The organism is Pseudomonas sp. 44 R 15 (genome assembly GCF_900004965.1).
In the GTDB taxonomy this organism is placed as follows: Bacteria; Pseudomonadota; Gammaproteobacteria; order Pseudomonadales; family Pseudomonadaceae; genus Aquipseudomonas; species Aquipseudomonas orientalis_A.
The window spans coordinates 1-45,451 of sequence record NZ_CVTU01000099.1 but is presented as its reverse complement, the minus strand read 5'-3'; the positions used below and the strand labels follow the sequence as shown (position 1 = coordinate 45,451).

General features: G+C 61.4%; 41 protein-coding genes. 28 read left to right on the top strand and 13 right to left on the bottom strand.

The annotated features are described in order from the left end of the window. Positions 1–210 precede the first annotated feature (210 nt). On the bottom strand, positions 211–834 hold the full coding sequence (locus tag BFP93_RS16395) for a TetR/AcrR family transcriptional regulator (RefSeq protein ID WP_065893885.1): 624 nt from the start codon (positions 832–834) through the stop codon (positions 211–213). Between the two features lie 213 nt (positions 835–1,047). Beyond that, entirely contained in the window at positions 1,048–2,424 is a 1,377-nt protein-coding gene (locus BFP93_RS16390) for a glutamine synthetase family protein (protein WP_003176781.1), read from the bottom strand. A gap of 597 nt (positions 2,425–3,021) precedes the next feature. Here BFP93_RS16390 and BFP93_RS16385 point away from each other — a divergent pair. From BFP93_RS16385 to BFP93_RS16355, 7 genes are all read left to right on the top strand, one after another. Further along, positions 3,022–4,380 carry a glutamine synthetase family protein gene (locus BFP93_RS16385; RefSeq protein ID WP_057723413.1) on the top strand — a complete coding sequence of 453 codons (1,359 nt, stop codon included), beginning with the start codon at positions 3,022–3,024 and terminating at the stop codon, positions 4,378–4,380. A gap of 57 nt (positions 4,381–4,437) precedes the next feature. Continuing rightward, a complete protein-coding gene (locus BFP93_RS16380; protein ID WP_065893884.1) occupies positions 4,438–5,802 on the top strand; it encodes an aspartate aminotransferase family protein in 1,365 nt (454 codons plus the stop codon). Between the two features lie 148 nt (positions 5,803–5,950). Further along, on the top strand, positions 5,951–7,045 hold the full coding sequence (locus BFP93_RS16375) for a polyamine ABC transporter substrate-binding protein (protein ID WP_065893990.1): 1,095 nt from the start codon (positions 5,951–5,953) through the stop codon (positions 7,043–7,045). 217 nt (positions 7,046–7,262) lie between these two features. After that, positions 7,263–8,357 carry a polyamine ABC transporter substrate-binding protein gene (locus BFP93_RS16370; RefSeq protein WP_065893883.1) on the top strand — a complete coding sequence of 365 codons (1,095 nt, stop codon included), beginning with the start codon at positions 7,263–7,265 and terminating at the stop codon, positions 8,355–8,357. A 62-nt stretch (positions 8,358–8,419) separates the two neighbouring features. Then, positions 8,420–9,562: an ABC transporter ATP-binding protein gene (locus BFP93_RS16365; protein ID WP_065893882.1), complete on the top strand. Its 1,143-nt coding sequence runs from the start codon at positions 8,420–8,422 to the stop codon at positions 9,560–9,562. Next, positions 9,559–10,479 carry an ABC transporter permease subunit gene (locus tag BFP93_RS16360; RefSeq protein ID WP_065887049.1) on the top strand — a complete coding sequence of 307 codons (921 nt, stop codon included), beginning with the start codon at positions 9,559–9,561 and terminating at the stop codon, positions 10,477–10,479. Before BFP93_RS16365 ends, BFP93_RS16360 begins: the two co-directional genes overlap by 4 nt. Beyond that, positions 10,476–11,360: an ABC transporter permease subunit gene (locus BFP93_RS16355; protein WP_057723417.1), complete on the top strand. Its 885-nt coding sequence runs from the start codon at positions 10,476–10,478 to the stop codon at positions 11,358–11,360. Before BFP93_RS16360 ends, BFP93_RS16355 begins: the two co-directional genes overlap by 4 nt. 126 nt (positions 11,361–11,486) lie before the next feature. Here BFP93_RS16355 and BFP93_RS16350 read toward each other — a convergent pair whose 3' ends face one another. Next, on the bottom strand, positions 11,487–12,128 hold the full coding sequence (locus BFP93_RS16350) for an HD domain-containing protein (RefSeq protein WP_065893881.1): 642 nt from the start codon (positions 12,126–12,128) through the stop codon (positions 11,487–11,489). Between the two features lie 271 nt (positions 12,129–12,399). Between BFP93_RS16350 and BFP93_RS16345 the strand changes: the two genes are divergently transcribed. Continuing rightward, the gene (locus tag BFP93_RS16345; RefSeq protein WP_065893880.1) at positions 12,400–13,410 is read left to right on the top strand and encodes a GlxA family transcriptional regulator; all 1,011 of its coding nucleotides are present in this window, start codon (positions 12,400–12,402) and stop codon (positions 13,408–13,410) included. Between the two features lie 108 nt (positions 13,411–13,518). Here the strand turns inward: BFP93_RS16345 and BFP93_RS16340 are convergent, their stop codons facing one another. Continuing rightward, on the bottom strand, positions 13,519–15,873 hold the full coding sequence (locus tag BFP93_RS16340; RefSeq protein ID WP_065893879.1) for a penicillin acylase family protein: 2,355 nt from the start codon (positions 15,871–15,873) through the stop codon (positions 13,519–13,521). 27 nt (positions 15,874–15,900) lie between these two features. After that, positions 15,901–16,476: a DUF6436 domain-containing protein gene (locus tag BFP93_RS16335; protein ID WP_065893878.1), complete on the bottom strand. Its 576-nt coding sequence runs from the start codon at positions 16,474–16,476 to the stop codon at positions 15,901–15,903. Between the two features lie 99 nt (positions 16,477–16,575). Between BFP93_RS16335 and BFP93_RS16330 the strand changes: the two genes are divergently transcribed. Further along, a complete protein-coding gene (locus BFP93_RS16330; protein ID WP_065893989.1) occupies positions 16,576–17,511 on the top strand; it encodes an alpha/beta hydrolase in 936 nt (311 codons plus the stop codon). A gap of 105 nt (positions 17,512–17,616) precedes the next feature. Here the strand turns inward: BFP93_RS16330 and BFP93_RS16325 are convergent, their stop codons facing one another. Continuing rightward, positions 17,617–18,369: a DUF2059 domain-containing protein gene (locus BFP93_RS16325; protein WP_065893877.1), complete on the bottom strand. Its 753-nt coding sequence runs from the start codon at positions 18,367–18,369 to the stop codon at positions 17,617–17,619. Positions 18,370–18,500: 131 nt separating this feature from the next. Between BFP93_RS16325 and BFP93_RS16320 the strand changes: the two genes are divergently transcribed. Continuing rightward, the gene (locus BFP93_RS16320) at positions 18,501–19,133 is read left to right on the top strand and encodes a 2OG-Fe(II) oxygenase (protein WP_065893876.1); all 633 of its coding nucleotides are present in this window, start codon (positions 18,501–18,503) and stop codon (positions 19,131–19,133) included. Between the two features lie 141 nt (positions 19,134–19,274). Here the strand turns inward: BFP93_RS16320 and BFP93_RS16315 are convergent, their stop codons facing one another. Further along, a complete protein-coding gene (locus BFP93_RS16315; RefSeq protein ID WP_065887057.1) occupies positions 19,275–19,754 on the bottom strand; it encodes a transporter substrate-binding domain-containing protein in 480 nt (159 codons plus the stop codon). A 134-nt stretch (positions 19,755–19,888) separates the two neighbouring features. Between BFP93_RS16315 and BFP93_RS16310 the strand changes: the two genes are divergently transcribed. Then, positions 19,889–20,329, top strand: a complete 441-nt coding sequence (locus BFP93_RS16310; protein ID WP_065893875.1) for a DUF4399 domain-containing protein — start codon at positions 19,889–19,891, stop codon at positions 20,327–20,329. A gap of 255 nt (positions 20,330–20,584) precedes the next feature. Here the strand turns inward: BFP93_RS16310 and serA are convergent, their stop codons facing one another. Beyond that, positions 20,585–21,814, bottom strand: coding sequence for a phosphoglycerate dehydrogenase (serA, locus tag BFP93_RS16305; RefSeq protein WP_003176761.1), 1,230 nt, complete (start codon positions 21,812–21,814; stop codon positions 20,585–20,587). A gap of 205 nt (positions 21,815–22,019) precedes the next feature. On the opposite strand from serA, the gene BFP93_RS16300 reads away from it, so the two are divergent. The 4 genes from BFP93_RS16300 to BFP93_RS16285 all read left to right on the top strand — a co-directional run bounded on the left by BFP93_RS16300 (position 22,020) and on the right by BFP93_RS16285 (position 26,287). Continuing rightward, positions 22,020–23,414: an FAD-binding oxidoreductase gene (locus tag BFP93_RS16300; protein ID WP_065893874.1), complete on the top strand. Its 1,395-nt coding sequence runs from the start codon at positions 22,020–22,022 to the stop codon at positions 23,412–23,414. 22 nt (positions 23,415–23,436) lie between these two features. After that, the gene (locus BFP93_RS16295; RefSeq protein WP_065887060.1) at positions 23,437–24,102 is read left to right on the top strand and encodes a fumarylacetoacetate hydrolase family protein; all 666 of its coding nucleotides are present in this window, start codon (positions 23,437–23,439) and stop codon (positions 24,100–24,102) included. Positions 24,103–24,331: 229 nt separating this feature from the next. Then, the gene (locus tag BFP93_RS16290) at positions 24,332–25,258 is read left to right on the top strand and encodes an SdiA-regulated domain-containing protein (RefSeq protein ID WP_065893873.1); all 927 of its coding nucleotides are present in this window, start codon (positions 24,332–24,334) and stop codon (positions 25,256–25,258) included. A gap of 120 nt (positions 25,259–25,378) precedes the next feature. Further along, on the top strand, positions 25,379–26,287 hold the full coding sequence (locus tag BFP93_RS16285) for an SdiA-regulated domain-containing protein (RefSeq protein ID WP_065887062.1): 909 nt from the start codon (positions 25,379–25,381) through the stop codon (positions 26,285–26,287). A gap of 114 nt (positions 26,288–26,401) precedes the next feature. Here the strand turns inward: BFP93_RS16285 and rpiA are convergent, their stop codons facing one another. Next, on the bottom strand, positions 26,402–27,073 hold the full coding sequence (rpiA, locus tag BFP93_RS16280; RefSeq protein WP_065893872.1) for a ribose-5-phosphate isomerase RpiA: 672 nt from the start codon (positions 27,071–27,073) through the stop codon (positions 26,402–26,404). Between the two features lie 137 nt (positions 27,074–27,210). On the opposite strand from rpiA, the gene ilvA reads away from it, so the two are divergent. Both ilvA and BFP93_RS16270 read left to right on the top strand, forming a co-directional pair. Then, complete coding sequence (ilvA, locus tag BFP93_RS16275) at positions 27,211–28,725, top strand: threonine ammonia-lyase, biosynthetic (RefSeq protein ID WP_065893871.1); 1,515 nt, start codon at positions 27,211–27,213, stop codon at positions 28,723–28,725. A 40-nt stretch (positions 28,726–28,765) separates the two neighbouring features. Continuing rightward, entirely contained in the window at positions 28,766–29,179 is a 414-nt protein-coding gene (locus BFP93_RS16270; protein ID WP_065893870.1) for a DUF2269 family protein, read from the top strand. Between the two features lie 107 nt (positions 29,180–29,286). Here the strand turns inward: BFP93_RS16270 and BFP93_RS16265 are convergent, their stop codons facing one another. Beyond that, entirely contained in the window at positions 29,287–29,943 is a 657-nt protein-coding gene (locus BFP93_RS16265; protein ID WP_065893869.1) for a histidinol-phosphatase, read from the bottom strand. A 143-nt stretch (positions 29,944–30,086) separates the two neighbouring features. On the opposite strand from BFP93_RS16265, the gene BFP93_RS16260 reads away from it, so the two are divergent. Both BFP93_RS16260 and ptsP read left to right on the top strand, forming a co-directional pair. Further along, positions 30,087–30,566 carry an RNA pyrophosphohydrolase gene (locus BFP93_RS16260; RefSeq protein ID WP_053128161.1) on the top strand — a complete coding sequence of 160 codons (480 nt, stop codon included), beginning with the start codon at positions 30,087–30,089 and terminating at the stop codon, positions 30,564–30,566. A 22-nt stretch (positions 30,567–30,588) separates the two neighbouring features. Next, on the top strand, positions 30,589–32,868 hold the full coding sequence (ptsP, locus tag BFP93_RS16255) for a phosphoenolpyruvate--protein phosphotransferase (RefSeq protein ID WP_065887067.1): 2,280 nt from the start codon (positions 30,589–30,591) through the stop codon (positions 32,866–32,868). Between the two features lie 65 nt (positions 32,869–32,933). On the opposite strand, the gene BFP93_RS16250 is transcribed toward ptsP, so the two are convergent. Beyond that, on the bottom strand, positions 32,934–33,680 hold the full coding sequence (locus BFP93_RS16250) for an NRDE family protein (RefSeq protein WP_065893868.1): 747 nt from the start codon (positions 33,678–33,680) through the stop codon (positions 32,934–32,936). A 216-nt stretch (positions 33,681–33,896) separates the two neighbouring features. Here BFP93_RS16250 and lgt point away from each other — a divergent pair, with 216 nt between their 5' ends. Further along, complete coding sequence (lgt, locus tag BFP93_RS16245; RefSeq protein WP_065887069.1) at positions 33,897–34,709, top strand: prolipoprotein diacylglyceryl transferase; 813 nt, start codon at positions 33,897–33,899, stop codon at positions 34,707–34,709. Between the two features lie 51 nt (positions 34,710–34,760). Then, positions 34,761–35,594, top strand: coding sequence for a thymidylate synthase (locus tag BFP93_RS16240; protein ID WP_065893867.1), 834 nt, complete (start codon positions 34,761–34,763; stop codon positions 35,592–35,594). A 69-nt stretch (positions 35,595–35,663) separates the two neighbouring features. On the opposite strand, the gene cadR is transcribed toward BFP93_RS16240, so the two are convergent. Continuing rightward, a complete protein-coding gene (gene cadR / locus BFP93_RS16235) occupies positions 35,664–36,104 on the bottom strand; it encodes a Cd(II)/Pb(II)-responsive transcriptional regulator (protein ID WP_065893866.1) in 441 nt (146 codons plus the stop codon). Between the two features lie 85 nt (positions 36,105–36,189). Between cadR and BFP93_RS16230 the strand changes: the two genes are divergently transcribed. The 7 genes from BFP93_RS16230 (at position 36,190) to BFP93_RS16200 (ending at position 45,134) form a co-directional block, all read left to right on the top strand. Beyond that, entirely contained in the window at positions 36,190–38,436 is a 2,247-nt protein-coding gene (locus BFP93_RS16230) for a heavy metal translocating P-type ATPase (RefSeq protein WP_065893865.1), read from the top strand. A gap of 16 nt (positions 38,437–38,452) precedes the next feature. Further along, positions 38,453–39,316, top strand: a complete 864-nt coding sequence (locus BFP93_RS16225; RefSeq protein ID WP_065887073.1) for a LysR family transcriptional regulator — start codon at positions 38,453–38,455, stop codon at positions 39,314–39,316. A 182-nt stretch (positions 39,317–39,498) separates the two neighbouring features. Beyond that, on the top strand, positions 39,499–40,563 hold the full coding sequence (locus BFP93_RS16220; protein WP_065887074.1) for a putative 2-aminoethylphosphonate ABC transporter ATP-binding protein: 1,065 nt from the start codon (positions 39,499–39,501) through the stop codon (positions 40,561–40,563). Between the two features lies 1 nt (position 40,564). Beyond that, complete coding sequence (locus tag BFP93_RS16215) at positions 40,565–42,277, top strand: putative 2-aminoethylphosphonate ABC transporter permease subunit (RefSeq protein ID WP_065893864.1); 1,713 nt, start codon at positions 40,565–40,567, stop codon at positions 42,275–42,277. Between the two features lie 20 nt (positions 42,278–42,297). Continuing rightward, a complete protein-coding gene (locus tag BFP93_RS16210) occupies positions 42,298–43,311 on the top strand; it encodes a putative 2-aminoethylphosphonate ABC transporter substrate-binding protein (RefSeq protein ID WP_065893863.1) in 1,014 nt (337 codons plus the stop codon). A gap of 123 nt (positions 43,312–43,434) precedes the next feature. Next, positions 43,435–44,562, top strand: a complete 1,128-nt coding sequence (locus BFP93_RS16205; protein ID WP_065893862.1) for a TIGR03364 family FAD-dependent oxidoreductase — start codon at positions 43,435–43,437, stop codon at positions 44,560–44,562. Further along, positions 44,562–45,134: a phosphonate degradation HD-domain oxygenase gene (locus BFP93_RS16200; RefSeq protein ID WP_065893861.1), complete on the top strand. Its 573-nt coding sequence runs from the start codon at positions 44,562–44,564 to the stop codon at positions 45,132–45,134. Before BFP93_RS16205 ends, BFP93_RS16200 begins: the two co-directional genes overlap by 1 nt. On the opposite strand, the gene BFP93_RS16195 is transcribed toward BFP93_RS16200, so the two are convergent. Beyond that, on the bottom strand, positions 45,113–45,451 hold a 339-nt coding region (locus BFP93_RS16195), incomplete at its 5' end, for a DUF3482 domain-containing protein (protein ID WP_141687978.1). The two genes, BFP93_RS16200 and BFP93_RS16195, sit on opposite strands and share 22 nt — an antisense overlap.

The following is a 45,451-nucleotide window of genomic DNA, read 5'->3' as shown; positions in this document are numbered from 1 at the left end:
TCCATGGCCCAGTGCGGCTAACCCGGCGTCCTGCCGGGTTACCCACGGATTCAAGCCTGCGTTCGGCCAGCGTGGTTTAACGGGGCGCCTAAGACCAAGATCAAAAGCCAGATCAAGAGCGACTCGCTTCGCATCGTGGTTACGGTTGGGTGCTACGCAGGTGTGTAGATACCTATGCCCCCGATGACGCCGGCCCAGCCAACACAAGACTCAGCGCTTGGGCAGGTAAGCCGGCAAATAAAGCCCCACATACGCATCAAACACCCGCATGCCTTCCTGCGCCATGCGCGGCGTAATCTGCCCATGCTGATGCACCGAGCGCGCATACACGCGGTCGCTCAATTCAAGCGCCAGGGCGAACACATCCACATCGCTCGGTAGTGTCGGCACTTCAAAGTGGCGGTTGAATACCGCCAGCATCAAATCGCCGAGTTCCAGGTCATGCTGACGATCCGCCTGGGTCACTTCAGTCAACCCATGCTGGGCCAGGATCAACTGGCGCGCGGCGGCGTCATGGCTGTAGATGGCGAGCATGCGCTGCTCGACGATGCAGGACAGGTCGCGCCAGGTCTTGAGCGAGTCGTGTTCGATGGGCGCCTGGATGGCCGCGCGAAAGGCGGCGTGCACATCGGCCGTCAACGCCTCCAGCAGTGCCGGCACGCTGGCGAAAAAGTGGTACACCGACGATGGCGGGATCTGCGCCCGTTCGGCCACGCTGTAGATCGACAAACCGGCCACGCCTTCGGCCGCCAGCAAGGCGCGGGCGGCGTCCAGGATCGCGTCGATCCGCGCTTGACTGCGGGCGCGAGGTTTGCGAGGGGCGGCGGTTGTCATGGAAGTCTCCTACAAGGCAGCGGGCATTGTACGCGACCCTAGGATCGTTCCCACGCTCTGCGTGGGAATGCCTCACTGGACGCTCCGCGTCTGCTCTTGGGACGCGGAGCGTCCCTTGATGCATTCCCACGCGGAGCGCGGGAACGAGAGTGCAGCGCAAAAAAAACGCCACAGACCCTCAAGCCTGTGGCGTTTCTTCAACACCGCAACCGCTTACACGGTATGCAGGTACCAGTTGTACTCAAGGTCGGAGATGGAGTGTTCGAACTCCTCCAGCTCGCTTTCCTTACAGGCGACGAAGATATCGATGTATTTGGGATCGATGTACTTGGCCATCACCTCGCTGTCGTCCAACTCGCGCAGGGCATCGCGCAGGTTGTTCGGCAGGCTCTGTTCGTTCTGCTCGTAGCTGTTGCCTTCCACGGGCGCGCCCGGTTCGATCTTGTTGGTCAGGCCGTGGTGCACGCCGGCCAATACCGAAGCCATCAGCAGGTAAGGGTTGGCATCGGCGCCGGCCACGCGGTGTTCGATGCGCACCGCATCGGACGAGCCGGTCGGTACACGAATCGCCACGGTGCGGTTGTCCAGGCCCCAGCACGGCGAATTCGGCACGTAGAACTGTGCGCCGAAACGGCGGTAGGAGTTGACGTTGGGGCACAGGAACGCCATCTGGGCGGGCAGGGTCTCGAGCACACCGCCGATCGCGTGACGCAATGCGGCGTTCTGCTCGGGATCCTCGCTGGCAAAAATGTTCTTGCCGTCCTTGTCCAGAATGGAGATGTGCACGTGCAAACCGTTGCCTGCCTGGCCCGGGTAAGGCTTGGCCATGAAGGTGGTGTCCATCTCATGGTCGTAGGCGATGTTCTTGATCAGGCGCTTGAGCAGTACCGCGTAGTCGCAGGCCTTGATCGGGTCGGCGACGTGGTGCAGGTTCACTTCGAACTGCGCCGGGGCACTTTCCTTGACGATGGCATCGGCCGGGATGCCTTGCTCCTTGGCACCTTCCAGAATGTCCTGGAGGCAGTCGACGTATTCGTCGAGGTCGTCGATCAGGTAGACCTGTGTCGAATGCGGGCGTTTGCCGGAGATCGGCGAGCGCGGCGGTTGAGGGCGGCCGTTCACGTTCTCCTGGTCGATCAGGTAGAACTCAAGCTCGAAGGCGGCGCAGATGGTCAGGCCCATGTCGTCGAACTTGCTCACCACTTGGCGCAGTACTTCGCGTGGATCAGCGAAGAAGGGTTCACCTTCGAGTTCGTGCATGGTCATCAGCAGTTGCGCGGTAGGGCGCTTTTGCCAGGGTTCATTGCACAGGGTGTCGGGGATTGGATAACAGATTCGGTCAGCATCGCCGATGTCCAGGCCCAGGCCGGTGCTTTCCACCGTCGAGCCATTGATATCCAGGGCAAATAAAGAGGCAGGCAGGTTAATGCCCTTCTCGTAAACCTTGTGGAGGCTGGTGCGTTCGATGCGCTTGCCGCGCACCACACCATTCATATCCGCAATTAGAAGGTCTACGTACAGAACCTCAGGATGATCCTTAAGGAACGCGTTCGCTTCGTTAAGCTGAACGGCACGCGGGGGTACCGACATGATGCAACACCTTTGTTGTTAAAAATATCAATCATTGATCTTTTCTGGTTTCAGTCAACCCGAACGGCATGCCGAAGTCAAGCGAGGCCTTTTTTGCCCTAAAAAAGCGCCGTGGCGCCTTTTTTGGGGCTTTTTAGAGCGGTTTTTTGGGTTTCAGGGTCTTGGGACCAGCCGGCTTGAGCGGGCCGTGTTGTATTTTTTACGGGGGTGTTGTGTAAGAAAATGAACAAGGCTAAGCTCGATTCAAACCCATAACAGCAATAATATCGGGGTGCTTCATGTTTCACCTGCCACCATTGGGTGTCTATGCCTGCTCGAACCGGGCGTTGTCCGCAGTCCTTTCGTCCCGCGTCAATGCTCGCGCACCGGCTAATATTCTTGACGGCCGGTCCGGCCTCTTCTTTGCCATCTCATCCGCCACTGACAAGCCCTTGTCCACCTCGCCGATCAAAATTGCGCACAACTTTGGCGTGAGGAATGCAACGTTGCAGCAAATGGCAGGTAAGCTCCTACCCTGAATGAACACACGACGCGGATGCTGCGTCAACCAACGCCTGGCCTTTAACGGATGCCAGGAAACCCAGCCCAGAGGCATTTATGAGTAACAACCTCGACCAGCTCACCGATTGGTTGAAAGACCACAAGATCACAGAAGTCGAATGCATGATTGGCGACCTCACCGGCATCACCCGGGGCAAGATTTCGCCGACCAACAAGTTCATCGCCGAAAAAGGCATGCGCCTGCCCGAAAGCGTTCTGTTGCAGACCGTGACCGGCGACTATGTCGAAGACGACATCTATTACGAATTGCTCGACCCGGCCGACATCGACATGATCTGCCGCCCCGACCAGAACGCGGTATTCCTGGTGCCCTGGGCCATCGAGCCGACCGCCCAGGTGATCCACGACACCTACGACAAGCAAGGCAACCCGATCGAGCTGTCGCCGCGCAACGTACTCAAGAAAGTCCTCAAGCTCTACGCCGACCGTGGCTGGCAGCCTATCGTGGCGCCGGAGATGGAGTTCTACCTGACCAAGCGCTGCGAAGACCCGGACTTCCCGCTGCAACCGCCGATTGGCCGTTCCGGTCGACCGGAGACGGGGCGCCAGTCCTTCTCTATAGAAGCCGCCAACGAATTCGACCCGCTGTTCGAAGACGTCTATGACTGGTGCGAACTGCAGGAGCTGGACCTCGATACCTTGATCCACGAAGACGGCACCGCACAGATGGAAATCAACTTCCGTCACGGCGATGCGCTGTCCCTGGCCGACCAGATCCTGGTGTTCAAGCGCACCATGCGTGAAGCCGCGCTCAAGCACAATGTGGCCGCCACCTTCATGGCCAAGCCCATGACCGGCGAGCCCGGCAGCGCGATGCACCTGCACCAGAGCATCATCGACATCGCCACCGGCAAGAACGTGTTCTCCAACGAAGACGGGAGCATGAGCCAGCTGTTCCTCAACCATATTGGCGGCCTGCAGAAATTCATCCCCGAGTTGCTGCCTTTATTCGCCCCCAACGTGAATTCATTCCGCCGCTTCCTGCCCGACACCTCGGCGCCGGTGAACGTGGAATGGGGTGAAGAAAACCGCACCGTGGGCCTGCGCGTACCGGATGCCGGGCCGCAGAACCGCCGCGTGGAAAACCGCTTGCCGGGCGCCGACGCCAACCCGTACCTGGCGATTGCCGCCAGTTTACTGTGTGGCTACATCGGCATGGTCGAAGGCCATAACCCGAGCGCACCCGTGGTGGGCCGTGGTTACGAGCGGCGCAACCTGCGCCTGCCGCTGACCATCGAGGACGCCCTGGAACGCATGGAAAACAGCAAGACCATCGAAAAATACCTGGGGCAGAAATTCATCACAGGCTACGTCGCGGTCAAGCGGGCCGAGCATGAAAACTTCAAGCGCGTGATCAGTTCGTGGGAGCGGGAATTCCTGCTCTTCGCCGTCTGATGCGCCGGGCGCGCCTTCACATGGCGCGCCCTTCACCGAAAATTCCAGGAGATCGGTATGTCCAGCAACAACCCGCAAACCCGTGAATGGCAAGCCTTGAGCAATGATCACCACCTCGCGCCGTTCAGCGACTTCAAGCAATTGAAAGAGAAAGGCCCAAGGATCATCACCAAAGCCCACGGCGTCTACCTGTGGGACAGCGAAGGCAACAAGATCCTCGACGGCATGGCCGGCCTGTGGTGCGTGGCGATCGGTTACGGTCGCGATGAACTGGCCGACGCCGCCGCCAAACAGATGAAAGAACTGCCGTACTACAACCTGTTCTTCCAGACTGCCCACCCGCCGGTACTCGAACTGGCCAAAGTCATTTCCGACGTCGCACCGGCCGGGATGAACCACGTGTTCTTCACCGGTTCCGGCTCCGAAGGCAACGACACCATGTTGCGCATGGTCCGCCACTACTGGGCGATCAAGGGCCAGCCGAACAAGAAAATCATCATCAGCCGCAAGAATGGCTACCACGGTTCCACCGTGGCCGGCGCCAGCCTGGGCGGCATGACCTATATGCATGAGCAGGGCGACCTGCCGATCCCGGGCATCACCCACATCGCCCAGCCGTACTGGTTTGGCGAAGGTGGCGACATGAGCCCTGAAGAATTCGGGATCTGGGCCGCCAACCAGTTGGAAGAGAAGATCCTGGAACTGGGCGTGGACAACGTCGGTGCCTTTATTGCCGAGCCGATCCAGGGCGCCGGTGGCGTGATCGTGCCGCCTGACAGCTACTGGCCGCGCATCAAGGAAATCCTCGCCAAGTACGACATCCTGTTTGTCGCCGACGAAGTCATCTGCGGCTTCGGCCGTACCGGGCAGTGGTTCGGCAGCGATTTCTACGACCTCAAGCCACACATGATGACCATCGCCAAGGGCCTGACGTCCGGCTACGTCCCCATGGGCGGCCTGATCGTGCACGACGACGTGGTGGCCGTGCTCAACGAAGGCGGCGATTTCAACCACGGTTTCACCTACTCCGGGCATCCGGTGGCGGCGGCGGTGGCCCTGGAAAACATCCGCATCCTGCGCGATGAAAAAATCGTCAGCCGCGTGCATGAAGAAACGGCACCGTATTTGCAGAAACGTCTGCGGGAACTGGCCGACCATCCACTGGTGGGTGAAGTGCGCGGTGTGGGTATGCTCGGTGCGATCGAGTTGGTGCAGGACAAGGCCACGCGCAAGCGCTACGAAGGCAAGGGCGCCGGCATGATTTGCCGAACCTTCTGCTTCGAAAACGGCCTGATCATGCGCGCCGTGGGCGATACCATGATCATTTCGCCGCCGCTGGTGATCAGCAAGGCTGAAATCGACGAGCTGGTGACCAAGGCCCGCCAGTGCCTGGACCTGACGTTGGCGGCATTGCAGGACTGAGTAGATAAATGTGGGGGCCGGTTGAAAGGGGGCCCCCGAACTTGCCAGACTGTCGTCCTGTTTTGTTGCCCTTTGGCTGGGCCCGAAACATTTACTACGTGCGGCCCAAAAAGAAAAATCGGAGCATCATCCAATGAAGGCATTAGGTTTGAAAAACGCTGGCAAGACCCTCCTCGCCTTGTCCCTGATGGGCGCAATGGCGGGCGTGGCCCAGGCGGACAATAAAGTCCTGCACGTCTACAACTGGTCCGACTACATCGCACCGGACACCATCGCCAACTTCGAAAAGGAGTCGGGCATCAAGGTGGTGTACGACGTGTTCGACAGCAACGAGACCCTGGAAGCCAAGTTGCTGGCAGGCAAGTCCGGCTATGACATCGTCGTACCGTCGAACAACTTCCTGGCCAAGCAGATCAAGGCCGGCGTGTACCAGGAGCTGGACAAGTCCAAGCTGCCTGAGTACAGCAACCTGAACAAATCCCTGCTCAAGGCCGTGTCGGTCAGCGACCCGGACAACAAGCACGCGTTCCCGTACATGTGGGGCTCGATCGGTATCGGCTACAACCCGGAGAAGGTCAAGGCCGCGCTGGGCGTGGACAAGATCGAGTCGTGGGATGTGCTGATGAAGCCGGAAAACATCGCCAAGCTGAAAAGCTGCGGCGTGAGCTTCCTCGATTCGCCGACCGAAATGCTGCCGATTGCGCTGCATTACCTGGGCCTGCCGACCGACACCCAGAAGAAAGCCGACCTCAAGCAAGCCGAAGACCTGTTCCTGAAAATCCGTCCTTCGATTGGCTACTTCCACTCGTCCAAGTACATCTCGGACCTGGCCAACGGCAACATCTGCGTGGCCGTGGGTTACTCGGGTGACATCCAGCAGGCCAAGTCCCGTGCGGCTGAAGCCGGTGGCAAGGTCAAGGTGGCCTACGACATTCCGAAAGAAGGCGCCGGCAGTTTCTTCGACATGGTCGCCATCCCGAAAGATGCTGAAAACGTCGAAGCCGCCTACGCGTTCATGAACTACCTGCTCAAGCCGGAAGTGATGGCTTCGATCACCAACAGCGTGCGTTTCCCGAACGGTAACGAGAAAGCCACCGCACTGGTCGACAAAGACATCACCAGTGACCCGGGCATCTACCCGTCAGCAGAAGTGCAGGCCAAGCTCTACGCCATTGCCGACCTGCCGGCTGCAACCCAGCGTGAAATGACCCGCAGCTGGACCAAGATCAAATCGGGCAAGTAACGCACAAAACCTGTAGGAGCGAGCTTGCTCGCGAAAAATTCAAGAGCGCTGCGGGGTGCCTGATGCCCCGCATGAGCGTTGACGACCTTCGCGAGCAAGCTCGCTCCTACAGTTAAATGACAGAAAGTTTTTGCCGGATCGGTTTATCGAGGGTAAGTTGCGCGCCGGTTTGTTGCCGGGCAACAACTTGGGCCCAACTATTTAAGAGGACCTCCACTTGCCAATTTCTTTATTTCGCAAAGCCTTGCTGGTGGGTGCAGGTATCACGCTGGCTGTCAGCGTGCAGGCCGCACCGACTGTGCATGTTTATAACTGGTCGGACTACATCGGCCCCGACACCCTGGCCAATTTCGAAAAGGCCACCGGCATCAAGCCCGTGTATGACGTGTTCGATTCCAACGAAACCCTGGAAGGCAAGCTGCTCGCCGGGCGTACCGGCTACGACGTGGTGGTGCCGTCCAACCACTTCCTGGGCAAGCAGATCAAGGCCGGGGCGTTCCAGAAGCTCGACAAGTCATTGCTGAACCACTACGCCAACCTCGACCCGGCGTTGCTCAAGCGCCTTGAGAAAAACGATCCGGGCAATGCGTACGCCGTGCCGTACCTGTGGGGCACCAATGGCATCGGTTACAACGTCGATAAGGTGAAGGAGGTGCTGGGCGTCGACAAAATCGACTCCTGGGCCGTGCTGTTCGAGCCGGAAAACATGAAGAAGCTCGCCAGCTGCGGTGTTTCATTCATGGATTCGGCGGATGAAATGCTGCCCGCAGTCCTCAACTACATGGGCTTGGACCCGAACAGCACCAACCCGGCCGACTACAAGAAGGCCGAGGAGAAGTTGCTCAAAGTCCGCCCCTACGTGACCTACTTCCATTCCTCCAAATACATCTCGGACCTGGCCAACGGCAATATCTGCGTGGCCGCCGGGTTTTCCGGCGATGTGTTCCAGGCCAGGGCACGTGCCGCCGAGGCGGGCAAAGGCGTGAACATCGCCTACGCGATTCCCAAGGAAGGCGGCAACCTGTGGTTTGACGTGCTGGCGATCCCCAAGGACGCCACCAACGTCAAGGAAGCCCACGCGTTCATCAACTATTTGCTGCAACCTGAGGTGATCGCCCAGGTCAGTGATTACGTCGGTTACGCCAACCCCAACCCAGGGTCGGACTCACTGATGGAGCAATCGATACGCACCGACGCAGCGGTTTACCCACCGCAGGCGGTACTCGATCGGACATTCGTCAACGGCGAGCTGCCCCCGACCGTGCAGCGTTTAATGACCCGTAGCTGGACCAAGGTCAAGACGGGCAAGTAAGGCTCAAACTATCCAAGTTCGCTCACCTGGGGCGAACTGCAAATTTGTTGGGAGTTTCGTAAATGGCAGTTGCCTCCGGCGCCTATAAGAAAGCCCTCGAGGGCGACCAGACACCGAAGAAGGTGCTGGTCAAAATCGACCGGGTCACGAAGAAGTTCGACGAGACGATTGCCGTGGACGATGTGTCCCTGGAAATCAAGAAAGGCGAGATCTTCGCCTTGCTCGGCGGCTCGGGTTCGGGCAAGTCCACCCTGCTGCGCATGCTGGCAGGCTTCGAACGCCCGACTGAAGGTCGGATCTACCTCGATGGTGTGGACATCACCGACATGCCGCCCTATGAGCGGCCGATCAACATGATGTTCCAGTCCTACGCCTTGTTTCCGCACATGACCGTGGCGCAGAACATCGCCTTCGGCCTGCAACAGGACAAGATCCCCAAGGCCGAAGTGGATGCCCGCGTGGCCGAGATGCTCAAGCTGGTGCAGATGAGCCAGTACGCCAAGCGCAAGCCGCACCAGCTGTCCGGTGGCCAGCGCCAGCGTGTGGCATTGGCCCGCTCCCTGGCCAAGCGTCCGAAACTGCTGCTGCTCGATGAGCCGATGGGGGCGCTGGACAAGAAGCTGCGTTCGCAGATGCAACTGGAGCTGGTGGAGATCATCGAACGCGTCGGCGTGACCTGCGTGATGGTGACCCACGACCAGGAAGAGGCCATGACCATGGCCGAGCGTATCGCGATCATGCACCTGGGCTGGATCGCTCAGATCGGCAGCCCGATCGACATCTACGAGACGCCTACCAGCCGTCTGGTGTGCGAGTTCATCGGCAACGTCAATATCTTCGACACCCAGGTGGTGGATGACGCCGAGGGCCACGCGGTACTCAAGTGCCCGGACCTGGACCGCGACATTTACGTGGGCTATGGCATCGCCACCGCGGTGGAAGACAAGTCGGTGACCTACGCGATTCGCCCGGAAAAACTGCTGGTCACCACCCAAATGCCGACCTGCGAGCACAACTGGTCCAGCGGCAAGGTGCACGACATCGCCTACCTGGGCGGCCACTCGGTGTTCTACGTGGAACTGCCGAGCGGCAAGCTGGTGCAGTCCTTCGTCGCCAACGCCGAGCGCCGTGGCCAGCGGCCGACCTGGGGTGACCAGGTGTACGTATGGTGGGAAGACGACAGCGGCGTGGTACTGCGCTCATGAACATGAAGAAATTCAAGCGGCGCTTGGATCGCATAATCCCCAATGGCAAGCAGGTGGTCATCGGGATTCCCTTCCTCTGGCTGTTCCTGTTTTTCGCACTGCCGTTCTTCATCGTGTTGAAAATCAGCTTTGCCGAAGCCGATGTGGCGATCCCGCCCTACACCGAGATCTACACCTACGTTGAGCAGAAGCTGCAAGTGGTGCTGAACCTGGCCAACTACAGCTTGCTGGCGGGAGACGAGCTCTACATCGCCGCGTACCTGGGCTCGCTGAAGATGGCCTTTTTCAGCACGCTGCTGTGCCTGCTGATCGGCTACCCGATGGCCTACGCCATCGCCACCGCACGCAAGGAAATGCAAACCGTGCTGGTGTTGCTGATCATGATGCCGACCTGGACTGCGATCCTGATCCGCGTCTATGCGTGGATGGGCATCCTCAGCAACAACGGCTTGCTCAACGGCTTCCTGATGTCCATGGGGCTGATCAACGAACCGCTGCAGATCCTCAACACCAACATCGCGGTGTATATCGGCGTGGTCTATTCGTACCTGCCGTTCATGATCCTGCCGCTGTACGCCAACCTGGTCAAACACGACCAGAGCCTGCTGGAAGCGGCGTCGGACCTGGGCTCAAGCACCTTCAACAGCTTCTGGAAAATCACCGTGCCGCTGTCCAAGAACGGCATCATCGCCGGGTGCATGCTGGTGTTTATCCCGGTGGTGGGCGAGTTCGTGATTCCTGAACTGCTCGGCGGCCCGGAAACCCTGATGATCGGTAAAGTGCTGTGGCAGGAATTCTTCAACAACCGTGACTGGCCGGTGGCGTCCGCCCTGGCGGTGGTGATGCTGGCGATCCTGATCGTGCCGATCATCCTGTTCAACCGCAGCCAGGCCAAAGAGCTGGAGGGCAAGATATGAAGCGCTTTCGTTTCTCCAGCTTCATGCTGGTCGTGGGGTTGCTGTTCATTTACCTGCCGATGCTGATCCTGGTGATCTACTCGTTCAACGAGTCCAAGCTGGTGACGGTGTGGGGCGGCTGGTCGATCAAGTGGTACGTGGGCCTGCTGGACAACACCCAGTTGATGGGCTCGGTGGCGCGTTCCCTGGAAATTGCCTGCTACACGGCGGTGGCGGCCGTTGCGCTGGGCACGCTGGCGGCGTTCGTGCTGACGCGCATCAGCCAGTTCAAGGGCCGCACGCTGTTCGGCGGCCTGGTCACGGCGCCGCTGGTGATGCCGGAGGTGATTACCGGCCTGTCGCTGTTGCTGCTGTTCGTGGCCATGGCGCAGATGATCGGTTGGCCTCAGGAGCGTGGCATCGTCACTATCTGGATCGCCCACACGACATTCTGCGCGGCGTATGTGGCGGTGGTGGTGTCGGCGCGCCTGCGTGAGCTGGACCTGTCGATCGAAGAAGCGGCAATGGACCTGGGCGCACGTCCATGGAAGGTGTTCTTCCTGATCACCATCCCGATGATCGCGCCATCGCTGGCGGCGGGCGGCATGATGTCGTTCGCACTGTCCCTGGACGACCTGGTACTGGCCAGCTTCGTGTCGGGCCCGGGTTCGACCACCTTGCCGATGGAGGTGTTCTCGGCGGTGCGCCTTGGGGTCAAGCCCGAGATCAACGCGGTGGCGAGCCTGATCCTGTTGGCGGTGTCGCTGGTGACCTTCCTGGTGTGGTTCTTCAGCCGCCGTGCCGAAGAACACCGCAAGAAAGCCATCCAGCAAGCCATCGAAGAAGCCGCAGCGGATGGCTGGCAGCAGCCGGACAAGCGCCGCGCCCCGGCACCGGTCTAAAGCTGATGGGGGACAATGTGGGAGGGGGCTTGCCCCCGATGGCGGAGTGTCAGGCAAAGATTAGCTGACTGATTCACCGCTATCGGGGGCAAGCCCCCTCCCACATTTGATTGCATTTCAGGCTGGTTAAGCTGACCACGGCGACTGGCGAATCACCTCGACAAAGTTCATCGGCTTGAACCCCGGCTCCTGATCCATCAGCACATCGGTCTTCACGTTGCCAAACGTGGTCTGCGGACGATGGCGCAGGCCGTCGGCGAACGCGCAGATGATGCATTCCTTGAACCCCTCACCGCGTGGATGCGCATGCACCACCGCTTCGCGCTGCAGCGTGGAAAATGCGGCGTAGTCCATGCCCAGCACGTCCATCTCCACCCCGGCAGTCACCAGCGCCACGGTAGGGCGCAAATGCTGCGGTACGCCCGGCGTGGTGTGCAGGGCGATGGACAGCCACACCTGTTCGATATCGTCGTCGCTCAGCCCATACGGCTTGAGAAAGGCGGCGGCCGCGTTGGCGCCGTCCACTTCGAAACGTTCATGGTCGCTGCGGTGGCCCTCCACCAGGCCGAGGTCGTGGAACATCGCGCCGACGTACAGCAACTCCGGGTTGTAGGCCAGTTGCTTGCGCTCACCGCTCAAAGCGCCGAACAGGAACACCCGGCGCGAGTGGTGGTAGAGCAGGTCTGACTCAATGTCGCGAATGTATTCGGTGGTGGCCCTGGCCAGGGCGCTGTCGGGGATTTTGATACCGGCGATGGTGGTGCTCATGGTGGCTCTCCTCTGGAAAGCTCCAGTCTGGTCGTGCACCCGCGCAAGGGCTATTGCGGCGAGGGAGTGATCCCGGCCAATTTGGCTATACATCGTGCCATGCTCAAATCAGCTAGGGTTGTGCCTGCGAAGATCCAAATGTGGGAGGGGGCTTGCTCCCGATAGCGGTGGGTCAGTACCAGATGCAGTGACTGATATTCTGCAATCGGGAGCAAGCCCCCTCCCACAGGGGATTTGTGTTTATCCAGTTAGAAAAAAGGCGTGTCTGACCATGAGCAAAACCGTCGCCATCCTGATCTTCCCCGGTGTCCAGTCGCTGGATGTGACCGGGCCGATGGATGTGTTCTGCGAGGCCAACCGCTTCCTGGCGCCCGAAGCGCATTACCGCCTGGAGGTCATTGGCCTCGGCCACGGCACTATGGCGTGCTCGAACGGTTTGTCCTTGCAGGCGCACAAGCACTACAGCGAAGCCCTGCAAGCCTACGACCTGCTGCTGGTCGCCGGTGGTCCGCAGTTGCCCTTTGAAGATTTCGGCCCCCGCTTTGATGACTGGCTGCGCGGCGCCGCTGCCAGGGCACAGCGCTTCGGCTCGATCTGCAACGGCGCCTTCATGCTGGCCCGCGCCGGCCTGCTGGACGGTAAAACCGTCACCACCCATTGGGGTGACGCCGCCGACCTGGCCCGGTTGTGCCCCTCGGCACAGGTCGAGGCCGATCGTTTGTATGTGCAGGACGGCAACCTCTACACCTCGGCCGGGGTCACGGCGGGGATCGACCTGTCGCTGTACCTGCTGGCCCAGGACCACGGCCCGGAAGTCGCATTGAGCGTGGCCAAGCGCCTGGTCGTGTTTACCCAGCATTCGGGCGGCCAGTCGCAGTTCAGTCCGTTCCTCACGCCCCATGCCGAAGCCACCTCGGCGGTGGCGCTGGTGCAGTTGTACGTGCTGGCGAACCTGACCGGGGATTTGAGCATTGCCGACCTGGCCGGGGCGGCCAATATGAGCGCGCGCAATTTCTCCCGGGTGTTCGCCCGTGAAGCGCGGATCACGCCGGCGGAATTTGTCGAGAGGGCACGCGTGGACGCGGCGCGGGTGATGCTTGAAAGCACTCATGCGCCGCTGAAGACCGTGGCCTATCAATGCGGGTTTCGCGATGCCCAGCACATGCGCAGTGTGTTCAACCGTCGGCTGGGCGTGACGCCGCAGCAGTTCAGGCTCAACTTTGCCGTACATGTGGGAGGGGGCTTGCCCCCGATGGCGGAGTGTCAGGCAAAGATTAGCTGACTGATCCACTGCTATCGGGGGCAAGCCCCCTCCCACATTTGATTGCATTTCAGGCTGGTTAAGGTGACCACCTCACCCCCTCCCATATTTTGACCCAGTGATACTCGGTTATCTGGCAGGCAACAGTTTCAAAGTGCCGCGGGTATTCGCCGTGATTTCTTCTTCACTGAAATGCGCCTGCTCGTACCCGCCTTCGATATAGGTTTGTGCCTGGTCGCTGTAGTGTGCATCAAACGGCACGCCGCTTTGTCCCACCGGGTTGATGGTCAGGGCATGGGCCGCGTCGGCGAAATCGATCAGGCGGCGGGTCGAAGGGCCGTAGGTCACCGGCCAGGGTGCCGGGCCGATCATGGCGGTCTGGTTGTTCGGCACTTCGTGGCTGCCCGGTGCCGCGAAGGGGCCGACGTTGAAGAGTTTGTCCAATGGCTTTTGCATGCCCAGTGGGTGGCCATGGGTCAGGGTGTGCGCTTTGCCCCACTGCCACTGGGACGGGTCATCGCCGAAGGTGGCTTTCAGATGCGCCAGGCTGTTGTCCCAGGCTCGCTTGACGGTGTCGGCCCGCGTGCCATTCCACCAGGGCGAATCCGCGGTGGCGGCCAGGCGGGGTAGGGCGGCGTCGATCACGCGGGTGCCGAGCAGCGTCTTGAACAGGGCGTCGCCCAGTTTCGGGTGGAAGGTCGCATCGGCCAGGTTGAACAGCAACTGGTTGAACAGGGTGGCACTGGTGGACTCCAGTGGGTAGTCGCCTGTCCAGCTTGCCAGTTGTTCCACCAGCTTCAACTGCGCCGGGTCTGTGACCACCTCGCGCAACACCGGCAACAGCGGCGCCAGCAGTCGCGGGCCAAAGGCGGTGGTGGTGCCCAGTTGCAGGGCCTGGCTATTGTTCACATCCCATTTCACGCGGTTGTCGCTCAACTGCGCAGTCAACTGCTGGCCACGGTCGGCGAGGTTGTAATAGCCGGGGATTTCCATGCCGCTGGGCGATGCCGGCTGGGCATTGGCGGAGACCACATAGCCGCGCGCCGGGTTTTCCTCCTGGGGGTTGGCGCTGAACGGGTAGAAGCCCAATTTATCGGCCTGGGCGGTACTGCCGTCGAGGATGAACCCCGGGTTGACGCCGGCCGGGCGTATCGGCAACTGCGCCGCCGCCCACCAGCCGATATCGCCTTTGGCATTGGCCCACACGATATTCAGGCCCGGCGCCGATACCTTGGCCGCCGCTGCGCGTGCCTTGGCCAGGGTGTCGGCGCGGTTGAGCTGGTAGAAGCCTTCGAGGATCGGGTTCTCGGTGTCGAGGAACGCCCACCACATGGCAATCGGCGTGGCGCCGGCCTGTTCACCGAGCACGTCATTGACGATCGGGCCGTGGGGCGAGCGGCGCAGGACGAGCGTGACCGGGGCCTGGCCCTTGACCTGGATTTGCTGTTCGCTGCTGCTCATGTCCACCCACTGGCCGTGGTACCAGACCTGGTTGGGGTTGGCCGGGTTGACCTTCTCGGCGATCAGGTCGAGGTCGTCGTTCTGGAACATGGTCAGGCTCCAGCCGAAATCCAGGTTGTGGCCCAGGAATGCCACCGGCACCAGCGCGTTGTGATAGCCGTACAACTCAAAGCCGGGCGCCGACAACTGCGCCTCGTACCACACCGACGGCACCGAAAAGCGAATATGCGGATCGCCGGCCAGTAACGGTTTGCCGCTTTTGGTACGGTTGCCGCTGATGGCCCAGGCGTTGCTGCCTTCCAGTTGCGGCAAGCCGTTGTCGGCCAGGGCCTGCTCGCTCAGGCGGGCGAGGGCGCCGAGGGTGTTCCAATCGGCCGCCGCCAGGTTGAGTGCGCCTTTGGGTTGCCAGTCCAGGTCGAACACCTTGAGGTAGTCGCTGCCCAACTGGTCGCGCACGTAAGTCAGCACCGGTTCGGTACGAAAGGCTGCGGCGAAGCTGTAGGCCATATACCCGGCGACACTGATGGAGTCCTCGGCGGTGAAGGACCGCTTGGGAATGCCCAGTACGTCGAACTCCATCGGGCTGGCGTGGCTGGCCTGGTATTGATTGATCCCGTCCAGATAGGCTTGCAGGGCCTTCCAGGCGTCCGAGTCAGGGTTCATGTGCTCGACGTAGCTCAGGGCACGCTCGCGAATGCGCAGGCTGCGAAACAGCTTGTCGGTCTCCAGCAGCTTGGGACCCAGCACTTCGGCCAGTTCGCCACGGGCCAGGCGGCGCATGATTTCCATCTGGAACAACCGGTCCTGGGCATGCACATAGCCCAGCGCGCGGTACAGGTCGGCTTCGTTCTCGGCACGGATATGCGGCACGCCACGGTCGTCGTAGCGCACGGTGACCGAGCCTTGCAGGTGCGCCAGCGTGACCGTGCCCTGGCGGCCGGGTTGCTTGCTGTAGACATACCCGCCGGCGCCAAGGGCAACCAGCACAACCAGCACCACGAGAGCCAGCAAGACACGCTTCATCGACTTTCCTTACCCAGAATGGACAGACTACGGTTGCTCAGGCCACGAACAATAGCAGCCCACCGCCAGGGTGTGCGTGGCGTTGATTTCGCGCCCGGCTTGCAGGGCCTTGAGGATCGGCTCGATAAAGCTGTTGCCGGCATTGCAGGTCAACCCTTCACTGTACGGGCCGAAATACGCGAGCTTGCCCGTACGGTCCCAAATGCCCACGGCCGGGCTGGCCGGTACCTGGTCGGCGCCGGGCAGGGCCTCGAGGGTTTTCATCCGGCGCAGATTGTCCGGCAGGGCGCCGTGGCTGCCGGCTTTTTGCAGGGCATAGAACTCGACGCCTTGCGGCGCGTAGTGCTCGATCAGCTCACCCAGGTGTTGCTGGTTACCGACATTGCACGGGCAGGCCGGGTCCCAGAAGTGCACCAGGCGAATCGGGCCAGGGCCGCTGAGTGCGGCGGGCAGTTGCAGCGCATCCCCGGAAAACACCGCCGTATGCTCGCTGAAGGCGCGCAGGTAACGGCCCTGGAACCAGTCATACGCGGCCCACAGCACGCCGGCGCAGATAATCAGCACCAGGCTGGTGAACAAGGCAGTGCGGTAGGGCTGTCGCATTCAGAGGTATCCTCGCGGGTCGCGTAGCTTGCCATGCTTGTCCTGACAGATGAATATCGCAGCTCGATATTCATCTTCACCGTCAGTCTGGAAGCCTTTATGCCCGTCACCTTTGACCCTGATCATCTGCGCGAAAGCTTGCAGCCCCTGATGCATGCGCAGCCGCTGTCAGCCGAGGCGCGGGTGTACCAGCGGTTCTACGGGTTGGACCTGCCGGCCCGCAAGGCCGTGAGCCGCCTGGGGCGTATGGAGGTGGCCGGGTTCGAGGTGGTTGCGCAGGTGTGGTGGCCTTCGGCGCCGGTGGCAACGATGTTCATGTTCCACGGCTTCTACGACCACATGGGGCTGTATCGCCATGCCGTGGACTGGGCGCTGGAGCAGGGCTTTGTGGTGATCGCCTGCGACCTGCCAGGCCATGGCTTGTCCAGCGGCATACGGGCCAGCATCGATGATTTTGCGGTGTACCAGCACGTGGTGCAGGCCTTGTTCGCCGAAGCCGCGGCGTTGCAACTGCCGCAACCCTGGCACCTGTTCGGGCAAAGCACCGGTGGCGCAATCGTGATTGACCACCTGCTCAACCACGGCGACGAAAGCCCGGCCCAGGGCAAGACGTTTCTACTCTCGCCCCTGGTACGTCCGCGAGCCTGGGGTTGGTCGCAGCTCAGCTATTACCTGCTGCGCCCGTTCGTCAAAGGCATCGCGCGACGTTTCAGCGATAACTCCAACGACCCGGCATTCAGGCCTTTTCTCGAAGCCGACCCGTTGCAGCCGCGCCAACTGCCCACCGCCTGGGTGGGCGCGCTGGCGTGCTGGATCAAACGCATCGAAGCCGCACCCCGCAGCGTTCGGCGGCCAGTGATCGTGCAGGGCGAGGAGGATATGACGGTGGATTGGCAGCACAACTTGCAGGTGCTGCGCAGTAAATTCGATCGGCCCGAGGTGTTGATGCTCAAGCGCGGCCGGCATCATTTGGCCAATGAGATCCCCGAGATTCGCGAGGAGTATTTCCGATACTTGACGAACCACCTGACCTGACACAATCCAAATGTGGGAGGGGGCTTGCCCCCGATGGCGGTGCGTCAGTCAACTTATGTGTAGCTGATCCACTGCCATCGGGAGCAAGCCCCCTCCCACATTTTATTACTGCGCCAGGCTTGAGGTGCTCTGGCCGACAGCCAGTCCCGCACGGATGGCCGCCAGCGCCGCCTGGTAATACGCCTTCCCCTCCGGCGATTCGGCAAACGTCGCGAACTCTTCCAGCTCCGGGTCGGACAAGTCCCGATAGACGTACAGCAGCGTGTTATTCAGATCCTTGTCGATCTGCTGCATCAAGCGCTCCCGCTGCCCATTCAACATGCCCTGGGCCTGACCGCCGCCCAGCAGGCCGGGGATCATCTGGCTCAGGCTGTCCGCCGCCACGCCGGCAATCGCCAGGCTGACTTCGGCGCCGGCTTCACGCGCGGGCAGGGCCTGGGCCAAGTGGCCGATGATCAGACTGCGGGTGGCGTCGGCCTGGATTTTCGGCAGGCCCTGAGCGTTTTTCGCCAATTGGTCGCGACGCGTGGCGAGCAGCTCGGCGGCGACAATCTTGCGGCCCAGGGGCGATTGGAAAAACGCGAGGGCCGGTTTCGGGTCCGCCAGGTGCTTGCGCAATTGCGCTTCGGCACGCTGGTCCATGGCCTGGGCCGCGAAACGTTTGCTGCTGTTGTCCACCAGCGCCTGGTACACCGCCGGCGGCAGGCTGTTGCGGTAGCGCTGCTGTGCGGCAGTGAGGGCGTCGTTGAAGTGCGCGCGTTGTTCGGCCCAGCCGGCGACTTTGTACAACTGGTCATGGCCGTCTGCCCAGGCGGGTAAAACGCAGAACATCAGCAAGGAAAAAAACAAACGACGCATAAGGACTCCTGTCAGTCGGCCACTATTGTCCGTGTCGGGCGTAGGATTTGTCGAGAAGTCCTATCAGTCACCTGACTAAAGTGTATTCGGGCGCTCGACGGCGCTGTCGGATTCACAGGCGTATGGATACTATGCGCGCCATGCAAACACCCCTCGATCACCCGCTGCTGCAACGCATTGTCGACGACCTGGCCGAAAAAGGCTGGTCGCAGCAGAACGCCTTCCTGCCCCAGGCTCTGACCCTGGAGCTGGCGGCCGAGTGCCGTAAACGTGCGGCCGAAGGTGAACTGGCCCCGGCGGCCGTGGGGCGCGGGCCGGCCCAGGAAATTCGCGAGGGGATTCGCGGCGATCATATCCAATGGCTGGAAGAGGGCGACGCCGCCGTCTGCGATACCTACATGGCCGTGATGGACAGCCTGCGCCTGGCGATGAACCGTGGCCTGTTCCTCGGCCTGGAAGACTTCGAAAGCCACTTCGCGATGTACCCGCCCGGGGCGTTCTACCTCAAGCACCTGGACCGTTTTCGCGACGATGACCGGCGCATGGTCTCGGCGGTGATCTATTTGAATGACGCCTGGCTGCCCGAGCACGGCGGTCAGTTGCGCATGTACCTCAAGGGCGGCATCGAACATGACGTGGTGCCCGCCGGCGGCAGCCTGGTGGTGTTCCTGTCGGGCGAGGTGCCCCACGAAGTCCTGCCCGCCACGCGCGAACGCCTGTCCCTGACCGGCTGGTTTCGTAGGCGCGGCAACGAGCCGTTCTGAGCAGGCAAAAGGCTCCGATCCATCCCTCAAGTCTTGCCTGGAACACAATGTGGGAGGGGGCTTGCACCCGATAGCATTCTGTCAGTCAGCACATTTGATACTGATACACCGCCATCGGGGGCAAGCCCCCTCTCACATGGGTTATCGCGTATTCCCGTCGAGCCACTTCTCTTCCAGCGCCTTTAACCGACCATCGTCCTTCACCCGTTTCAACGCCCCGTCCAGGCTGCTCTTGAACGCAGGGTTGCCCTTCTGAAACGGAATCGCCAGTTCAGGTTTGTCGTTATACGCGGCGCTGAAATCGAAACGATCCTTCAGCTCGGCAGTCATAGCGATATGGTTGATTGCCACGTCGTATTTGCCGGTCGCCACGCCGTTCAGCAGGTCGGCATCATCGGTGGTGATAAACGAGGAGCGAACGTCCATTTCCTTGGCCAGTTGCTCGCCCAGCTCCACTTCAAAGCCGGTGAGTTTGTCGCCTTCCTTGAAATTGAAGGGCGGGGTATTGGCTTCGAGGGCGATGCGCAGTTCACCGCGATCGTTGACGTCGTCGATCAGCTCGGCGTGAGCCCAGGGGCTCAGAAGGGGAAGCAACAGTAACAGGCCAGGCGAGAAGCGCATGGTCACTCCTAAGGAATTCGGATGTACGAGGCGCTGTTCAGCATCGTTTTGCTATGGTGTTGAGTGCCTTGGACAGCAATTTGCCGCGAAGTTGTCATAACCCTACAGATTTCACAGAAAAACTGGAGAAGCGAATGAAAGCCCTTTTGTCCCGTGCAACCCTGGCCAGCCTGTTGCTGGGTGCTTCGATGTTGGCGATCGCCGCTGACGGTATCCCGCGTAGCGCTCCACCTGAAGGTGCCAAGGTGTTTATCGTTTCGCCGAAAGACGGCGCCACCGTCGATAAAACCTTTACCGTGAAATTCGGCATGGAAGGCCTGAAACTGGCCCCGGCCACCGACCAGACGCCCGGCACCGGCCATCACCACCTTCTGATCGACCAGAAAGAACTGCCGGATGCAAAACTGCCGATCCCGGCCACCGACACCGTGATCCATTACGGCAAGGCCCAGACCGAGACCGAATTGACCCTGACCCCCGGCAAGCACACCTTGCAACTGGTGGCCGGCGACAAGCTGCACATGCAGTTCAACCCGACGGTTGCCTCGAAAGTCATCACGGTTAACGTCAAGTAAGCGTTGTCCAGGCGAAAAAAAGGGAGACCCCGGCGGGGTCTCCCATTTTTTTGTGCAGACTGATCGTTCCCTCGCTCCGCGTGGGAATGCATCCCGTGACGCTCCGCGTCGCCATCTCGCACGTGCCTGGTTATTCACTGAGAGCAGGACGCAGAGCGTCCCGAGCGGCATTCCCACGCAGAGCGTGGGAACGATCAAAAGGCGAAAAAAAGGGAGACCCGCCGGGTCTCCCTTTTTTGTGCAGCGTTTAAAGCGTTAGAACAACACGCGGCTACGAATCGTGCCGTTGATGTGCTGCAGCTTCTCTTGCGCCAGGTCCGAGTACTCGGCGTCGACGTCGATTACCACGTAGCCGACCTTCTCGTTGGTCTGCAGGAACTGACCGGAGATGTTGATGCCGTTTTCCGCGAAGACCTTGTTGATCTCCATCATCACACCCGGAATGTTCTGGTGGATGTGCAGCAGACGGTGCTTGCCAGGGTGAGCCGGCAGGGCCACTTCCGGGAAGTTGACCGACGATACCGAGGTACCGTTGTCGCTGTACTTGACCAGCTTTTCCGAGACTTCCAGGCCGATGTTGGCCTGGGCTTCAGCGGTGGAGCCGCCGATGTGCGGGGTCAGGATCACGTTGTCCAGGCCGCGCAGCGGGCTTTCGAAGATGTCGTCGTTGGAGCGTGGCTCCACCGGGAACACGTCGATGGCGGCGCCGATCAGGTGCTTGTCCTTGATCGCGTCGGCCAGGGCGTCCAGCTCGACCACCGTGCCGCGTGCGGCGTTGATCAGGATCCCGCCTTTCTTGATCGCACGGATTTCCTTCTCGCCGATCATCCACTGGGTCTCGGCGGTTTCCGGAACGTGCAGGGTGACGATGTCGGACATGCCCAGCAGCTCGGTCAGGCTCGACACTTGCGTGGCGTTGCCCAGCGGCAGCTTGGTCAGGGTGTCGTAGAAGAACACCTGCATCCCTAAGCCTTCAGCCAGTACCGACAGCTGTGTGCCGATCGAACCGTAACCGACGATCCCCAGCTTCTTGCCGCGAATTTCGAAGGAATTGGCCGCGCTCTTGATCCAGCCGCCACGGTGGCAGGAAGCGTTCTTCTCGGGGATACCGCGCAGCAGCAGGATGGCCTCGGCCAGCACCAACTCCGCAACGGAACGGGTGTTGGAGTAGGGTGCGTTGAACACCGCGATACCGCGCTCGCGCGCCGCGTTGAGGTCGACCTGGTTGGTGCCGATGCAGAAACAGCCGACGGCCACGAGTTTCTTGGCGTGGTCGAAAATCTCTTCGGTCAGCTGAGTGCGGGAGCGAATGCCGATAAAGTGCGCGTCGGCGATCTTTTCCTTGAGCTGGGCTTCCGGCAGAGAACTGGTGATGTACTCAATGCTGGTGTACCCGGCGGCTTTCAGAACGTCGACAGCCGATGGGTGGACGCCTTCCAGAAGAAGGAACTTGATCTTGCTCTTATCGAGAGAAGTCTTGCTCATCTGCGTAAACCTGTATCCCGGAGAAAAATGGCAGGGAATCGAGCAGCGCAAGCTGACCCGGACGGCAGGAAAGCCGTCACCGCAGAAACGCCCTTGGGCTCTGTCCTGCGGGGGCGGTATGCTAGCATACGCGCCCCGCTAAACACCTATTCCTGCGACGTGAAGCGTTCTCAGGATGACCATGAATTGTTCGAGAGTTCTGTCGATGACCCATCCTGCCCTGATTGATGAGCTGAAGACCCTGGTTGAGCCCGGCAAAGTGCTGACCGACGCCGACTCCCTGGAGGCTTACGGCAAGGATTGGACCAAGCACTTCGCGCCCGCGCCATGCGCCATCGTGTTCCCCAAGACCACCGAGCAGGTGCAGGCCATCGTCCGTTGGGCCAATACCCACAAGGTGGCGCTGGTGCCGTCCGGTGGGCGCACCGGCCTGTCGGCGGCGGCTGTTGCGGCCAATGGCGAGGTGGTGGTGTCGTTCGACTACATGAACCAGATCCTCGACGTGAACCTCACCGACCGCACCGCCAAGTGCCAGCCGGGCGTGGTCACCAAGCAGTTGCAGAACGTCGCTGAAGAACACGGCCTGTACTACCCGGTGGATTTCGCATCGTCCGGTTCCAGCCAGATTGGCGGCAATATCGGCACCAATGCCGGCGGGATCAAGGTGATTCGCTACGGCATGACCCGCAACTGGGTGGCCGGGATGAAAGTGGTCACCGGCAAGGGCGATGTGCTGGAACTGAACCGCGACCTGATCAAGAACGCCACCGGCTACGACATGCGCCAGCTGTTCATCGGCGCCGAAGGCACCCTGGGCTTTGTGGTGGAAGCCACCATGCGCCTGGACCGTGCGCCGAAAAACCTCACGGCCATGGTGCTTGGCACCACCGACTTCGACTCGATCATGCCGGTGCTGCACGCCTTCCAGGGCAAGCTCGACCTGACCGCGTTCGAATTCTTTTCCGACAAGGCCCTGGCCAAGGTCCTCGGCCGTGGCGATGTGCCGGCGCCGTTCGAAACCGAATGCCCGTTCTACGCACTGCTGGAATTCGAAGCCACCACCGAAGAAGTCGCCAATCACGCCCTGGAAACCTTTGAGCACTGTGTCGAGCAGGGCTGGGTGCTGGACGGCGTGATGAGCCAGAGCGAAACCCAGCTGCATAACCTGTGGAAACTGCGCGAGTACATCTCCGAGACGATTTCCCACTGGACGCCGTACAAGAACGATATTTCGGTCACCGTTTCCAAGGTGCCGGCGTTCCTCGGCGAAATTGACGCAATCGTCGGCGAACACTACCCGGATTTCGAAATCGTCTGGTTCGGTCACATTGGCGACGGTAACCTGCACCTGAACATCCTCAAGCCGGAAAACCTGAGCAAGGACGAGTTCTTCGCCAAGTGCGCCACCGTGAACAAGTGGGTGTTCGAGACCGTCGCCAAGTACAACGGCTCGATCTCCGCCGAACACGGCGTGGGCATGACCAAGCGCGATTACCTGACCTACAGCCGTTCGCCGGTTGAAATCGAATACATGAAAGCAGTGAAAGCCGTGTTCGACCCCAACGGGATCATGAACCCTGGCAAGATCTTCGCTGTTTAACCGCCCCTGAAGGAGTCGTTTCATGAGCTACCAGCACAAGTACGTCGACGGCACCAACATCCACTTCCCCATGGGTAAAGTGGTGTGCATCGGGCGTAACTACGCCGAGCACGCCAAGGAACTGGACAACCCGGTACCCACCGAGCCGCTGCTGTTCATCAAGCCGGGCAGTTGCGTGGTGCCGCTCGAAGGCGGTTTCGCCATTCCAACCGAGCGCGGTTCAGTGCATTACGAAGCGGAGATCGCGGTGCTGATCGGCAAGCCGTTGTCGAACAAGCCAAGCCGCGAAGAAGTGCTGGACGCCATCTCCGGCTTCGCCCCGGCCCTGGACCTGACCCTGCGCGACAAACAGGCGGAGCTCAAGGCCAAGGGCCTGCCATGGGAGATCGCCAAGTCGTTCGACGGCGCAGCGGTGATCGCGCCTTTCGTGGTGAGCAGCACGTTCGCCGACGTGACCGATATCGGCATTCGCCTGACCATCAATGGCGAAGTGCGTCAGAACGGCAACAGTGCGCAGATGCTCAACCCGATTGTGCCGATGATCCAGCACATGGCCGGCTGCTTCTCGCTGCAGGCCGGTGACGTGATCCTGACCGGCACACCGGCGGGCGTCGGACCGCTGAATGTCGGTGACAAGCTGGTGCTGGAGTTGTCGGGCGTGAACCGCTTCGAAAGCGTGGTGCGCTGATTTTTCATGACGAAATGCGGTAAAAATGTGGGAGGGGGCTTGCCCCCGATTGCAGTGTGTCAGCCAGCAAACCTGTGGCTGACACTCCGCTATCGGGGGCAAGCCCCCTTCCACATTTGATTGTGTACATCTGCCAAAACCGGTGTTTTTGCATTTTTTTCACACGTCACCCGGATAATCCCGATCCTGTGCTATCCCCTACCGCTGACTTTCCGGAAAAAAGCGCCCCATGGCCGTGCCTCTGCCCACCTCCAAACCTACGCTTCGCTCGCGCCTGACCATGCGCTGGTATTCCTGGGTGTTCCTGGCCGGTGCGATCCTGTATGGCATCGCCTGGGCCATGCACTGGGACGATCGGGGTGTGCTGTGGGTGCTGGAGGGTTTTGAAAGCCCGGCCGAACGCCGGGAAAGTGTGTGGCTGCCTGACTATCGCGTGGTCATCGACGCCAAGCTGCTGCCCGGTATGGAGAAGGATGAGGCTTCGGACCTGTCTTACAACCCCCAGACAAAAACCCTGTTTTCCGTGATGGGCAAGAACCCGTTCCTGGTGGAGCTGAGCCTGCAAGGCGATGTGCTGCGCAAGATGCCGCTCAATGGCTGGAACAACCCGGAAGGCGTAACGGTGATGGAAAACGGCCTGATGGCCGTGGTCGATGAGCGCCAGCACAGCCTGACCCTGATCAAGATCGACGCCGGCACCACGGCGTTGAACAAGGCCGATTTCCCCAGTTATGACCTCGGCCCGTCCAAGGACCAGAACAAAGCCTTCGAAGCCATTACCTGGGACAAGCGCAACCAGCAGCTGGTGCTGGGCGAAGAGCGCCCACCGGCGCTGTTCACCTGGAAAAGCGATGGCAGCCAGACCCTGGTAGGCGACAAGCAAAAACTGGCCAGCACCGAGCTTGATATGCGCAACCTGTCGGCGCTGGCCGTCGACCCGCGTACCGGGCATCTGCTGGTGCTGTCGGCCGACTCCCACCTGTTGCTGGAGCTGGACGAGAAGGGTGAGCAAGTCAGCTTCATGACCTTGCTGGGCGGTTTCAACGGCCTGAAGGACACCATCCCGCGTGCCGAAGGTGTGACCATGGACGAGAGCGGTACGCTGTATATCGTCAGTGAGCCGAATCTGTTTTATCGTTTTGAGAAACAGAAATAACTTACGTTTACGTCAGGCATTTCTCAAATAGCGGCATTCGACAGGCATCCCGGTGCGTTTAAGTTTAAATTCAGGCGACCTTGATATCTATTCGCCAGTTTATTCACTGAGCCCGCCCCGATGCGTCGACTTGCCCGCCCCAAACCCGCTTTAGTCATCCTGATTCTGATTGCCCTGGTTGCCGCCGGGGTCGTTGCGCAGCAGTTTCGTCTGTTCGAACGTGCCTGGTTCAACTGGCGGGTGTGGCATCAGCCCGCCGATGAACGCAGCATAGGCCTGGCCGATTACCGCGTGTCCCTGGAGGGCCAGGTGATCGAGGGGCTCGACGACGATGTGTCGGCCCTCACCTACGACCCCGTGCGCAAAAGCCTGTTTACCGTCACCAATAAAAACGCCGAGTTGGTCGAGCTGTCCCTGCAGGGCAAGATCCTGCGGCGGATTCCCCTGGTGGGTTTTGGCGATGCCGAGGCGGTGGAGTTCATCAGCGACAACATCTATGTGATCAGCGACGAGCGCCAGCAGCGGCTGATCAAGGTGCATGTGGATGACGACACCCAGTTTCTCGATGCGGCCGATGCGGAGCAGATGACCCTGGGCGTGCACATTGGCAGCAACAAGGGCTTTGAGGGCCTGGCCTATGACTCGGTGGGCAAGCGCCTGTTTGTCGCCAAGGAACGCGACCCGATGGTGATTTACGAAGTCCACGGTTTTCCCCATTTCAAAGCGGAAAAAACCTACTCGGTACACGTGATCAACAACCCCAAGCGCGATGCCGGGCTGTTTGTGCGCGACCTGTCGAGCCTGCAATACGATGAGCGCAGCGGCCATTTGCTGGCGCTGTCGGATGAGTCATTCCTGGTGCTGGAGCTGGACATCGACGGTCGCCCGCTGAGCAGTCTGTCGCTGCTCAACGGGCGCCACGGCCTGAAAAAGCGTGTGCCCCAGGCCGAAGGCATCGCCATGGACGACGAGGGCACGCTGTATCTGGTCAGTGAGCCGAACCTGTTCTACGTGTTCAAAAAGCCCTGATCAGAACATCCACTGCACGCTGTGTTACATAAATCCAGCGTGGAGCACATACCAAATGGGAGAGGGGGCTTGCCCCTCCCACATTGGAACTGCCACATTGGAGTTGTGGTGTCTTTAGGCTTTGAGGGTTTTTACGCCTTCCGGGGTGCCCAGCAGCAGCACATCCGCCGGACGTGCGGCGAACAGGCCGTTGGTGACCACGCCAACGATGGCGTTGATCTGCGTCTCCAGCTCCACCGGGTGGGTGATCTGCATGTTGAACACATCGAGGATAATGTTGCCGTTATCGGTCAGCACGCCTTCGCGGTACACCGGGTCGCCGCCCAGTTTCACCAGCTCGCGGGCCACGTGGCTGCGGGCCATCGGGATGACTTCCACCGGCAGCGGGAAAGCACCGAGTACCGGCACCAGCTTGCTGGCGTCGGCGATGCAAATGAAGGTCTTGGCCACGGCCGCGACGATTTTCTCGCGGGTCAGGGCTGCGCCGCCGCCCTTGATCAGGTTCAGGTGTTCATCGCTTTCGTCCGCGCCGTCGATGTAGAACTCCAGGTCGCTCACGGTGTTGAGCTCGTACACCGGAATGCCATGGCCTTTAAGGCGTGCGGCGGTCGCTTCGGAGCTGGCCACGGCGCCATCGAACGCGCCTTTGTGCTGGGCCAGCGCATCGATAAAGCAGTTGGCAGTGGAGCCGGTGCCGACACCGACGACGCTCTTGTCGTCGAGTTTGGGAAGGATTAAATCGACGGCGGCCTGGGCCACTGCCTGTTTGAGTTGATCCTGGGTCATGCGGGCTCCGGAGCGGGCGGGGAGTTATCGAGGGCGGCGAGTATACCCCAACAAACCTTGGGATTCGTGTGGTCTCCCGGCCAAAAGCCGGGTTAGACTCCGTGGTCCTGCCCAACCCCCGAAGTAGATGCCTGCCGATGCTTGAACACTACGTCAAAAAGATCCTCACCTCGCGCGTTTACGACGTTGCCGTAGAAACACCCTTGCAGACTGCCCGCCAGCTTTCCGAGCGGCTGGGCAATCAGATTTGGCTCAAGCGCGAAGACTTGCAGCCGGTGTTCTCGTTCAAGATTCGCGGCGCCTACAACAAACTGACCCAGCTCAGTGCCGAAGAACGCGCACGCGGCGTGGTCACCGCCTCGGCGGGCAACCATGCCCAGGGCCTGGCCCTGGCGGCCAAGGTGCTGGGGGTCAAGGCGACCATCGTGATGCCCAAGACCACGCCGGAAATCAAGGTCGAAGGCGTGCGCTCCCGTGGCGGCAAAGTGGTACTGCACGGCGATTCCTTCCCGGAGGCGCTGGCCTATTCGCTCAAGCTGGTCGATGAAAAAGGCTACGTCTACATTCACCCCTACGATGATCCGCACACCATTGCCGGGCAGGGCACGGTGGCGATGGAAATCCTGCGCCAGCACCCCGGGCCGCTGGATGCGATCTTCGTACCGGTGGGCGGCGGCGGGCTGATCGCCGGTATCGCGGCGTACGTGAAATACCTGCGTCCGGAGATCAGGATCATCGGCGTCGAGCCGGACGACTCCAACTGCCTGCAAGCGGCGATGGCCGCCGGTGAGCGTGTGGTGTTGCCGACCGTGGGCATCTTCGCCGATGGCGTGGCGGTGGCGCAGATCGGCCAGCACACCTTCGACATCTGCAAAGACTATGTGGATGAAGTGATCACCGTCAGCACCGATGAAATCTGTGCAGCGATCAAGGACATCTACGACGACACCCGCTCCATCACCGAGCCGGCCGGTGCGTTGGGCGTCGCCGGGATCAAGAAGTACGTCGAGACCCGCGGCGTCAGCGGCAAGACCTTTGTCGCCATCGATTCGGGCGCCAACGTCAACTTCGACCGCCTGCGCCATGTAGCCGAACGTGCCGAGCTGGGTGAAGGCCGCGAAGCCATCATCGCCGTGACCATTCCCGAGAAGCCGGGCAGCTTCAAGGCGTTCTGCGAGGCGGTGGGCAAGCGCCAGATTACCGAATTCAACTACCGCTATCACACCGGCAGCGAGGCCCACATCTTCGTCGGCGTGCAGACCCACCCGGAAAACGATCCGCGCAGTGCGTTGATCGCAAGCCTCACGGACCAGGGTTTCCCGGTGCTGGACCTGACCGAAAACGAATTGGCCAAGCTGCATATCCGCCATATGGTGGGTGGTCACGCCGCCAAGGTCAGCGACGAGCTGGTGTTTCGTTTTGAGTTCCCCGAACGGCCGGGGGCGTTGTTCAACTTTCTTAACAAACTGGGCGGGCGCTGGAATATCTCGATGTTCCACTATCGCAACCACGGCGCGGCCGATGGCCGTGTGGTTGCCGGCCTGCAAGTGCCGGCGGACGAGCGCCACCTGGTGCCGGCGGCCCTGGCGGAAATCGGCTACCCGTACTGGGATGAAAGCGAAAACCCGGCCTACCAGTTGTTCCTCGGTTGAGCGACTAAGCTGACTGAGCGGCCTTCAAGGAATCGAGACTATGGAAACGCTGACCACCCTCAAGGTTATCCACATCGCCGCCACCGTATTGCTGCTGCTCAGCGGCCTCGGCCTGGCGGTACTGGCCTGGCGCAAGCGCAGCGCCGGGCCGGCGGTGACTGTGCAACGGCCGTGGGCATTTGTGTGGCTGCTGATGGGCATTTGCCTGCTCAGCATGCCGTTCACCGGTTGGTGGCTGGTGCACCTGACTGGCTGGCCGCTGGGGCAAACCTGGATTCTGGGCTCCAGCATTCTCTATACCGTGGCGGCGCTGGCATGGTTCTGGCTGGTGGCGCGGCTTAATCGCTTGCGTAGAGGCGAGGGTGGCAGCCTGAATTTCACTGTGGTGCTGGCGATGGTGAGCCTGGTGGGGTTTGTGGCGATTGCCGGGCTCATGGGGGCCAAGCCCGTGTAGGAGCGAGCTTGCTCGCGAAGAACGTCAACGATGACGCGGGTATCCTGGATGCACGCGGCGCTCTCAGGTTTTTCGCGAGCAAGCTCGCTCCTACAGGGTTGGGGGGGTCAACTGCGCAGCGTAATCACCGGCCAGCCGCGCCGTTCAGCCTCAGCACGAAGATTGGGGTCCGGGTCCACCGCCACCGGGTGTGTCACCTGCTCCAGCAACGGCAAATCATTCATCGAGTCGCTATAGAAGTAGCTGTCCTCCAGGCTATACCCGGTCTCCTCCAGCCAACGGTTCAAACGCGTCACCTTGCCTTCGCGAAAGCACGGCACATCGGTGCTGCGTCCGGTGTAGCGGCCATTTTCCATCTCGCATTCGGTGGCAATCAGGGTTTCAACGCCCAGGCGTGCGGCAATCGGCGCGGTGACGAAACGGTTGGTGGCGGTGATGATCACCAGCTTGTCGCCGGCGGCGCGGTGTTTGGCCAGCAGTTCCAGCGCCTTGGGCAAGATGATCGGCTCGATGCAGTCGCGCATATAGTCGTTGTGCCATTCGTCCAGCTGAGCCATTTCGGTGCGGCCGAGGATTTCCAGGCAGAAGTTCAGGTAAGCGGCGTTGTCCAGCGTGCCGGCCAGGTAGTCCTGATAAAACTCGTCGTTGCGGGCCTTGTAGGCCACCGCATCGAGAATCCCGCGTTCACACAGGTAATCGCCCCAGGCGTGGTCGCTGTCACCGCCGATCAGGGTGTTGTCCAAGTCGAATAAAGCCAGGCGCATTGCAGTTACTCGCTGAAAAGTCTGTAAAAAGGCGTCCAGAATACGGTCTTTTCACAAGAGTGCACATAAGGTAAGAAGCCTCGTTGCCGCTGGAGGAAGCTTTGTGGAACAATGCGGTGATATGCGTTTGCGAGGTTGTTGCCGTGATCGACCCCGATGGTTTCCGTCCTAATGTCGGGATTATTCTCACGAATGATGCCGGACAGGTGCTATGGGCTCGCCGAATCAACCAAGATGCCTGGCAGTTTCCTCAAGGTGGGATCAACCCCGATGAAACCCCTGAAGACGCCTTGTACCGTGAGTTGAACGAAGAAGTCGGCCTTGAGCGCGAAGATGTGCAAATTCTGGCCTGTACCCGTGGCTGGTTGCGCTATCGTTTGCCGCAACGCCTGGTGCGTACCCACAGCCAACCGCTGTGTATCGGCCAGAAGCAGAAGTGGTTTCTCCTGCGCCTGATCTCCAATGAGCAGCGGGTGCGGATGGATTTGACCGGTAAACCGGAGTTCGATGGCTGGCGCTGGGTCAGTTATTGGTACCCGCTGGGCCAGGTGGTGACATTCAAGCGCGAGGTTTATCGTCGCGCTCTCAAAGAGCTTGCCCCGCGCCTTTTATCGCGCGACTGACGACGGAGTTCGACCCCGAGCCATGCTCAATACGCTGCGCAAGATCGTCCAGGAAGTTAACTCCGCCAAGGATCTCAAGGCGGCGTTGGGGATTATTGTGTTGCGCGTCAAGGAAGCCATGGGCAGCCAGGTCTGCTCGGTTTACCTGCTGGACCCCGAGACCAACCGTTTTGTGCTGATGGCCACGGAGGGCTTGAACAAGCGCTCCATCGGCAAAGTCAGCATGGCGCCCAATGAAGGTCTGGTGGGCCTGGTGGGGACGCGTGAAGAACCCCTGAACCTTGAAAATGCGGCCGATCACCCGCGTTATCGCTACTTTGCCGAAACCGGCGAAGAACGCTACGCCTCGTTCCTCGGTGCGCCGATCATTCACCACCGCCGCGTTGTCGGCGTGCTGGTCATCCAACAGAAAGAACGCCGTCAGTTCGACGAAGGTGAAGAAGCCTTCCTGGTGACCATGAGCGCGCAGCTCGCCGGGGTGATCGCCCACGCCGAGGCCACCGGCTCGATTCGCGGCCTGGGGCGCCAGGGCAAGGGCATCCAGGAAGCCAAGTTCGTCGGCGTGCCGGGTTCGCCGGGTGCCGCCGTGGGTACCGCCGTGGTCATGCTGCCACCGGCCGACCTCGACGTGGTGCCGGACAAGACCGTCGATGACATCGACGCTGAGATCAAACTGTTCAAGACCGCCCTGGAAGGCGTGCGCGCCGACATGCGCAACCTGTCGACCAAGCTGGCGACCCAGTTGCGCCCCGAAGAGCGTGCGCTGTTCGATGTCTACCAGATGATGCTGGACGACGCGTCCCTGGGTAACGAAGTCAAGACCGTGATCAAGACCGGCCAGTGGGCCCAGGGCGCACTGCGCCAGGTGGTCACCGATCACGTCAACCGTTTCGAAATGATGGACGACGCCTACCTGCGCGAACGTGCCTCGGATGTACGCGACCTGGGTCGCCGTCTGCTCGCCTACCTGCAGGAAGACCGCACCACCAACCTGGTCTACCCCGACAACACCATCCTGATCAGCGAAGAACTGACCGCCACCATGCTCGGCGAAGTGCCTGAGGGCAAACTGGTGGGCCTGGTCTCTGTATTGGGTTCGGGCAACTCCCACGTGGCGATCCTGGCCCGTGCCATGGGCATCCCGACGGTGATGGGCCTGGTGGACCTGCCGTATTCCAAAGTGGATGGTATCGACATGATCGTCGATGGCCATCGCGGCGAAGTCTTCACCAACCCCAGCGAATTGCTGCGCAAGCAATACGCCGAGGTGGTCGAGGAAGAGAAACAGCTGGCGCTGGGCCTGGACTCATTGCGCGAACTGCCGTGCGTGACCATCGACGGCCACCGTGTGCCACTGCTGGTCAACACCGGCCTGCTGGCCGATGTGGCCCGTGCGCAACAGCGCGGCGCGGAAGGGGTAGGGCTGTATCGCACCGAAGTGCCGTTCATGATCAACCAGCGTTTCCCGAGTGAGAAGGAGCAGCTGGCGATTTATCGCGAGCAACTGCAAGCCTTCCATCCGTTGCCGGTGACCATGCGCAGCCTGGATATCGGCGGCGACAAGTCACTGTCGTATTTCCCGATCAAGGAAGACAACCCCTTCCTCGGCTGGCGCGGTATTCGCGTCACCCTCGACCACCCTGAAATTTTCCTGGTGCAGACCCGCGCCATGCTCAAGGCCAGCGAAGGCCTGAACAACCTGCGTATCCTGCTGCCGATGATCTCCGGCACCCACGAGCTGGAAGAAGCCCTGCACCTGATCCACCGCGCCTGGGGCGAAGTGCGCGACGAAGGCGCCGACGTGCCGATGCCGCCGATTGGCGTGATGATCGAAATTCCGGCGGCGGTGTATCAGGCCAAGGAGCTGGCGCGGCAGGTGGACTTCCTGTCCGTGGGCTCCAACGACCTGACCCAGTACCTGCTGGCCGTGGACCGCAACAACCCACGGGTCGCCGACCTTTACGACTACCTGCACCCGGCCGTGCTGCAAGCGCTGCAACACGTCGTGCGCGACGCCCATGCCGAAGGCAAGCCGGTGAGTATCTGCGGGGAAATGGCCGGCGACCCGGCGGCGGCGGTGCTGTTGATGGCGATGGGCTTTGACAGCCTGTCGATGAACGCCACCAACTTGCCGAAAGTGAAGTGGATGCTGCGCCAGGTTGAATTGAGCATGGCCAAGGATTTGCTGGCCGAGCTGATGACCATCGACAACCCGCAGGTTATCCACAGCTCGCTGCAATTGGCGCTGAAGAATCTGGGGCTGACGCGGATGATCAATCCGGCTTCTGCCAAGACTCTCTAGAGACATGCGCTGATCAAAAATGTGGGAGGGGGCAAGCCCCCTCCCACATTTGATTTTTGGTGTGATTAAAGATTGAGTTCGACTTCACCCAGCCTGCCACCCTGCGGCCCGAAACTGCGCTCCACCATCCGCCGCGTGCCGTCGGCATTCACAATCAGCGCCGTGCTCGCCCGTGTTCCGTAACTGGGGCTGGCGATAAATACGCTCGACAACAGGCTCTCCGTCGCCAGGCCGACGCCGGTATCCGGCAGCTCGGCGAACGGTGCGGTCTGCGGGTCGCTCAAGATATCCAGCAACGCCTGTGGCTGCGGATCGTCGAGGATGTCTGCGAGTGCGGCCCTGGCCTTGAGCAACTTCGGCCAGGGCGTATCCAGCCCGGCATTGGACAAACCGTACACGCCGGCCTTCAACCGCGTCGGCGTGGTCTCGTTGGCGTTGTAATGCCACAGTTGGTCCGGTGTGCCTACCAGCAGGTTGAACCCGGCGTATTCAATCGAGCGGCCATTAACATCGGCCAGATAATCGTCAATCGACAGCGAACCACTGAGAAAACGCGCCACCAGTTCGCCACGGGACTTGCGTGACGGTGGCTGGTGCGGGTCGCGGATATTGGTCAGTGCGGCAAAGCGCCCGTCGGCGTTAACCCCCAGCCAGGTCCCGCCCGCTTCCTGGTCGCGACCGGCATAGACCTGGGGTAGATCCGGCCATTGCGCCAGGGGCAGGCTGGGCCGGGCGTAGAACTCATCGCGGTTGGCCGCGACGATCAGCGGCTGGGCATGGCCCGGCCGCCAGGCAAAGACAATCAGGCACATCGGGCGATCCCTTATGTGTTTTTCCTCACTCTACCCACACAACTGCGAGCGTTCCATCGCAACGAAGTTGGGCCGCGCACCTTCCATCCGTTAACATGCCGGGCCGTTGGGTGTGTATGTGAACTTCTTAATTTGATCTCGCAGCTGTAACGCAGGCTTAATCGCGCATCGGCATGGTCCGATGCGTCATGACTAAATGTTTAACGAGGAGTCGCAATGCTGCCTTACCCGCAGATCGATCCGGTGGCCCTGGCCATCGGTCCGCTGAAAATCCACTGGTACGGGTTGATGTACCTGATCGGCATCGGCGGTGCCTGGCTGCTGGCTTCCCGGCGCCTGAACCGTTTCGACCCGACCTGGACCAAGGAGAAGCTCTCCGACATGGTGTTCTGGATGTCGATGGGGGTAATCGTCGGCGGGCGCCTGGGGTATGTGCTGTTTTACGATTTGTCGGCGTATATCGCCAACCCGACGCTGATCTTCGAGGTGTGGAAGGGTGGCATGGCGTTCCATGGCGGCTTTGTCGGCGTGATGATCGCCGCCTGGTGGTTCGGCCGGCGCAACGGCAAGTCGTTCTTCCAGTTGATGGACTTCGTCGCACCGTTGGTGCCCATCGGCCTGGGCGCCGGGCGCATCGGTAACTTCATCAACGCCGAGCTGTGGGGCAAGCCCACCGACGTGCCGTGGGCCATGGTGTTCCCGCCGTTCAGCGACCCGGCGCAACTGCCGCGCCATCCGTCGCAGCTGTACCAATTCGCCCTGGAAGGTGTGGCACTGTTCCTCATCCTCTACCTCTTTTCGCGCAAACCACGCCCAACCATGGCGGTTTCCGGGATGTTCGCGCTGTTCTACGGGATCTTCCGCTTTATCGTCGAGTTCGTGCGGGTGCCGGATGCGCAGTTGGGCTACCTGGCGTGGGGCTGGCTGACCATGGGCCAGGTCCTCAGTATTCCGATGATCCTGGCGGGCCTGGGCCTGTTGTGGTGGGCATACAACCGTCCGCAACCGCTGAAGAACGCCGCGCTTTAAATTCGAATGCCAGGACCAGGAGGTCCTGGCTTCAACGATACGGGTAATCACATGAAGCAATACCTCGAACTCCTGCACGACGTCGTGACCAATGGCCTGACCAAGGGCGATCGTACCGGCACCGGCACCAAGGCCGTGTTCGCCCGCCAGTATCGGCATAACCTGGCCGACGGCTTCCCGCTGCTGACCACCAAGAAGCTGCACTTCAAAAGCATCGCCAACGAGCTGATCTGGATGTTGAGCGGCAACACCAACATCAAGTGGCTCAACGAAAACGGCGTGCGCATCTGGGACGAATGGGCCACCGAAGACGGCGACCTGGGCCCGGTGTACGGCGAGCAGTGGACCGCCTGGCCCACCAAGGACGGCGGCACGATCAACCAGATCGACTATATGGTTCACACGCTCAAGACCAACCCCAACAGCCGCCGCATCCTGTTCCACGGCTGGAACGTCGAATACCTGCCGGACGAAACCAAGAGCCCCCAGGAAAACGCGCGTAACGGCAAGCAAGCGCTGCCCCCGTGTCACCTGCTCTACCAGGCGTTCGTGCACGACGGCCACCTGTCGATGCAGCTGTACATCCGCAGCTCCGATGTCTTCCTCGGCCTGCCCTATAACACCGCCGCGCTGGCGTTGCTCACCCACATGCTGGCGCAGCAGTGCGACCTGATCCCCCACGAGATCATCGTCACCACCGGCGATACCCACGCCTACAGCAACCACATGGAACAGATCCGCACCCAGCTGGCGCGCACGCCGAAAAAGCTGCCGGAACTGGTGATCAAGCGTAAACCGGCATCGATCTACGACTACAAGTTCGAAGACTTCGAAATCGTTGGCTATGACGCGGATCCGAGCATCAAGGCTGAAGTCGCGATCTAAAGCCTGTCTCGGTAAAAGTGTGGGAGGGGGCAAGCCCCCTCCCACATTTTGATCTGTGTTCACTTGAGGCTAATGGCCGTGGCTTCTGCCCACGTGCGAGGGCTCGGCCTCGCTGGCCGCAATCCCTCCGCTGACTTCCAACTGCTGCAGGATTCCACACGGCTCCCCACCCCCGCAGCGCTGGCGCAGGTCCAGCAATTGCTCCTGCAACGCCAGCAGCCCATCGATCCGCGCCTTTACATGGTGGATATGCTCATCAATCAACGCATTCACGCTTTCGCACTGGTCCTGGGGGCTGTCGCGCAGGCTGAGCAGGCTGCGGATTTCTTCCAGTGTCATGTCGAGGCTGCGGCAGTTGCGGATAAAGATCAGCCGCTCGGTATGCGCCTGGGTGTACACGCGGTAGTTGCCGTCCGTGCGTGCGGGGGGTGGCAGCAGGCCTTCCTTCTCGTAATAACGGATGGTTTCCACCGGGCAGTCGGTGAGTTTGGCCAGTTCGCCGATCTTCATCGCAGCAATCTCCAAATGGGTGCTTGACCCTATAGTGGCTACAGGGTCTTTACTTGGCAACAGGCACCTTTCCGGACGCGACACCATGAGCGATTCCCTCCACACCCCGCACAAGCACGACCACGATCACGATCACAGCGAGCACACGCTCAAGCCGGTGCATGACCACGGCGGCGCCTGCTGTTCCGGCGCTCCGGCACCTGCGCGGGTGCAACTGAGCGACGCTCCCACCGCCGGCTCGCGCCTGAGCACCTTTCGCATCGAAGCGATGGACTGCCCTACCGAACAGACGCTGATCCAGAACAAACTGGGCAAGCTTGCCGGCGTGCAGCAGTTGGACTTCAACCTGATCAACCGCATCCTCGGCGTCACCCACGATTTGCCGAGCACTGCGCCGATCATCGACGCGATCAAATCCATCGGCATGCAGGCCGACCCGATTGAAGAAGGCACGCCTGCTGCCGCCCCGCCTGCCAAGAAGCACTGGTGGCCGCTGGCTGTGTCGGGCGTGGGCGCGTTGGGCGCCGAGGTCCTGCATTTCAGCGGCATTGCACCGACCTGGGTGATCGCCCTGGTGGCATTGGTGTCGATCCTCAGCGGTGGCCTCACCACCTACAAAAAGGGCTGGATTGCCCTGAAAAACCTCAACCTGAACATCAACGCACTGATGAGTATCGCCGTGACCGGCGCGGTGCTGATTGGCCAGTGGCCGGAAGCGGCGATGGTGATGTTCCTGTTTACGGTGGCCGAGTTGATCGAAGCCAAGTCACTGGACCGTGCGCGCAATGCCATCAGCGGCTTGATGCAGATGACCCCGGAACAGGCCACGGTGCGGCAGGCTGATGGTTCCTGGATGGAGCAGGAGGTCAAAAGCATTGATCTTGGCGCCATTGTGCGGGTCAAGCCCGGCGAGCGCATTGGCCTGGACGGCGAGGTGACTGCTGGTCAATCCACCATCGACCAGGCACCGATCACCGGTGAAAGCCTGCCGATTGAGAAGACCGTGGGCGATAAAGTCTTCGCCGGTACGATCAACCAGGCCGGCTCCCTGGAATACAAAGTGACCGCAGCGGCCAACAACTCCACTCTGGCGCGGATCATCCACGCGGTGGAGCAGGCCCAGGGCGCCCGGGCACCGACCCAGCGTTTTGTCGACAGCTTCTCGAAAATCTACACCCCGGCGGTGTTCCTGTTTGCCCTGGGCGTGGCCGTCATCCCGCCGCTGTTCATGGCGGGCGTCTGGTTCGACTGGATCTACCGCGCCCTGGTGTTGCTGGTGGTCGCGTGCCCGTGCGCCCTGGTGATCTCCACCCCGGTGACCATCGTCAGCGGCCTTGCGGCGGCGGCGCGCAAAGGCATCCTGATCAAGGGCGGCGTGTACCTGGAGGGCGGTTACAAGCTCGACTACCTGGCCCTGGACAAGACCGGCACCATCACCCACGGCAAGCCGGTGCAAACCGACTATGTGCCGCTGTTCGACACCGTGCAGGACAGCGCGCCGGCCCTGGCCGCGAGTCTGGCGGGGCGTTCCGACCACCCGGTGTCCCTGGCCATCGCCAACGCGGCGGTGGATAAAAACCTGCCGTCCCACGTTGTGGATAACTTCGAGGCATTGCCCGGGCGTGGTGTGCGCGGTGACATCAACGGCGAAACCTACCATCTGGGCAACCACCGTCTGGTGGAAGACCTCGGGCTGTGCTCGCCGGCGCTGGAGGAGAAACTCTTCGCCCTGGAAAAACAGGGCAAGTCCGTGGTGTTGCTGCTCGACAAGTCCGGCCCACTGGCCTTGTTCGCGGTGGCCGACACCGTCAAGGACAGCAGCCGCGAAGCCATCCGGCAACTGCACGACCTGGGCGTCAAGACCTTGATGCTGACCGGCGATAACACCCACACCGCCCAGGCGATTGCGGCTCAAGTCGGTATCGATCAGGCCCGGGGCGACTTGTTGCCCACCGACAAGCTGCAAGCGATTGAAACGCTCTACGGCCAGGGCTACCGCGTCGGCATGGTCGGCGACGGCATCAATGACGCCCCGGCCCTGGCCCGTGCCGAAATCGGCTTCGCCATGGCTGCGGCGGGCACCGACACCGCGATCGAGACCGCCGACGTGGCATTGATGGACGATGACCTGCGCAAGATTCCCGCATTCATCCGGCTCTCCAGGCAAACGTCGAGTATCCTCAAGCAGAACATCGCCCTGGCGCTGGTGATCAAGGCGATTTTCCTGGCGGTCACGTTCCTCGGCATGGCGACCATGTGGATGGCGGTGTTCGCCGACATGGGCGTCAGCCTGCTGGTGGTGTTCAATGGCCTGCGCCTGTTGCGCAAGTAGACGATGAGAGGGCGGTGTGCTGAGTGCTGAGCTGAAGGCGTTTTACAAGGTCGCCCGCCTGGGCAGCATCACCCAGGCGGCGAAAAAACTCGGCCTGAGCCAGCCCACGGTCACCACCCAGATTCGCAACCTGGAAAGCCAATACGGCGTTGAACTGTTCTACCGTGGCGGTCGCCGTCTGACGGTGAGCGATGAAGGCGCGCGGTTGTTGCCGATGGTCAAGGCGCTGTTGCAGCAGGAAGCGGATATCGAGTTTTTCCTGCGTAACAATGGCCAGGTTCAAGGCGCGCTGAGGATCGCCGCGACGGCGCCGTACTACATCCTCGATCTGGTCAAAGCCTTTCGCGAACGCCTGCCGCAAGTGGAAGTGTCGGTGGAAATCGGCAACTCCCAGCAGGTGCTCGAAGCGCTGGACGACTACCGTGTCGACGTCGCCGCCTCGTCGCAATTGCTGGAGGACGCGCGCCTGGTGCGTCGTGTGCTCGGCACTGATCCTCTGGTATTGGCGGTGCATCGCAACCATCCGTTGGCCAGGCTTGATCATGTGCCGTTGACTGCGCTGGCCGGGCATACGCTGCTGATGCGTGAGGCGGGGTCCACCACCCGCAGACTGACGGAAGACATGCTCCAGGGCGCTGGCGTCAGCTACGGGCCGCTGCTGGAAATCGGCAGTCGTGAGTCGATCCGCGAGGCGGTGCTGCGCAATATCGGCATCAGCATCATTGCGCGGCAGGAAGTGCCCCATGATCCGCAGCTGAAGGTGCTGACCCTTGAGAATGCGCCGCAGATTCCGGAGTATCTGTACTGCCTCAAGGAGCGCAAAGGTGCGCGGCTGCCGGCGGCTTTCCTTGGCCTTGCCCAGGAAATGTCGCCAATTTGATCGTTCCCACGCTCCGCGTGGTAACGCCTCCCGGGACGCTCCGCGTCCCGCTTGATCATGCTCACCTCCAAGAGCCCAACCCAAATCCACCAATACCCCTATCACGCCCTTTTGCCCTTCTGCCACATCAGCGAAGTATTCCCCCCCTAGCATGGCCTTCATCCGATCGATGAGGCGCCACCATGAACACAGCCCTGACCCACCCCGGCGCACCGATGAAGGTGCGCGGTCTCCAGAAACGTTTCGGCGCCTTTACCGCGCTCGATAACGTGTCGCTGGATGTCGCCGCCGGCGAGCTGGTGTGCCTGCTGGGCCCGTCCGGCTGCGGCAAGACCACCATGCTGCGCTGCATCGCCGGCCTTGAGCACCAGGACAGCGGCGAAATTTACCTGGGTGACCGCGATGTTTCCCGGCTGCCGCCCCAGGCGCGGGACTACGGCATCCTGTTCCAGTCCTACGCGCTGTTTCCCAACCTGACCGTAGAAGCGAACATCGGCTACGGCCTTACCGGCAGCGGTCGCGATGAGGTACGCAAGCGTGTCGGGCAGATGCTTGAACTGGTCGGCCTGCTCGGCAGCGAAAAGAAATACCCCGGCCAATTGTCCGGCGGGCAACAGCAGCGGGTAGCCCTGGCGCGGGCCCTGGCGCCGGCACCTTCGTTATTGCTGCTGGATGAACCGATGTCGGCCCTCGACGCCCAGGTTCGCGAGCATCTGTGCACCGAACTGCGCCAACTGCAACGACGCCTGGGCATCACCACGCTGATGGTTACCCACAATCAGGACGAAGCCATGCTGATGGCCGACCGTATCGCCGTGATGAACAACGGCAAGGTCGAGCAATACGCGACGCCCCAAGACATCTACGACCGCCCGGCCACGCCGTTCGTGGCGGAATTTGTCGGCCAGGGCAACTGGTTGCCGTTCAGCCGCAACAGCGCCAGCCACGCCCAGGTCGGTGGGCTGAAGATGCGCCTGGCCGACGACGCCGGCATGGCCACCTCCGGTCGTCTGTTCTGCCGGCCGGAAGCCATCAGCGTGAATCCGCCGGTGCATGAAGAAAACCTGTTTGCGGCCAAGGTGCGCGAGATCACGTTTCTGGGCAACCGCTGCCGCATGAGCTTCGAACTGGCGCAGCTGCCGGGCCACGCGTTGCTGGCCGAACTTGCACCACACGACATGCCGCGCCTGGGCAGCCAGGATATCTGGGTGGCGTTGCCGCCGCGCAGCCTGCAGGTGTTTGCCTGAGATGGCTGCGATCATGAGCGTGCCGCTGCCGCGTCAGGCGGCCCGCGCCGGGTGGGGTGACCGCCTCTTCGTGGTCGGCGGCAAATGGCTCTGGCTGGGCCTGTTGGTGGTGGCGGTGCTGCTGCCGCTGCTGGCGATCTTCTGGCGTGGCTTCAGCAGCGAAGCTGGGCAGGGCGGCGGCCTGATCGCCGCACGTGAATTGCTGACCAGCGCCAATTTCCACTGGTTGCTGGGCAATAGCCTGAAAGTCTCCCTGAGCGTAGCCGCCATCGTCGTACCGCTGGCCTATCTGTTTGCCTACGCGCTGCAGCGCACCTTGATTCCCGGCAAGGTGATCTGGCGCGGCGTGTCGCTGCTGCCGTTGATGGCGCCCTCGATGTTGCCGGGCATCGCGCTGGTGTACCTGTTCGGCAACCAGGGGCTGTTGCGTGGGTTGCTCTCGGACAATATCTACGGCTTCTGGGGCATTGTCCTGGGCGAAGTGATTTACACCTTCCCACACGCCCTGATGATTCTGCTGTCCGCATTGTCGCTGGCGGATGCGCGCTTGTTCGACGCAGCCTCCAGCATGGGCGCCAGCCCCGCCCGGGCGTTTCGCAGCATCACCTGGCCGGCCACGCGCCAGGCGGTGTTCGCGGCGTTCTGTTTGGTGTTTACGTTGACGATCACCGACTTCGGCGTGCCGGTGGTGGTGGGTGGGGACTACCAGGTGCTGGCCCTGGAAGCCTACAAGGCCGTGGTCGGTCAGCAACAATTCGGGCGCGGCGCGTTGATCGGCATGGTGCTGCTGTTGCCGGCGCTGTTCAGCTTTGGCGTGGATGCGTGGTTGCGCCGCCGTCACGGTGATGCCATGAGCGGCCGTGCCCAGGTCTTTCAGCCGCTGCCGTCGCGTCCAAGGGATGGCTGCTACCTGGCCATCGTGCTGCTGATCTGCGCGGCCCTGCTGCTGGTGTTCGGCATGGCGGTGTATTCCTCGCTGGTCAAATTCTGGCCCTATAACCTGTCGCTGTCGCTCAACCACTATCAGTTCGAAGACACCGCCGGTGGCGGTTGGCTGGCCTATCGCAACAGCCTGACCATGGCACTGTGCACGGCGCTGATCGGCAGTGTGCTGATCTTCACCGGTGCCTATTTGATGGAAAAAACCAAGGGCCAAAAGGGCCTGAACCTGGCCCTGCGCCTGCTCAGCTTTGTGCCGATGGCCGTGCCGGGCCTGGTGCTTGGCCTGGGCTATGTGTTCTTTTTCAACCTCGGCGGCAACCCGCTGCATGTGTTCTACGGCAGCATGGCACTGCTGGTGGTGTGCACCATTGCTCACTATCTGACCACCGCACAAATGACCGCCACCACCGCACTGCGCCAACTGGACGCCGAATTCGAAGCCGCCGCGTTGTCCCTCAAGGCGCCGCTCTACCGCCATTACCTGAAAGTGACGGTGCCGATCTGCCTGCCCGCGCTGCTGGATATTCTGCGTTACCTGTTCGTGTCGGCAATGACCACCGTCTCCGCTGCGATCTTTCTCTACAGCCCCGACACCATCCTCGCCGCCGTCGCCGTGTTGAACATGGACGACGCCGGCAATGTGGGCGGTGCGGCGGCCATGTCGACCCTGATTCTGTTCACCTCAGGCAGCGTTTCGTTGCTGCTGGCGTGGGCTTCACGTGGCGCCTTGCGCCGCTCCCAAGCCTGGCGCCAGACCGCGCCCGGGCAATGATCCTTCAAAGGAGGTATTCCATGTTCAAGCCCCTGGCGCTGGTCGCTGCCGTACTCACTGCATTCAGCCTGAATGCCTTCGCCAAGACTGAGCTGACCGTGTACACGGCCCTCGAAGCCGAACAGTTGAAGACCTACAAAAAGGCCTTCGAACAGGCCAACCCCGACATCGAGATCAAGTGGGTGCGCGACTCCACCGGCATCATCACCGCCAAACTGCTGGCCGAGAAAGACCGCCCGCAGGCTGACGTGGTCTGGGGTCTGGCCGCCTCCAGCCTGGCGATACTCGACCAGCAAGGCATGCTCGATACCTATGCCCCGAAAGACTTGGACAAGATCGGCAAAAACTACCGCGACGCCGCCAACCCGCCGGCCTGGGTCGGCATGGACGTGTGGGCCGCCACCATCTGCTTTAACACCGTCGAAGCCGAAAAGCAGGGCCTCACCAAGCCGGTGAGCTGGCAGGACCTGACCAAGCCTGAGTACAAGGGCAAGATCGTGATGCCCAACCCGGCCTCCTCCGGCACCGGCTTCCTGGACGTGAGCGCCTGGTTGCAGACCTTCGGCGAGAAGCAGGGCTGGCAGTACATGGATGACCTGCACCAGAACATCGGCCAGTACGTGCACTCCGGCTCCAAGCCGTGCAAGTTGGCGGCATCCGGTGAGTTCCCAATCGGGATTTCGTTTGAGTACCCGGCCGTGCAGTTGAAGCGCCAGGGCGCACCGCTGGACATCATCCTGCCCAAAGAGGGCCTGGGCTGGGACATCGAAGCCACCGCGGTGATCAAGGGCACGACCCATGCCGAGGCTGCGAAAAAACTGGCGGACTTCTCTGCAAGCCCGGCGGCGATGGCGTTGTACAAGGACAATTTCGCCGTGCTCGCCCAACCGGGGATCGCCAAACCGCAGACTGAATTGCCCGCCGATTACGAGCAGCGGTTGATCAAGAACGACTTTGTGTGGGCGTCGAAGCATCGCGACAGCATTCTGGCTGAGTGGCGCAAGCGTTATGACGGGAAGTCGGAAAAGCAGTAACCGATCGTTCCCACGCTCCGCGTGGTAACGCCGCTCTGGACGCTCCGCGTCCGCTCTTGAACGTCGTGACGCAGAGCGTCACTGGATGAGTTCCCACGCGGAGCGTGGGAACGAGAGGACGGTATGAGTAGTGATCTGTTAATTGTCGGCGCCGGCATCCTCGGCCTCTCCCATGCCTACGCCGCCGCCAAGCGCGGCCTCAAGGTCAAGGTCTTCGAACGCAGCGCCACGCCCCTGGGCGCGTCGGTGCGTAACTTCGGCCAGGCGCTGGTCACCGGCCAACCGCCGGGGCCGATGCTCGACCTGGCAAGGGAAAGCCGCGCTATCTGGGGGCATTGGGCGCAGGTGGCCGGCCTTGCGCTCAAGCGCAATGGCTCCTACCTGTTTGCCCGTACCGAAGCCGAAGCGCATCTGCTCGAAGCCTTTTGCCGCGGGCGTGCCCGCGAGCACGGCTACAACGTCGAGCTGCTGCAAGGCGCGGCCTTGAATGACCTGTACGCCGGCCAGTTCCGCCATCACCGCGCCGCGCTGCATGGCAGGGACGACCAGCAACTCTATTCACGCGAAGCGATTCCGGCGCTGATCAACTACCTGGCGCAAGCGCTGAACGTGGAGTTTCACTTTTCCACCTTGGTGCATGACGTCGAGCCGGGCCAGTTGCACAGCACGGCGGGGCGTTTTCGCGGCGAGCAGATCATTGTGTGTTCCGGTCACGACTACCAGACCCTGCTGGCCGATTCGATGGCCGCACTCAACCCGCAAGTCTGCCGCCTGCAAATGCTGCGGGCACGGCCGGCGCATGACCTGAACCTGCAACATGCGCTGCTGACCGGCCTCAGTTGCGTGCATTACGGTGCGTTTGCCGACTTGCCCGAGGCCGCCGCGGTACAGGCGCAGATCCTGCGCGAAACGCCGTACTTGCAGGCGCACGGGATTCACCTGCTGATCAGCCCCACGCCCCATGGCGAGTTGATCATCGGCGATTCCCATGATTACGGCAGCGATGCATCGCCCTTCAACGCCGAACAGGTCGATGACTGGCTGATCGAACTGGCCGAGCAGACCCTGGGCTGCAAGATCCAGGTGGTGGAGCGTTGGCAGGGTGTGTATGGCTCGCGTGGGCCCGCGCCGTTTTCATTTGTCCAGGCGGCTGCGGGCATCAGCGCCGCGTTGATGCATACCGGTGTGGGCATGAGCGTTGGCCCGGCGATGGCCGAGCGAAATATCACCACAGTGTGGGGGCCTGAGTGATGACTCGGGAGCGCTTGCTTGCCGAGCTGTTCGGCCTGTACGAACGCCATGGCACGGCGGATTACATCGGCGAGCCGGTGTCGCAGATCGAGCACATGTCCCAGGCCGCGCAGCTCGCGATGGCCGAAGGCTTTGACGATGAAGTGGTGCTGGCGGCGTTCTTCCACGATATCGGCCACCTCTGTGGGCAGGGTGGCGAGGGCATGGGTGGGTATGGCGTGCTCAGCCATGAGCGGCTTGGCGCAGATTACCTGCGCCGTGCAGGCTTCAGCGAACGCATGGCGAAGTTGGTGGAATATCACGTACAAGCCAAGCGTTACCTGACCTTCAAGCAGCCGGACTATTACGCACAGTTGAGCGAGGCCAGCCGCCGCACGCTGGCGTATCAGGGAGGTGTGATGACCGCGCAGCAAGCACAGGCGTTCGAGCAGGACCCGCTCTGTCACATCAGCCTGCGCATGCGCCATTGGGACGAACAGGCCAAGCAAATGCACATCTCGTTGCTGGACCTTGAAGTGCTCAAGGCCAAGGCCCTGCGACTATTGGCCGATCAGGACGCGCCCAGCCGCTGAGCCAGCGCCTGGATTTGCGCCTGACGCTCGGCCTGGTTCAACTTGGGGTGTGGGTTGAGCGACGACCATTGCGGATAGGCGCGGGCCCTGTTCAATGCGTCCGGCAGCTTGCCTTCGCGCCAGGTCTTGTCCTGGGGCGTGTCGACTTTGATGCTGTGCATGGCCGCATGGCCGCGCAGGTTCAAGGCCTTGACCAACTGGCGCTGGCGCAGGGCGAGCAGGCGCAGCACGCTGTCGTCGACGGTCAGCTCGCGCTGGCCCTTGATCTTGCCGAGCAGGCGACTGCCGTAGCTGCGTGCGGTTTGCAGGGCGCCGCC

Excerpts from the sequence above, each read along its gene's own strand:
- BFP93_RS16285 (WP_065887062.1), top strand. The coding sequence starts at position 25,379 with ATGCGTCGACTTGCCCGCCCCAAACCCGCTTTAGTCATCCTGATTCTG.
- BFP93_RS16395 (WP_065893885.1), bottom strand. The coding sequence starts at position 834 with ATGACAACCGCCGCCCCTCGCAAACCTCGCGCCCGCAGTCAAGCGCGG.
- BFP93_RS16315 (WP_065887057.1), bottom strand. The coding sequence starts at position 19,754 with ATGCGCTTCTCGCCTGGCCTGTTACTGTTGCTTCCCCTTCTGAGCCCC.
- BFP93_RS16390 (WP_003176781.1), bottom strand. The coding sequence starts at position 2,424 with ATGTCGGTACCCCCGCGTGCCGTTCAGCTTAACGAAGCGAACGCGTTC.
- lgt (WP_065887069.1), top strand. The coding sequence starts at position 33,897 with ATGCTGCCTTACCCGCAGATCGATCCGGTGGCCCTGGCCATCGGTCCG.
- BFP93_RS16300 (WP_065893874.1), top strand. The coding sequence starts at position 22,020 with ATGACCCATCCTGCCCTGATTGATGAGCTGAAGACCCTGGTTGAGCCC.
- BFP93_RS16335 (WP_065893878.1), bottom strand. The coding sequence starts at position 16,476 with ATGCGACAGCCCTACCGCACTGCCTTGTTCACCAGCCTGGTGCTGATT.
- BFP93_RS16270 (WP_065893870.1), top strand. The coding sequence starts at position 28,766 with ATGGAAACGCTGACCACCCTCAAGGTTATCCACATCGCCGCCACCGTA.
- ilvA (WP_065893871.1), top strand. The coding sequence starts at position 27,211 with ATGCTTGAACACTACGTCAAAAAGATCCTCACCTCGCGCGTTTACGAC.
- BFP93_RS16230 (WP_065893865.1), top strand. The coding sequence starts at position 36,190 with ATGAGCGATTCCCTCCACACCCCGCACAAGCACGACCACGATCACGAT.
- BFP93_RS16360 (WP_065887049.1), top strand. The coding sequence starts at position 9,559 with ATGAACATGAAGAAATTCAAGCGGCGCTTGGATCGCATAATCCCCAAT.
- BFP93_RS16265 (WP_065893869.1), bottom strand. The coding sequence starts at position 29,943 with ATGCGCCTGGCTTTATTCGACTTGGACAACACCCTGATCGGCGGTGAC.
- rpiA (WP_065893872.1), bottom strand. The coding sequence starts at position 27,073 with ATGACCCAGGATCAACTCAAACAGGCAGTGGCCCAGGCCGCCGTCGAT.
- BFP93_RS16310 (WP_065893875.1), top strand. The coding sequence starts at position 19,889 with ATGAAAGCCCTTTTGTCCCGTGCAACCCTGGCCAGCCTGTTGCTGGGT.
- BFP93_RS16330 (WP_065893989.1), top strand. The coding sequence starts at position 16,576 with ATGCCCGTCACCTTTGACCCTGATCATCTGCGCGAAAGCTTGCAGCCC.
- BFP93_RS16200 (WP_065893861.1), top strand. The coding sequence starts at position 44,562 with ATGACTCGGGAGCGCTTGCTTGCCGAGCTGTTCGGCCTGTACGAACGC.
- BFP93_RS16340 (WP_065893879.1), bottom strand. The coding sequence starts at position 15,873 with ATGAAGCGTGTCTTGCTGGCTCTCGTGGTGCTGGTTGTGCTGGTTGCC.
- BFP93_RS16240 (WP_065893867.1), top strand. The coding sequence starts at position 34,761 with ATGAAGCAATACCTCGAACTCCTGCACGACGTCGTGACCAATGGCCTG.
- BFP93_RS16355 (WP_057723417.1), top strand. The coding sequence starts at position 10,476 with ATGAAGCGCTTTCGTTTCTCCAGCTTCATGCTGGTCGTGGGGTTGCTG.
- BFP93_RS16250 (WP_065893868.1), bottom strand. The coding sequence starts at position 33,680 with ATGTGCCTGATTGTCTTTGCCTGGCGGCCGGGCCATGCCCAGCCGCTG.
- BFP93_RS16380 (WP_065893884.1), top strand. The coding sequence starts at position 4,438 with ATGTCCAGCAACAACCCGCAAACCCGTGAATGGCAAGCCTTGAGCAAT.
- serA (WP_003176761.1), bottom strand. The coding sequence starts at position 21,814 with ATGAGCAAGACTTCTCTCGATAAGAGCAAGATCAAGTTCCTTCTTCTG.
- BFP93_RS16325 (WP_065893877.1), bottom strand. The coding sequence starts at position 18,369 with ATGCGTCGTTTGTTTTTTTCCTTGCTGATGTTCTGCGTTTTACCCGCC.
- cadR (WP_065893866.1), bottom strand. The coding sequence starts at position 36,104 with ATGAAGATCGGCGAACTGGCCAAACTCACCGACTGCCCGGTGGAAACC.
- BFP93_RS16350 (WP_065893881.1), bottom strand. The coding sequence starts at position 12,128 with ATGAGCACCACCATCGCCGGTATCAAAATCCCCGACAGCGCCCTGGCC.
- BFP93_RS16365 (WP_065893882.1), top strand. The coding sequence starts at position 8,420 with ATGGCAGTTGCCTCCGGCGCCTATAAGAAAGCCCTCGAGGGCGACCAG.
- BFP93_RS16295 (WP_065887060.1), top strand. The coding sequence starts at position 23,437 with ATGAGCTACCAGCACAAGTACGTCGACGGCACCAACATCCACTTCCCC.
- BFP93_RS16385 (WP_057723413.1), top strand. The coding sequence starts at position 3,022 with ATGAGTAACAACCTCGACCAGCTCACCGATTGGTTGAAAGACCACAAG.
- BFP93_RS16220 (WP_065887074.1), top strand. The coding sequence starts at position 39,499 with ATGAACACAGCCCTGACCCACCCCGGCGCACCGATGAAGGTGCGCGGT.
- BFP93_RS16320 (WP_065893876.1), top strand. The coding sequence starts at position 18,501 with ATGCGCGCCATGCAAACACCCCTCGATCACCCGCTGCTGCAACGCATT.
- BFP93_RS16345 (WP_065893880.1), top strand. The coding sequence starts at position 12,400 with ATGAGCAAAACCGTCGCCATCCTGATCTTCCCCGGTGTCCAGTCGCTG.
- BFP93_RS16210 (WP_065893863.1), top strand. The coding sequence starts at position 42,298 with ATGTTCAAGCCCCTGGCGCTGGTCGCTGCCGTACTCACTGCATTCAGC.
- BFP93_RS16205 (WP_065893862.1), top strand. The coding sequence starts at position 43,435 with ATGAGTAGTGATCTGTTAATTGTCGGCGCCGGCATCCTCGGCCTCTCC.
- BFP93_RS16290 (WP_065893873.1), top strand. The coding sequence starts at position 24,332 with ATGGCCGTGCCTCTGCCCACCTCCAAACCTACGCTTCGCTCGCGCCTG.
- BFP93_RS16215 (WP_065893864.1), top strand. The coding sequence starts at position 40,565 with ATGGCTGCGATCATGAGCGTGCCGCTGCCGCGTCAGGCGGCCCGCGCC.
- ptsP (WP_065887067.1), top strand. The coding sequence starts at position 30,589 with ATGCTCAATACGCTGCGCAAGATCGTCCAGGAAGTTAACTCCGCCAAG.